Here is a 55003-nt window from a genome sequence, read left to right on the forward strand (position 1 = left end):
ACGCGCCGAACCGTCCTGCCCCCGTGGTGACTTGCGACGAATCCGGGACACCCCGAGGCCTTGTCGGCCGTCCCGTCGGGGCGGAGCCTGGCCTGGAGACAACGGTCTCCACAGGGGGCAGGCGATGAACCGCGGGCAAGGGGCTCTGTGCTGGGCGGCGCTGCTGGGGGTCGCGGTCGTGGCCGTCTGGGCGGCGCAGACCGGGAGTGGCGGGCCCCACAGCCACAGGGTGGTGCTGCCCGAGCCTGCCCCGGCGTCGGCCCAGTGGATCGTGGACACGGTGACCCCGGCGGACGCGAGGCCAAAGCAGTGCCCGGCGCCGACCCTGGCGACCCTGGCCGTGCTCGACTCCGACGGTCACGGCCGGGCGGAGGCCTTCTGGCTGGTCGACAGCGTGGACGTCTGCTGGGCGGTCATCAGCGCGAACGGCGCCCGGAGCGTCGGGTTCGGCTCCATCGACGGCCTGACCACCGACCGTCTCCTGCCCTTCGACTCGGGGGCGGGAGGGGACTGGTACACGGTCACCGCCTTCCACGGCCGGGTCGAGAACCTGACGGTCACCGGCGACACCGACCACGTCCTCGGCCCCGTCGGCACCCGCACCGTCGACCTCGGCAGCGGCGAGCTCGTCACCTTCGTCTCCTACGGCATCCGGATCCCCGAGGGGGACCAGGACCTCGCCCTGTTCCTGTGCCCCCCGGTCGGCGACTGCCGTGACACCAGCTTCCACCCGTTCGACTCCCATCGGCGCGGGGACCGGGGGTAGGAGAAGGAGCGGACCCGCCGGGCCGTCACCCCCGCTCTCCCCCGGCGGGGGAGCCCGCGCCCCCCTGCGGCGGGGCCGGCAGGTGCGGCAGGTGCGCGACGAGGTCGAGGTGGTGCAGCGTCCACTCGAGTACGTACGCGTCCAGGAAGTCGGCGGTGGTCAGGACCTGTCCGCAGCGGCGCGTCAGTCGGCCGCGACCGGGAGCAGGCCGCGCTCGGCGAACACCTTCTTGGCGACGAAGGTGGCGTTCAGTGCCCGGGGGAAGCCGCAGTAGCCGGCGGAGTGCAGCAGGGCCTCGACGATCTCCTCGGGGGTGAGGCCCACGTTCAGGGCGGCGTTGACGTGGACCTCCAGCTGCGGCTCGCACCCGCCGAGCGCGGTGAGCATGCCCAGGGTGACCAACTGGCGGTCGCGGGGCACGAGTCGGGGGCGGCTGTAGATCTCCCCGAAGCCCCAGGCGACGATCTGGTGCCCGAGTTCGGGGCTGATGTCGTCCAGCGACTCCACGACCCGCCGCCCGACCTCCCCGTCGATGCGCTCCAGCACCTCCATCCCGCGCTCGAAGCGCTCCTGGCGGGCCTGTGCGTCGTTCGCGCTCGTGCTCATCGTGGTGCTCCTGTCTCCCGGCCGCCCGGGCGGCGGCCCACGTCCCGTACCGTTTCGTCCGGCCCGCCGGGGTCGGCGGGTCGGACTTACGGCAGAACCGTAGGACTTGGAGTGCACTCCAACTCAAGTCCGACACGGGGCGGTGCCGGAGCGGTGCCAGGGCGTCAGGCGCGGTGGTACTGGAGCGGGGTGGGGACCTCGCCGCCGAGTTCGGCGGCGGCGTGGCGGGCCCAGTACGGGTTGCGCAGCAGCTCGCGGCCGAGCAGGACGGCGTCGGCGCGGCCCTCGGTGAGGACGGCCTGGGCCTGGGCGGGGTCGGTGATCAGGCCGACGGCGGCCACCGGCAGGCCGGTCCCGGTGCGCACGGCCTCGGCGAAGGGCACCTGGAAGCCGGGCGCGGCCTCGATCCGGGCGTCGGGGACGAGGCCGCCGGTGGAGACGTCCAGCAGGTCCACGCCGTGGGCCTGCAGTTCCTTGGCGAGGCGGACGGTGTCCTGGGAGGTCCAGCCCGCGCGGCCGTCCTCGGGGTTCTCGGTGAGCCAGTCGGTGGCGGAGACGCGGAAGAAGACCGGCAGCTCCTCGGGCCACACCGAGCGCACCGCGTCGACGACCTCCAGCGCGAAGCGGATGCGGCCCTCGAAGGAGCCGCCGTAGCCGTCGGTGCGGCGGTTGGTGTGCGGGGAGAGGAACTGGTGGACGAGGTAGCCGTGGGCGCCGTGGATCTCGGCGACCTGGAAGCCGGCGTCGAGCGCGCGCCGGGCGGCGTCGGCGAACTGGCCGACGATCTCGGCGATCTGCTCCCCGGTCAGCTCGTGCGGCGCGGTGTGGGCGGGGGAGAAGGCCTCGGCGCCGGGGCCGACCGGCGCCCAGCCGTGCTCCTCGCCGGCGCCGAGGGGGCGGCCGCGGTCGACCCAGGTCCGCTCGGTGGAGGCCTTGCGCCCGGCGTGGGCGAGCTGGATCGCGGCGACGGTGCCCTGGGACTTCAGGAAGGCGGTGATCCGGCGGAAGGCCGCGGCCTGCTCGTCGTTCCAGATCCCGAGGTCGTACGGGCTGATGCGGCCCTCGGGGCTGACCGCGGTGGCCTCCGTGACGATCAGTCCGGTGCCGCCGGCGGCGCGCGCCGCGAGGTGGGTGAAGTGCCAGTCCGTCGGCACCCCGGCCGCGTCCCCGTCCGGCTGCGCGCTGTACTGGCACATCGCGGCCATCCAGATCCGGTTGGGGACGGTCAGCTCCCGCAGGGTGTACGGGGTGAAGAGGGTGGTGCTCATGGTCGGACTCCCGGTGGGTCGGCGGCGCCAGGACGCGTGGCGTGCATGCCCGCAACTGATTGCAGCTGCAACTTATGAACCTAAAGATAGTTGCGCGCGCAGGTATCTGCAAGGGTCTGCATCCGGCCCTGCCCCGGTCTCAGCCTGCCCCGCCCGCTCCCAGCAGCCCCCGGGCCCGGGCCGCCAGCCCGTCCGCCCCGCACCGGACGGCCAGCTCCAGCCCCCGGGTGAGCGCCGCCCCGCCGTCCGCCGTCCCCGGATCCACCGCCCCGCCGCCCAGCGCCTCACCCAGGTCCACCAGCGCGAGCGCGTGCTCGTACCGGGCCGGCGACCGCTCCAGCAGGCCGACCGCCTCCACCAGCAGCCCGACCGCCCGGGGCCGCCCGTGCACCGCCGCGCTCAGCCGCAGCGCGCTGCCGACCGCCGACTCCGTCCCCGACACCCGGGCCCGGCGCACCGCCTCCGCCGCCAGCTCCCGGGCCCGCTCCGGCTGCTCGGCGGCCACCGCCCGGGCCAGGTGGCCCAGCCACGGCGCCCACACCGTGTTGCGCCACCCCCGCGCGTCCAGCACCTCCCCGGCGGCGGCCAGCGCCGCGGCCGCCCCCGCCGCGTCGCCCCGCGCCAGCAGCAGCCGCCCGTACAGCGTCGGGGCGTCGGGCAGCACCATCACCGTCGGGTACGGCGGGCCGAACGCGTGCTCGCGCGTCAGCTCCAGGGCCTCCGCCAGCCGCCCGCGCGCGGCCAGGGTCTCCGCCAGCGCCCCGACCGCGTCCCAGTGCAGCGGGATGTCCCGGCCGATCCGCCCGGCGATCCGCAGCGCCCGGCGCAGGTAGTCCTCCGCCGCGGCGAGGTCGCCGCAGCGGAAGCGCAGCATGCCGGTCAGCAGATAGGCGAAGCCGAGGTGACCGCCGCTCCACCCGGCGACCTCGTAGGCCCGCACCGCCTCCCCGAACAGCTCCTCCGCCCGGTCGACCCGGTCGGCGTACAGGTAGCTGATGCCCAGGATCCCGGGCAGCTCGAAGCCCCAGGTGGTGTTGGTCCAGCCCAGGCTGCGGGGCAGCCGCCCGTCCGGCAGCGCGGACTCGCCCAGCGCGATCGCCTCCGCCCGGTCGACGCCGCGCAGCGTCAGGTCCCAGCAGCGCAGCACCGCCACCGCGTGCGCCAGGCCGTCGCGTTCGAACACCGTCCCGCCCGGGGTGCCTCCGCCCGCCTCGGTGTCGGCGTCGCTGAAGGCCAGCCCGACCGTCCCCAGCATCCGGTCGAACTCCGCCAGCCGCCGCGAACGCCCGGGCCCGTCCGCGTCCTCGAACTGGAACGCCCCGAACATGAAGTGCGCGACCTCCAGCCGCAGCCGCCCCGGCCCCGGCCCGGTCCGCGCCGCCTCCTCGGCGCACAGCGCCGCCGCCTCACCGACCCGGTTGCCGTGCGCGAGCGCCTGCGCCAGCCGGAACGTCGCGTCCACCCGCAGCTCGGGGCCCAGCCCGTACGGGTCGGCCAGCGCCAGCCGCAGCTGGTTGACCGTGGTCGCCGGGTCGGTGAGCAGCGCCGAACAGCCCAGCTCGTACAGCACCGTGGCCCGGTCCTCGTCCGCCGGCGGCTCGCTGATGGCCCGCCGCAGGCAGCGCTGCGCCGCCTCGGGCGCGCCGATGGCCAGGTGCTCGCGGGCCGCCCGGCGCAGCTTGTCGACGATCTCGCCGTCCCCGTCGGGCAGGATCTCCAGCAGGTGGCGGGAGGCCGCGAGCAGGCCGAGGCCGGCGTTCTCCAGCTCGACGGCGGCGACCCCGTGCATCCCGGTGCGGGCCGCGGGCGGCATCGACTGGTACACCGAGGTGGCGACCAGCGGGTGGACGAACTCCAGCCGGCCCGCCGAGGTGCCGGTCAGCACCCGGTGGTGGCGCAGTTCCCGCACCGACCGGGCGGCGGTCTCCGGGCCCTGGGCGCAGATGGCGGCGGCGAGGTCGGGGCGGATGTCGGTGTCCAGCACGGACGCCGCCCAGGCGAAGCGCAGCGCGGTGGGGCCGACCCGGTCCAGCCAGTGACGCAGCGTCATCCCCCGTGCGGTGGCGGCCAGTTCGCGCAGCTGCCCGGTGCTCTCCTCGACCGGGTCGAGCCGCTGGTCGGCGACCTCGCGCAGCAGGGCGGCGGTCTCGTACGGGTTCCCGCCGGTGACGGCCCACACGTGGCGGCAGAAGGCGTCCTCGGCCGCGGTGCCCAGGGCCGCGCGGACCAGCCGGGCGACCGAGGCGGGCTGCAGCGGGCGCAGTTCGTGCCGGCGGTCGGCCCGCTCGGCGAGGCCGCGCTGCAACGCCAGGGCGTCGTCGGGGAACTCGTCGCGGCAGGCGAGCACCAGCAGGGCCGGCAACTCCCGTACGCGCAGCGCGAAGCCCGCCAGCCAGCCGAGCGACTCCGGGTCCGCCCAGTGCAGGTCGTCGACGATCACCGCCACCGGGGAACGCAGCTGCACGAGGCGGGTGAGGACGAAGTCCAGCCCGTCGCGCACCCCTTGGGGATCGATCTGCCCGCCCGGCGGCAGCAGCCCGGCCGCCGGGCCGACGACGTCCTCCCACGGCCCGAAGACCCGGGCCCGCTCCTCGGCCGACAGGGCAGCCAGCACCGGACGCACCAACTGGCGTACCACGTGGAACGGTTCGTGGCACTGCCGCTGCCCGCCCCGGGCGAACAGCACCGTGCAGCCCGCCCGCCGCGCCGCCCGCCGCACCTCGGTCAGCACCGCGGTCTTGCCCAGCCCGGCCGCGCCCGTGTACAGCAGCAGCTCGCCGACCTCGGTGCCCACCGGCCCGGTGAGCGCCTCGATCGCCCGGCCCGCCGAACGGATCTCGGCCTCCCGCTCGTGCAGCGGCCCGCCGCCTCCCGAGCCGGCCCCGCCGTTCCCGTTGCCGTCCCCGGGCTTCGCCTCGGCCACCTGTGCCTCCAATTCACCGTGTCGGAACGGTCGTTGAGAGGACGACGGTACTGCGGCGGGCCCGTGCTCCGGTACGGGCTTGACAAAGCCGTCCGGTGCTTCCGGTGGACGGCTGCCCCTCGGGTACGGACGACCGGCCGCCACCTGCGGGAACCCCGTCCCATGAGGGAGCGGCCGGGGGAGGGCCAGGGAGCGGCCGGCCTTGGGTCCGTCGGCCCCCGGTCGGCCGAAAACCCGTTGGCCCCCGGCCGCCCGGCCCGCGATACTCGCCAGCCGGTACCAGCCGGTACCAGCCGGTACCAGCCGGTACCGGACGGGGTCACAAGGGGGAACACGCGGTTTGGACGTCTTCACGTGCGAGGGGTGCGGCGCCGCGCTCACCGCGCCGCTGTCCCGGGTCGCCTTCCCCCTCTACGCGGGCTTCTCCTACGGCAACGGCCACCCCATGCCCGTGCTCATGGAGGCGGGCACCTACGCCGTCGACGAGGACCCGGCCGCCTGGCAGGCCCACTCGATCGTGATCGCCCCCGGTGACGCCCACGGCACCGCCCTGGTCCAGCGCCGCGAGTACGGCGCCTGCTGCGGCATCGACGGCCGCAACGGCCCCAACGTCACCTGCGCGGGCTGCGGCCGCAAGGTGGCCACCCGGGTCGACGACTGCTCGCTCTGGCAGGCCACCTGGCTGGAGCCCGCCGCGGTGCGCCTCGTCGCCGTGGGCCCCGCCCGTCCGGTCGCCGACTGGGCCGAGCTCGCCGAGGACCGGTGCGGCACCCCGCTGCTGGACCTGACGGGGGCGTGGGACCCGCGCTGGGAGTCGGAGGTCACCGTGACGCTGGCCCACCTGGTCGCCGCCGCGGACGGCTCGCCCGTCACCGTCGACCGGCTCCTCGCCGACGCCTTCCGCCAGTTCCTCGCCGCCCTCCCGCAGACGCGCCCGGCCAAGCGCGCCGTCCTGGCCGGGCCCGGACTGCCCCTGCCCGAGCCCCTGCCGGACATCGCCGTGGTCCCGCGCCACCCGCAGACCGGCGAGCCCTGGCCCGTACCCCCCGGTGTGGCCGCCGCCCCGCTGGACCTCGGGTTCTGGCGCCAGCTCGCCTTCCACCGGGAGCACCCCGCCCGCCCCGCCATCGGCCGCCTGCCCCCGGGCGTCGAACGCGACGACCCGCTGCCGCCCCACCCCTGGCGCCCGGTGATGGTCTGCCACAGCCTCTTCTTCCACGCCCTGTCCCGCATCCCCGGCATCCGCCCGGCCTGGCAGGACCACGTCCGTACCAACGCCGCGGCCCTGCTCCACCCCTGACCCCCCGTCGGCCCCCCTTCCAGGAGCCGGCGGAAAACCCGTTGGCCCCGGCCGCCCCGCCCGCGATACTTCGTGTCGGTACCAGCCGCCGGGCCGGATCTGCAGGGGGGAGCACACGTTTGGACGTTTTCACGTGCGAGGGGTGCGGTGCCGAACTGACCGCCCCACTGTCGCGGGTGCCCTTCCCCGCCTACGCCGGTTCCTACTACGGCAACGGCCTGACGATGCCGGTCCTGATGGAGCCGGGCACGTACGCGGTCGACGAGGGTCCGGCCCGGGAGGCCCGGTCGATCGTGATCGCCCCAGGCGACGCCGTCGGCACCGACCTGATCCAGCGGGCCGAGCCCGGCGCCTGCTGCGGCATTTACGGCCGGTACGGCCCCAACGTCACCTGCGCGGGCTGCCGCCGCAAGGTGGCCACCCGGGTCGACGACTGCTCGCTCTGGCAGGCCACCTGGCTGGAGCCCGATGCCGTGCGCCTCCTGCCCGCCGGCCCCGCCCGCCCGGTCGCCGACTGGGCCGAGCTCACCGCGTGGTGGTGCGCCACCGAGCCGTGGGACCGGCAGGGGTGGTGGGAGCCGCGGTGGGAGTCGGAGGCAGCCGTGACGCTCGCCCATGTGGTCGCCGCCGCCGACGGCTCGCCCGTCACCGTCCCGGACGGCCCCCTCGCCGACACCTTCCGCGTCCTGCTGGACCAGGCGCTGCCGCCGGGGAGCCCGCCCAAGCGCCTGGCCCTGCTCGGGCCGGGCCTGCTCCTGCCCGACCCGCTCCCGGACATCGCCGTGGTGCCCCGTCACCCGCAGACCGGCGAGCCCTGGACCCCACCCCCCGGCGTGGCCGCCGCACCGCTGGACGTCGGCTACTGGACACACCTCGCCCGCTTCCGCGACCGCCTGCTCAGGCCCGTCACCGGCGGCCTGCCGCCAGGCGTCGAACGCGACGACCCCCTCCCGCTGCACCCCTGCTACGACCGGCACTTCGCATGGGGGACCTACCGCAAAGTCCTGGCCCGGCTGCGCCCCGCCCCGGGCGGCGAAGGGGCGTCGACCCACCGCCCGGAGGCGGCAGTCGGCGGCCCGTGAACGCGACGGCGCCGCCCGGGAGGTCCGGGCGGCGCCGTCGAGGCGTTATGCGGTGGCCGTCAGCGCACCGGCTGGGGGAGGCGCTGGGCGGGGACGGCGGGGGTGTGGGTCCGGGCGGAGGCGGCCGGGGCGGCGCCCAGGGCGGTGCCGCGGGTCTCCTCCGCCCACAGCACGCACACCAGCAGGCCCAGGGCCGTGGTGCCGGCGGCGATCAGCATGGTCGGGCCGGTGCCGAGCCCGGTCAGCGACAGCGGCAGCAGGTAGGTGCCGACGGCCGCGCCGATCCGGCTGACCGAGGTGGCCACGCCCACGGCGGTGGCCCGGATCTCGGTGGGGAACAGCTCGTTGGGGTAGGTCCAGTCGAGGACGTTGGGCCCGCCGCACAGGAAGGCGTACGCGCACAGCGCCAGCAGGGCGACCGCGGCGGGGGCGGTGGGCCACACGCCGAGCAGGGCCAGCGGCACGGTCATCAGGGCGAAGGACCAGATGATGACGGGGCGCCGGCCGCGGCTGTCGATCAGGCGCAGCGCCGGGTAGCAGCCGAGCAGGAAGACGAGGCTGATCAGGCCGGTGCCGAGGGTCTCCATCACGGTGCCGCCCGGCATGCCGAAGGAGGAGAGGATCTGCGGGCCGAAGGTGAGCATCGCGAACAGCGGGCCGACCTGGCAGAGGAAGAACAGGCCGCAGAACAGGGTGCGGCGCCGGTAGGGCTGGGTCATCAGCAGGCGCAGTCCGGCGGGGCGGCCGCGTTCGGCCGGGTCGGGCATCAGCTCGCGGCCGTCGACCCGTACCCCGAGGTGCTTCTCGACCACGCGCACCGCGTCGCCGACCCGCCCGTTGGCGGCGAGCCAGCGCGGCGACTCCGGCGAGCCGCGGCGGATCACCAGGAAGACCACGCACAGCACCGTGGAGCTCGCCAGCATCCACCGCCAGCTGCCCGGCCCGGCCAGTTCCAGGAACAGGTAGCCCACCACGTAGGCGAGCACGGAGCCGGCGTACCAGGCCACGATCTGCTGGCCGAGCAGGCGGCCGCGCTGCTTGGCGGGCAGCCACTCGGCGAGCAGGGAGGTGGCGATGGGGTAGTCGGCGGCCACGGCCATGCCGAGCACGAAGCGCAGCAGGGTGATCGCCCACACCGCGTCGACCCAGAAGGAGAGCACCGAGCAGGCGACCATCACCAGCAGGTCGGCGGTGTACATCACCTCCCGGCCGATCCTGTCGGTCAGCACGCCGAAGAGCGCGCCGCCGACGAACATGCCGACCAGGGCGGCGGCGCCGATCAGGCTGACCTCGGCGGTGGACAGCCCGAGGTCGGGACGCATCCCGATCAGGGCGACGCCGACGATGCTGAGGATGTAGCCGTCCAGCAGCGGCCCGCCCGAGCAGGCGAGGGCCAGCCTGCGGTGGAAGGCGGTATACGGGGCGTTGTCGATCGTTTGGGACATGTGCTTGGGGTCCTCCGGAGCGTACGGCGGCGGGCGGGGCCCGCCCCCGTGCGCCGGGTAGACGGCGGGGGTACGACGCCGCCCACCTCGGGCGGCGCCACCGCCCGATCACACCGGGCGACCGTCCACGGTTGCCCGGGTCCGCCACCGTCACCACCGGGCCGAAGGTCGACCGGATTCATGACCTTGGTCCCGAAGCGGACGGGCCCTTGGCCTGTGCCGATCAACGGCTCGTCCAGTCCTGCCGGGGCCCGTCGCCGTCCGGGCGCCCGATCGCGCGGGGGGCGTGACCCTGGTCACTTCGGGGGCCTCAACCGGCCTTTATGTGTGGCCCGTGCCACATCGTCAGCCGTTCGCCGTCAGATCCGACCCTCGTCGGGCCGACCCGGGCCGGGCCGCGCGCAGCCGGGCGAGGGAGACGTCCAGGGCGGCCTCCAGGTGCGCGATCGAGCCGGTGGTCATCAGGATCAGCACCCCGCCCTGGACCCCGGCCAGCAGCGCCGCGGCCTCCTGCTCGGCGTCCAGGGCGGGGGAGACCTCGCCGGCGTCCTGGAGGTGGCGGATGCCGGCGGCGAGCTGGTCCTGCCAGCGGGCCAGCAGTTCGCCGGCCACCGTCCGGGCCGCGCCGGTGGCCGAGCCCAGCTCGGACAGGGCCACGTGCAGCGGGCAGTCCGAGCCCTGCGCGCGGTAGCGGGCGACGACCTTACCGCGCCACCGCTGCCAGGCGTCCCAGGAGGTGAGGGAGCCGAGTTCGGGCTGCTGCTCGTCGAGGACCCGGTCCGCCTCGTGGCGGGCCACGGCCAGCAGCAGTTCGTCCTTGCCACCGGGGAAGTAGTGGAACAGCTGGCTCTTGCTGGTCGCGGTGCGGGCCATGACGTCCTCCAGGCGCAGCCCGAACACGCCCTCCTCGTGGATCTGCCCGGCGGCGCCCTCGACGATGCGCCGCCTGGTCGCGGCGCCCTTGCGGGTCAGCGGCACGTGCCCTCCCGGTGCTGGTGGTCGGGTCCGATCCTCGCGCACCGCGCCCCGTCCGGTCACGGGAGGAGGAGCAGCTTGCCGGTGGTACGGCGGGACTCCAGGTCGGCGTGCGCCCGGGCCGCCTCGGCGAGCGGGTAGCGGCCGGTGATCAGGGGGGTCAGCCGCCCGTCCCGGACCAGGCCGAACACCTCGCCGGCGCGCCGCACCAGCGCCTCGCGGGTGGCGACGTGGTGGTGCACCACCGGGTAGGTGAGCAGGATGCTGTTGGGCAGGTCGGTGGGCCGCAGGGTCGGCACGCCCATGAACGGCCCGTAGTAGGCGTGGACCCCGTGCGGGCGCAGGGCCAGCTGCGAGGAGGCGAAGGTGTCGGCGCCGCCGCCGTCGTAGACGACGTCGGCCCCGCGGCCGCCGGTCAACTCCCGTACCGGTTCCTCGAAACCGGCGCCGGAGTGCACCAGTACGTGGTCGGCACCGGCCCGGCGGGCGGCGTCGGCCTTCTCCGGGCGGGAGACCAGGCCGATCACGTTCCCGCCGCGGGCCTTGACCAGCTGGGTGAGCAGCAGCCCCACCCCGCCCGCCGCCGCGTGCACCACGGCCGTGTCGCCCGGGCCGACCGGGTAGGTCTCGGTGCTCAGGTGATTCGCCGTCAGGCCCTGCATCAGCAGGCCGCCCGCGACATCGTCCGGCACGTCGTCGTCCACCTTGACCAGCGAGGCGGCCGGGACGGCGAGCAACTCGGCGTAGCTGCCCTGGTGGTAGAACCAGGCGACCCGGTCGCCGACCGCCAGGTCCCACACCCCCGGCCCCAGGGCGGTGACGTACCCCATCCCCTCGGCGCCCAGGACCGTCGGCGCCGCCCAGCCGCCCGTGCCCTGCGAACGGGCGCCGACGTCCATGTAGTTCACCCCGGCGGCGCCCAGGCGCACCAGCGCCTCGCCGGGGCCGGGCACCGGGTCCGGCAGCTCGGTCCACCGCATGACCTCGGGGCCGCCGTGCTCCTCGATCCGGATCGCGTACATGGGGTGACCGCCTTCCTGTGCGGGCTCGTTCGGGAGGGAACGGACAGCACGGTAGGCAGCCGAAATTGGACCCACAAGTCCAGAAAGCCGGTGCGGCGGCGGAGGCGAGAACGCTGACGGGTCGTGCGATCGTTGGTGCCGTGGGTGAACTCGTGGAGCGGGTGGACGATCAGGACCGGGTGCTGGGGGTGGTGGACCGGGGCGAGGCCATCCGTCGGGGCTGGCTGCACCGGGTGGCGACGACGGTCTGCCGCGACCGGCAGGGGCGGGTGCTGGTCCACCGGCGGCCCGAGAACCTGTCCCGGTTCCCCGGCCACCACGAGGTGATGTTCGGCGGGGCCGTGGGCGTGGGCGAGTCCTATGAGCAGGCGGCGGCCCGGGAGTTGACCGAGGAGCTGGGCGTCCGGGTGCCGGTGCGCTTCCTGTTCACGTTCCTGTGCCGGGGTGTGATCGCCCCGTACTGGCTCGGCGTGCACGAGGCCGTGATCACGGGCGAGGTGACGCCCGACCCGGGGGAGGTCGCCTGGCACGGCTGGCTGACGGAGGCGGAGCTGCGGGAGGCCGTGCGGCGGTGGCGCTTCGTCCCGGACGGGCAGGAGGCGTTCGGCCGCTACCTCGCCCACCCGCGGTGACTCGCGCTGACCGCACGGGTTCCGCCGGGCCCGGATCAATTCGGTCGAGACGGGGCCGGCGGCCCCAGTAGCCTCGCCCTGTGACGGAACAGACGGAACAGACGGAACAGACGGAACATGAGCGGTACGCCCTGTACCGGGAAGACGCGAAGCTGCTGGCGCAGATCGGGGATCACGTCCACGCCCAGGTCGGCCGTGTCACGGTGCGACTGCCCAGGGCGGTGGCCCAGGCCGCGATGGACGCCTGGGAGCGGGACGACTCGGACGGCGAACTCGGCGAGGAGACCCGCGAGCAGTACGAGGCGCGGGACCAGGCCGGAAACCTGGCGCTGATCGGCCTGGCGATCTCGGATGACGGCCGCTGGGAGGGCGACGAGGTCGTCGTCGACCTGCATGTCGCCTCCGCGGGGGCGGCCTGGCTCAGTTACGCCGAAGCCGCGGGGACGGCCTACCGGGTGCAGGAGTAGCCGGCGATCGTTGCCGCTTGACCTCAAGTCAGCTTGAGGTACAAGACTGAGCGGCATGCCGAACGACACCGCACCCCTGCACCACCCCGCCCCTTCGAACACTGACCACACCCTGGCCCTCCCGCTGTCCGACACCGTGCTCGACCAGATCGCCGCACACCTGGCCGCCGGGGCGACGGTGATCGGCCTCGGGGAGTCCACGCGCTTCTCCCGGGAGACCTTCGGGGTACGGGACCAGCTGTTCCGCCGACTGGTCCGCGACCACGGCTTCCGCGCGCTGGCCGTCCAGGACAGCGCGGGCGCCGCCGCGGCCCTCGACGCGTACGTGGGCGGTGACGGGGGCTCCGCCGCGTCCGCGCTGGACGGCGCCTGGCGGCCGTGGCGCACCGAGGAGATGGCCGGCGCCCTGGAGTGGATCCGGGCGTTCAACCGCGACCACGCGGACGACCCCGTCCGGATCTTCGGCGTGAAGCCGGCCCAGGCCGCGCCCGACGACTACGACGCCGTCCTGGCCCACGTCCGCGCGTCGGCACCGGAGCGGCTCGCGCAGCTGGCGGCCCACCTGGACCCCATCCGCACCGCCCACCAGATCGACGAGCACGTGCAGCGGGCGCGGGGAGTCCACCCGGGACGGCCGTTCGCCGAACACGCCCGCGACGCACTCGCGTTGGTCGAGTCCCTGGCGGGTCCCGGCGCCGAGGACGTGGTCGCGAGGATGCGCCTGATCGTCGACTTCCACGAGCACAGCGTCGCCGGGCGCGGCAGCTTCGCGGGCGACGCCGAGGTGGGCGCCGACATCGTCGGAGACTTCCAGCACACGACCGGCCTGCGCACCGTGTACTGGGACGGCATCGCCCACACCTCGGCGACCGAGACGGTGCTGGGCCTGGCCCCCGAACGCGGCCCGCAGACCACCGCCGGCACCCTGCTGCGCAAGCGCTACGGCACGCAGTACGTCTCCGCCGCGATCGGCTTCCACCACGGCGACCTCGGCGTCGCCGTCCTCCCGGCCCCGGGCGCGGACCTGGTCGACGCCAGGCTCGGCGAAGCCGGCCTGCCCGCCCACTGGCTGGACCTGCGCCACGACGACGTCCGCGGGCAGTGGGACGGCCCGGCGAAGGCCCGCGTCATCAGCGGCGTCTACACCCCGGACCGCGACGCCGCCGAACACCTGGCCGTCGCCTCCCTGGCTGACGCCTTCGACGTCCTCATCCACATCCGCGAGGTCACCCCGGTGCACCGGCTGCCATGAGCCCGGCGGGGGCACCCATCACCGCGGGCCCGGACCGTTCGCGGTCCGGGCCCGATGTCCCACGCCCGTCGTCTGCCGGCAGTCCATGTGCCATGGGGCGTCACCCACGGCCGGAACGCCGTGGCGTGCCGTCAGTGACGTTCGGCGATGTTCGGCGGCGACCCCCTCGGGCGCCGCCGCCGTTCTGCGCTGGATCCGATGACGATCTCCGGCCGGCGACCAGGTTCGCGGATCAATTCGGTCGAGACGGGTCCGGCGCTCCCAGTAGCCTCGCCCCGTGACGGAACATGAGCGGTACGCCCTGTACCGGGAAGAAGCGAAGGTACTGGCGGAGATCGGGGACCACGTCCACGCCCAGGTCGGGAAGGTCACGGTGCGGCTGCCCCGGGCGGTGGCCCAGGCCGCGGTGGACGCCTGGGAGCGGGACGACTCGGACGGCGAGCTCGGCGAGGAGACCCGTGAGCAGTACGAGGTGCGGGACCACGCCGGCAACCTGGCGCTGATCGGCCTCGCGATCTCGGACGGCGGCCGCTGGGAGGGCGAGGAGGTCGTCGTCGACCTGCACGTCCACTCCGCGGGGGCGGCCTGGCTCGCGTACGCCGAAGCCGCGGGGCCGGACTACCGGGTGCCGGAGCAGTCATGACGCACGCGATCACACCGGACGGCGTCCGCATCGCCTACCAGTTCCACCACGGCCAGGGGGCGCCGCTGGTCCTGCTGGCCGGCCAGGCCAACAACCACCACTGGTGGGACGCGGTCCGCGCCGACTTCCACCCCGCCCGCAGCACCCTCACGCTCGACTACCGCGGCACCGGCGACAGCGACAAGCCCGACACCCCCACAGCACCGAACTCTTCGCCGAGGACGTCATCGCCGTCCTCGACGACCTCGGCATCGACCGGGCCGACGTCTACGGCACGTCCATGGGCGGACGGGTCGCCCAGCACCTCGCGGCCCGCCACCCGCACCGGGTCGGCGCCCTGGTCCTCGGCTGCACCTCACCCGGTGGCCCGCACGGTGTCGAACGCGGCAACGACGTCCGCCGGGCCCTGGCGCAATCCCAGCCCGGCGCCGCCCGGCAGGCCCTGCTGGACCTGATGTACACCCCGGGATGGCTCGACGCCCACCCTGGCCCGCACCACACCCTCGGCGACCCCGACATGCCCGCCCACGCCCGGCGCCACCACCTCGTGGCCAGCAACCGGCACGACGCCTGGGACCTCCTGCCGCAGATCGGCGCGCCCACCCTGGTCGTCCACGGAGGCGACGACCTGCTCAACCCCGCCGCCAACGCGCCCCTGCTCGCCGACCGCATCCCCGGCGCCCGGCTGCACCTGATCCCCGGAGCCCGGCACGCGTACTTCGAGGAGTTCCGCGCCCAGGCCGGGCCCCTCGTCCTGGACTTCCTGACGACGGCCCCGAGCAGGCTGTAGGTGCTCTTGCTGGTCCCGGTCAGCCGACCGGGACCGGGACCCCGCGCACGAGGAGGGGGAGGCCGGCGCCGTGCTCCCAGGCATCCCAGGCGTCCTCGACGCGGCGGTACTGGTGGTCCGTCATGACCGTGCGCAGCTTGGCCTGCGGCGCCCAGTGCAGGGCGCGAACCTTCCGGCCTGACCGTGTTCGGTGATTCGTCACCGGGCCGTCAGCGCACCGGCGGCGTGACGCATGTCGGCGAGAGCGGAGGCCAGCCGGGTGGAGCCGACGGTGGCCGCGAGCGCGGCCGCCTGGGCGGCGTGGTGGTCGGCTTCGGCGCGGTCGCCCTGCCGGTAGAGCACAGTTGCCAGGCGCGTGGTGGCCATCGCCCGCACCCGGGCCTGGGAGGTGTCGGCCTCGGCGGCCCGGCGCAGGTCGGCGACGACCTGGGGGTTGTCGCGGCCGGTGGCGGCGGAGAGCAGGTAGAGGGCGAAGCCGGTGTCGCTGCCGAGCTTGGCGACGGTGATGGTGGTCGTCCATGGTGGACCCGAGGCGAGATCGGTGACGCGCTCGTAGGTGCGTTCGGCGGCCAGCAGGTGCCGGGCCGCCTGCCGCTCGTCCCCACCCAGAGCGTGGGCCTGGGCGCGGACGGCGGCGAGCATCGCCCGGGCCGCGGCGGGCAGGCGCCCGCCCACCTGCCCGGCCAGGAGCAGGGCTTGGTCGGCGCGGCGCAGGTGGATCTCCTGGCGTGCGGCGTTGGTGGCCAGGTGGCACAGCAGGCCGGTGTCGCCGTGCTCGCGACCGGTGATCAGCCCGAGCCGGAACAGTGGGCGGGCTTCGTCGTACAGACCGGCGTCGAAGCTCGACCAGCCGGTCAGGTTGGCGAGGCGGGTGATCGCGCCGAGCAGCGCGGTGCGTACGGCAGGGGTGGTCGACGCCGAGGTGAGGTCGATGGCGGCGCGCAGCTCACGCAGCGCGAGGTCGCGCACGGCCCGCCCACCGGATCGGCGATCCCAGCGCTCCAGCACACCGATGCGCTCGGCGATCGTGGTGACGTCTGCCCTGCGCAGGCGGGAGAGCGGTCGGGCCGGCGGCAACAGGCCGGCCAGCGCGGCGGCGAGGACGTCTCGGCGGTTCGAGGGACTCACCTCATCGGGGTGATCGTGGTGGTGGACCTGCTTGGGAACCAGACCCAGCTCGGCTGCCGTTCCCGCCTTCAGGACCAGGCAGAGGGCCTGCCGGTAGTGCCCGTGCGGCCAAGTGATGAGGCCACGTTCTATGCGGGAGACATAGCCGGCGTCAAACGACGATTCCCGCCCGGCCACCGTCTCGACCAGCCCCCGAACCTGTTCGGCGACCTGGCCCTGCGTCAGGCCCAGCGCAAGCCGCGCGTGCCTGAACAGCGCGTTCGCCATGAAACCCCACCCCCAACTCTCGGTGCAGGGAGAGAATCCAGCGTATCGAGCGGTCTGCGAACTGCCCACCGATCTGCCCTGTCCCCATCACCCGATCAGGTGGTCTCCTGGATGCGCCCCGCCTGCCGACGGGCACCGGCTCCGGCGCAGAAACTACCGGCCCGGCCAGGGCCGTACAGTCTGGCCATGACCGACACCACCGCGCCGTGGCGCGAGATCGAACGCGCCACCGTCTTCAGCAAGTTCGGCCGGTCCGTCGACCGGGTCGACTTCGAGTTGCCCGACGGACGGAAGGAGGAGTTCTACCTCAAGCGTGAGCGTCCGGCCGGCGCGGTGCTCGCGCTCACCCCCGACCGACGCGTCATCCTCGCCCGCCAGTACCGGCCGGGCCCCGACCGCGTGCTGTACGAACTGCCGGGCGGCTTCCTCGAACCCGGCGAAGAGGCGGCGGACGCCATCGCCCGGGAACTGCTGGAAGAGACCGGCTACCAGGGCCGGATCCACCCCGCCGGACCGTACTGGCACGACGCCTACTCCAACGCCCTGCGCTTCGCATTCCTCGCCACCGACTGCGTCGAGGTCGCCGAACCGCAGCCGGAACGCACCGAGTTCATCGATGTCGTCACCCTCACCCTGGACGAGTTCCGCACCCGCGTGCTCCGCCGGGGCGAGCTGACCGACACCGCCGCGGCCTACCGCGCCCTGGACATGCTGAACCTCCTGTAGCCCGGGAGACGGCGGGCGGGCCGGGCCCGACACCCCACGCTCACCCACCCGGGAGGACGCCATGGCCGAACGGAGCACCACCGACACCCGCCCCGCCGACTGGTACACCAGCACCCTCGTCTCCCTGCCCGCCCGGGCCGTCGCCCTGGTCCTGGCCGGTGGCAAGGGCAGCCGCCTGCGCGCCTGCGACGACCCCGAGCTGCACCGCACCCCGAAGGTCCTGGTGCCGATCGACACCCCCACCGGCCGCACTCCCATGCTCGGCCACGCCCTCACCCAGCTCACCGCCGTGGGCTTCCGCCACATCGCGGTGCTCACCAGTACCGACCCCGCCAGCGGAGCCCAGGACGTCGAGACCTACGCCCTCACCCACTCGGCCCGGCAGGCGGAGCTGACCATCCACCGCGAGGACCACCCGCTCGGCACCGCCGGAGCCGCCTACGCCGCGCTGGCCCACCTGCCCGACACCTCGATTGCTGTGGTCCTGCCCGCCGACACGCTCTTTCCCACCGCCCTGCTGCCCGCCGCCGTCGCCACGCACCGCTCCCGCCAGGCGGTGGTGACCTGGACCGTCACCACCGCGCCCGGCCGCTGCGCGCAGAACGCGGGCCGGCTCTTCCTCGACCCCGGCTGCCGGTTCGTCGTCCACGCGCTGGAGGGTGTGGACGTCACGCTGCCCACCGGCAGCCGACAGGGCTTGCGACAGGCCACCAGTACCGGTGCCGTCATCCTCACCCCCGGCCCGTTCCGGGCTCTGTTCGAGGAATACGTCCAGCGCCAGACTCAGCCGGACGAGGCGGACCTGTACCGGCAGTTCATGCCCTGGGTCATCAGCCAGGGGCACCCCGTCAGCGCCCACGACATCCGCACCGCAGCCCCCGACCTCGGTACCCCCGACCGGCTGGCCGCGTTCGGCCGCACCGTCTGAAGGAGACCGGCCACTGTGTCCATCACCTGCCGGCCCGCGCTGACCGAACAGCAGGCCCGCCACTTCCGCGACCTCGGCTACCTGCGGCTGCCCGACCCCGGCCTGCCTCGCGGTCTCCTGGCCGCTGTCGCCGAGGTCATCCGTACCCGTGCTGCCCGCCTGCCCGCCGGGCAGACCAAGGTCTACCGGCTCTACCAGCACGACCGGGCCCTGCTGCACCGCCTCGTCGCCCACCCCGCCCTCACCGCACCGCTGACCGCGCTGCTCGGCCCGAACGTGGTCTACGTCCTCAACCGCCACAACCAGGGCTCGCTGAACGCCCCCGGTGCCCAGGAGGTCCGACTGCACCGCGACATCCTCCAACCCACCCGCGGTCTACTCACCGCCGTCGTGTACTTCGAGGACGCCGGCGTGGAGACCGGCTGCACCTGGATCGTCCCCGGCTCCCACCGCGCCCCCTATGTCGGCGTCCCACAGCCCGGTGGCGGCGGCACCTGGATGGACGAGCACCCCGAACTGGCCGACCTCGTCGACCAGGCCCTCCCCGTTCCCGTCCCCGTCGGCGGGGTGCTGCTCTTCGACGCCTGCGTCTTCCACACCGTCGGCCCGAACACCGGCGTGAGAACCCGCACCGGCGCGGTCCTCGGCTACCGCAGCGCGGACGAACTCGACGCCAACCCCGACCCGACCCGACAGATCGTCGTCGCCGGGACCCAGCTCTACCGGGGCAACGACGGGCCGGGCAGCGGCGAGTTCGGCGGAGTCTGAGCCGGAGCCCGACCTGAAGGCCCGGACCGTTCGCGGTCCGGGCTCGCGGGCGTCGTCGCCGGTTGAGGTCCCGGTCAGCCGACCGGGACCGGGACGCCCCGGACGAGGAGGGGGACGCCGGCGCCGTGCTCCCACGCGTCCCAGGCGTCCTCGACGCGGCGGTACTGGTGGTCCGTCATGACCCGGCGCAGCTTGGCCTGCGGAGCCCAGTGCAGGGCGCGGACGTCCTGCGGCGGTTGGTGGGGGCGGACGGCCCCGGCCTGACGGGAGGTGACCACCCCGCCCGCGTACACGAAGTCGAGGCCCTCGGGGAGTTCGGCGGCGGGGGAGTAGTCGACCGTGAGGATGGTGCGCAGCGGGAGGACGAGCCCGGTCTGCGTTTCGAGGTGACGGCGGGCGGCGAGGTGGGGGAGCTCGTTCTGCTCGGCGCTGCCGCCGGGCAGCGTCAGCCCGTCCTGGTGGACGGAGTCGACCAGGAGGACGAAGAAGTCGCCCGACCCTCCGGGGTCCTCGCGCAGGACGAGGACCTGCTGGCCCGACCGCCGGCCGGGGGGCTTGCTGCTGAAGAGGGCCTTGCTCAACTCTGCTCCAGATGTGAGGAATTGCTGTCGGAGGGCAAAGGCCACCCGTCGAACGGCCGGCGACGCGACGTCCCGCAGGTCCCCGGCGCGAACTCCCGGGGCTCCAGCGGCCGGATCGAGGAGAGCGCGACCCGCCGCAGGGGGCCGCTCGCCCCCAGCGGCCGGAGAACCGCCTTGCCGAACTCGACGTCGATGAAGACGCTCTCGTGGCGGCTGAAGTCCCGTACCACCTCGTGGAGTTGGAAGAAGGAGGGGTCCTGCGCGTCGGGCATGGGGGCTCCACAGGTAGCACTGTGCTTCCGGTGAATTACCGGGTGTAGCCATGGTGGCGTGGTTGCCCCTACTATCGGAAGGCGTTCCCACTTGACAGTTTCCCGTTGTGGTATTCGCTTGGCGTCGGAGGCCTGACGATGCGTGAGTCTCAGCTGGATCCATCGGCTTCGCCCCTCAAGGCGTTTGGGGCCCAACTGCGCAGGTTGCGCAAGGCGGCGGGCCTGACGCAGACCCAACTCGGCAAGCGGACGGTGCTGAGTGATAGTCAGATTTCGAACCTCGAAAGAGGGACGCGCAATCCCACACTCGACTGGGTCCGTGTCGCTGACGGGGCCCTGGATGCCAGTGGATCGCTGGAACTGACGTACTGGAGTCTCAGCGGCTCGTCCTTGCTGGAAGGGTTTCCCGAGTATGCGCAGCAAGAGGCACGAGCTCAGGGGATCTCCCACTTCGAGCTGGGCATCGTGCCTGGCCTGATGCAGACGATGGAGTACGCCGCCGCCTTTGCACACGCGGCCGTACGACGCGGCAGCATCACCGAGGAGCAGGCGGCGGATCGACTCGACTTCCTGGCCACACGCCAGAAGCTTCTTGGCCAGAAGTCGGCGCCGCGCCTGCACTTCGTCCTGGACGAGGGGGCCCTCCTGCGAAAGGTGGGAGGGCCCAAGGTCATGGCGCGGCAGTTGGCGCATCTTGAAGACCTTGCGAGCCGTCCGAACATCACCATCCAGGTGGCGCCGTTCTCGCTGGCAGAGGAACTGCCGTTCACCATGGTTGTCACGCTGTTGACCATGACGGATCGAACACTCCTGGCATACTCGGAGTGCCAGTTGCGTGGCTTCCTCGCGCGAGACGCCGAGACTGCTCAGGCTTGGGAGCGGGACTTCCGTCAGCTCCAGGTGGAAGCGCTGTCGAAGGCCGCGTCACTGGAGAAGATCCGCAAGCAAGGCGTGAGAGGAACGTCATGATTCCCCGTGTAGACCTGGCCGACGCCCAGTGGTTCAAGTCCTCCTACAGCAACAACGGCGGTACTTGCGTCGAGGTCACCGCCGACTTCGCCGGCCTGGCCCCCGTCCGTGACTCGAAGGACCCTCAGGGGCCTGCCCTCGTCTTCCCGATCGAAGAGTGGGCGTCGTTTGTCGCTGCTGTCCGTGGCGGCGAGTTCGGCGAGGTCTGAGAGGAGCGTCATGGCGGATCGTGTGGACCTGGCCAGCGCTGCATGGTTCAGGAGTAGCTACAGCAACAACGGTGGTGACTGCATCGAGGTAACCGCAGACTTCCCCGGTCTGGCGCCGGTCCGTGACTCCAAGGACCCCCAGGGCCCGGCTCTCCTCTTCCCCTCTGCAGCCTGGGAGTCGTTCGTCGCGGCTGTCCGCGGTGGCGAGTTCGGCGACATCTGAACCCAGACATGCCGCAGGCCCGGACCGCCCCCACAAGCGGTCCGGGCCTGCGGCTGGTGCGGGGGCCTATGAGCCGGCGGTGGCGGCTTCCAGGGTGGTGGCCATCACCGGGCCGGTGAAGGTGTTCGTCGTCGGCGTGCCCACAGCGTGTGCGACACGTGCTCGGTGTCCCACTTCTGCAGCCGGATATGCCGTGATGGGGGGTCTTGACGGTGGTCGCTCAGTCGTGGAACGTCTGGCAAATCCGCGCAATCAGCTTGCGAGAGGGAGTCGGCATGGCACTACGGTTGATCGGGATAGACCCCAACACGGGGGACGACGAGTGCCCGACCGTCTGGTACGACGACGAAGCTGACGAGATCGTCGTGCAGGGCTGGAAGGCCGCCGAGAACCTGCGCGCCAAGTGCCTGGAGACCGGCAGCATCCCCAGCACGGAGGATGTGGTCCGGCTGCCGGCGCGGATGGTGCCGATCTTGAGGAAGGCGTGCGATGCCGCAGAAGGTGCCGACGTTCGCTGAGCAGCTGGCCGCCGCCCGATCCAGCGCAGTCCATTTGGAGATGCGCGACTCCTACAGCGTGGCCAAGGAGATCGGGGCATTCGCGGCGTGGCGGGACGGCTTCCGCCACGACCCTGACGACCGGGCGTCCTGGTGGCGGCCGTGGCTGACACTGATCGAGGAGACCGTCACCCGGGGCGTCGAGATCAGGCGCGTCCGGATCGTGTCCGAGCCGGTGTCGGAGTACATCCGGTTCGAGCACTCCGGCACCTTCACCAACATCGCCGCGGGCGAGCGGATCCGGTGGCTGCCCCGGAGGCAGGCGTCGGACATCGCCTTGCCGGGTAACGACTTCTGGTTGTTCGACGGCGAGTTGGTGCGGTTCAACCACTTCACAGGTGACGGGGAGTCCGCCGGGCCGTCCTTCAGCGACGACCCCGCAGTCGCCGGCCTGTGCGCCACCGCGTTCGAGACGGCCTGGGAGCGGGCCGTGCCGCACGAGAAGTACGCCGTCTGATTACGTAGGCACTGGCCAACAGCATCGATGTCGATCTCCCCGTCCTCCGGCGCCCAGGCTGCCCGTCTGGCCCTCGCCGCGCGCCTCGGCGAGCTGATGCGCGACGCCGGCCTGAAGGGCGGGGAACTGTCGGCCCGCTGCGGCTGGCATCCGGCCAAGACCTCCCGAATCCTCAACGCCAAGGTCGCCCCGTCGGACTCCGACGTCCGAGCCTGGTGTCGAGCCTGTGGAGCCGACGACCAGGCGGCCGACCTGGTCGCCTCGAACAGGGCCGCGGACTCCCTGTACGTCGAGTGGCGGCGGATCACTCGCACAGGCCTGCGCCGGGCACAGGAAGCCCGGGTACCGCTCTACACCCGAACCCGCCACTTCCGCGCCTACTCTTCCCGCGTAGTCCCCGGTGCCCTGCAGACCAGGGAGTACGCCGGTGCCCTGCTGCGCATTGTGGCCGACGTCCGCCAGACCCCGGACGATGTGGAAGCCGCCGTCGAGGCCCGGCTCGCCCGTTCCGGCGTCGTCTTCGGAGGAGGGCGCCGGTTCGTCGCGGTCATCGAGGAGTCCGTCCTGCGGTACCGGATCGGCGACGACGAGGTGATGGCCGGGCAGCTCGGCCATCTGCTCGGGGTCATGTCGATGCCGTCGGTGTCGCTGGGCGTCATCCCGTTCACGGCTGCCCGCACCATGTGGCCGACCGAGACCTTCAACCTCTTCGACGACCGGCAGGCCGGGGTGGAGCTGTTGTCGGCCCAGGTCACCGTGACCGCGCCCAGCGATCTGGCCCTCTACGCACGGACGTTCGCCCGTTTCGCCGAGCTGGCCGTGCACGGCGGCGCCGCTCGCGCACTGATCACCGCAGCGATCGAAGCGCTGGGGTGAAGGGCCCGCAATTCTTCGCAACTTCCTTGATGCGCAAAGGGGTTGGTCCGTAGTTTTTCACAGTGGTGCCGGGCAGTGCCCGCCACCACCAGGTGCCCCAACAGCAGTCGGAGGAACCATGGCAACCGCAGTTGCACCCACCGACCCGATCGTCGGCCCGCTCCGGAACGTTCGCGACCACATCCCCACCGATCTGTGGGACAAGCAGGTCAACCTGCTGATGCGCGACTACCCCTACGACTCCGTCATGGCCACCCGCGTCCTCGGCCAGGGCTACGCCTACCTGCTGACCGCGATGGCCCATCGCGGCGAACACCTGAGCCTCGGCCCCAGCTCGCTGGTGGACATCGGCGTCCACACGATCATCCTGGACACCGTCGCCTACGCCGAGCTGTGCCGGACCCACAACGAGGGCCACTTCCTGCACCACGTGCCGGCCGTCGAGTTCAAGAACGACGGCACCGTCCTGCGCACCGCCCGGCTCATCGCCGCCGACGGCTGGGACGTGGACCTTCCGCTGTGGGCCGACGCCGCCAACTGCAGCCCCTGCCACCCCGGCAATGACTCGCACTGATCGGCTAGTTGCGGTGGTCCCGGCCCGGCCGGGACCACCGCAACACGGACGGGTGCGGTTCACCCGAATCCCTACGCCCGGGTGCACCGGGCACCAGGATGGCCCGGGTGAAGACCACCTCCCCCGCCCAAGGCGCCGAGCCAGACCTCTGGCACCACTACGGCCGCTCCCGGGCCGACACCGACCGGACCGTCCCCGACTCCTTCTCCTGGGTCTGGGCCCAGGACGGCGGACCGGGGGCCGAGGTACTGGGTGACCTCACCGATCTCGTCGTGGCCGACCTCGGCGCGGGCGCAGCCCGACACGCCGCCCACCTCGTCGCCCACCAGGCCCCGGCCCGGGTCGACGCCATCGATGCCTCCTCCGCCCAGCACGCGATGGCATGCAGCCTCTACGGCTGTCTCGCGCCGCGCCTGCGCCCACTGCACGCCGACGCGATCGAGCACCTGGACGCGCATCCGGACGAGTACGACGTCCTCTACTCGGTGTTCGGCAGCCTCTGCTTTGCCGACCCCCGCCGACTGCTTTCCGTCGCCGCCCGTGCCCTGCGTCCCGGCGGACTTCTCGTCGCCTCCACCCTGGGGTGCTACGTCGGTGGAGCGCCCGCCGAGCCGGACGTCCGGCACGCCGACATCCCGGCCCGTACCTCGGACGGCACTCCGACAACGATGCGCCGCTGGGTCCTCCAAGAGCACGTCTGGACGAAGCTGCTGGACGAGGCTGGGTTCACGGAGATCAGTATCGACCGGCTCCCCTCCGCTACTTCGGGTTCACGCTCGGCCGACACGTTGCTCGTCCGGGCCTGTCGGCAGGGGTGAGGACCCGGGCGCGACCTCTGAAAAAGCCTCGGGCCCGGACCGCCCCCACAAGCGGTCCGGGCCCGAGGTGGTGCGGGGGCCTACGAGCCGGCGGTGGCCGCCTCAAGGGTCGTCGCCATCACCGGGCTGGTGAAGGTGTTCGTCGCGTCTGCCGTGGACTCGTGGTACGAGCCCCACTTCAGGTAGTTCCGGTCGCCGTCCCAGGTGGTGCCCTTGAAGGTGCCGGAGCCGGTGGTGAAGGTCTGCTTCTTGCCGTCGAACCAGAAGTCGATCGTTCCGTCGGTCCTACCGAGACGGATCTTCAGCGCGTACGAGTGCCACTGGCCGTTCGTCGTCGGCGCGGTCCACAGGGTGTGCGACACGTGCTCGGTGTCCCACTCCTGCAGCCGGATGCGGCCGTTGGTGGCGTCGATCTCGATCGGGTGGTTGGCGGTGTCGGTGCTCGGCGAGCACTTCAGCTGGAACACGTACCGGCTGTTGTCGTCCTTGATGTCGACCTTGGACGACCACCCCAGGTAGAAGGTGTCGCCGTTCTTCAGGTCGGGGCCGACCGTCTCGCAGCGCTCCTCGCCGGCCGCCTGGTACGCCCGCCACACCTTGCCCTTGGCCGCGTCGTTGACGACCTTGAAGTTGCCCGAGGCGCACTGCACGGAGGGGAAGGAGGACGGGCCCTTGCTCGTGCTCGGGGTCCACAGGACCTGGCCCGCCGCGCTGCTGGGGGTCACGGAGGCCCAGGAGAGCGCGAGTACGGCGGTGGCCACGCCCCCGTAGGTGAGCTTGCGGCGGTCGGACAGCAGGGACATGCCTCTCCCGAGGTCGAAATGGGCTGCGACGTGGGCTTACGCAGCGATTCGACCATCCGTCGGGCTTTCAAACCAGGCGGAAACACCGGCGGAAGTAATCCTGCGACCACTTCCGCCGGTGCCCCCGTCAGCTCCCGGTGCCGGTCCCGGCCTGCTCGTCGTACGAGGAGGTGCCCTCGTCCAGCAGCGGCTCCTGCGTCTTGAGGTGGGCCGGGGCCAGTGCCCGCAGCGCGTGGTAGCCGGTGATGACGACGAGGGTGCCCAGCGCGATGCCGCTGAGGCTGAAGGTGTCGGTGAACTTGAGCGTCACGTTGCCGATGCCGATGATGATGCCCGCCGCGGCCGGCACCAGGTTGAGCGGGTTGCGCAGGTCGACCCCGGACTTGGTCCAGATCTGCGCGCCGAGCAGGCCGATCATGCCGTAGAGGATGACGGTGATGCCGCCGAGCACCCCGCCGGGGATGGCGGCCACGATGGCGCCGAACTTGGGGCAGAGGCCGAAGAGCAGGGCGAAGCCGGCGGCGGCCCAGTACGCGGCGGTGGAGTAGACCCGGGTGGCGGCCATGACGCCGATGTTCTCCGAGTACGTGGTGTTCGGCGGGCCGCCGACCGCGGTGGAGAGGATGGAGGCGACGCCGTCCGCGGAGATCGCGGTGCCGAGCTTGTCGTCCAGGTTGGCGCCGGTCATCTCGCCGACGGCCTTGACGTGCCCGGCGTTCTCGGCGACCAGCGCGATCACCACGGGCAGCGCGACCAGGATCGCGGACCACTGGAAGGACGGGCCGTGCAGGGTGGGCAGGCCGACCCAGTCGGCCTTGCCGACGCCGGACAGGTCCAGCCGCCAGTGGTCGGTCAGGTGCCCGCTCGCGTCCACCGAGTGGATCTTCCCGAAGACCCGGTCGAACAGCCAGGAGATCCCGTACCCGAAGACCAGCCCCAGGAAGATCGCCACCCGCGACCAGAAGCCGCGCAGGCCGACCACGGCCAGCCCGGTGAAGAACATCACCAGCAGCGCCGTCCACTGGTCCTGCGGCCAGTACGTCGAGGCGGTGACCGGGGCCAGGTTGAAGCCGATCAGCATGACGACCGCGCCGGTGACGATCGGCGGCATCGCCGCGTGGATGATCCGCGCCCCGAACCGCTGGACGGCGACGCCCACCAGGAACAGCGCCACGCCCACCACGAGCACCGCGCCGGTGACGGTGGCGCTGGTGCCGCCCTGCGCCCGGATCACCGCGGCGACGCCCACGAAGGACAGCGAGCATCCCAGGTAGCTGGGCACCCGGCCGCGGGTGGCCAGCAGGAAGATCACGGTGGCGACGCCGGACATCATGATCGCGAGGTTGGGGTCGAGCCCCATCAGTACGGGCGCCACGAAGCTCGCCCCGAACATCGCCACCACGTGCTGGGCGCCGAGTCCTACGGTGCGGGGCCAGGAGAGCCGTTCGTCGGGGCGGACGACCGCCCCCGGTTCGGGCGTGCGCCCGTCACCGTGCAGCTTCCAGCGCACGCCGAGATCCATGATGGGGTCTGCTTTCTGTACTTCCGAAGATCGGTCCGGACCATTCTGGTGGCCGCCGCGGGTTCCGCCGAATCCGTCCGCGTTTCGGCCGCGCGTTCCAGGTGTCCGGCATCCGCCCTGGTCAGGGCCTGCTCGGGCGTTCCGCCGTTCCGGATCGCCGGTGATCCCTGGCGGCCGGTACGGTCCACGGCGCAAGCTCTGGGCCAAGGGCCGCGGACCGGTCGGCGGTGCGGTGGCCGAAGCCGTGGCACCCGGCCGTCATCCGGTGGCCACCTTGGCGTCACCCGGGCGACACCCCGTGATCGCCGCATCGCCTACTGTCATATGCTTGTCACGTTGAATGAGGGGCGGGTCTTGGATTTCCGACTGCTGGGATCGGTGGCCGCGGTGGCCGCGGACGGCCGGGAACTCCCGGTAGGGTCCGCCAAACGGCGCAGCCTGCTGGCCATGCTGCTGCTCAACCCCGGCGCCCCCGTCACCGTCGACCGGCTCACCGAGACCCTGTGGGACGAGGAACCGCCCCGGCACTCGCGCACCGTCATCCACAACCACGTCTCCGGCCTGCGCGCCCTGCTCGCCGCCCACGGCGCGCCCGACGGCGGCGTCGAACTGGTCACCGACGGCGGCGCCTACCTGCTGCGGGTGCCCGACCTCGCCGTGGACACCGACCGCTTCGAACGCCTGCTGCGCTCCGCCCGCACGACGCCCGACGCCGCCGAGGCCGTCACGGCGCTCCAGGAGGCGCTCGCGCTGTGGCGCGGCCCCGCGCTGGCCGGCACCGCGCCCAGCGTCCCGCTGCAGTGCGCCGCGCACGCCCTGGAGGAACTGCGGCTCGCCGCCGTGGAGGAGCTGGCCCGCGCCCACGGCCGGCTCGGCGACCACGGCGCCGCGGCCGGCGTGCTGTCCACCGAGGCCACCATGAACCCGCTGCGCGAGCCGCTGGTGGCCGCGCTCGTCCTGGCGCTCGGCCGGGCCGGGCGGCGCTCGGAGGCGCTGGACTGGTTCCACCGCACCCGCCGGGCCCTGGCCGAGGAACTGGGCATCGACCCGGGCCCCGACCTCGTCGAGGCCTACGACTTCCTGCTGCACACCCCCGCCGCGCCGCCGCGCCGCTCCGACCGGGTCCCGCCGCCGCGGGTGGCCACCGTCGGCGGGCTGTCCTCCGTCCCCGACTCGCACCCCGCGTCCGGAGCGGCCCTCGCCCCTGGGGCCGCCGGCGCACCGGTCGCGCCGCCCACACCCGTACCGCCCACTCCCGTACCGCCCGCCCGCCCGCCGCGCACCGCGCCCTGGCCCTTCCCCCGGCGCCCGCGCGGCTTCTCCGGCCGCGAGGACGAACTGGCCGCGCTCGACCGCGCCGCCGCCGGACCGGGCGCGATCGCCGTGGTCACCGGCGGCGCCGGGATCGGCAAGACCACCCTCGCCCTGTACTGGGCCCACCGCCGCCAGGACGACTTCCCCGACGGCCGGCTGTTCGTCGACCTGTGCGGCCACAGCCCGCTGCCGGAACGTTCCACCCCCGCCGTGCTGCGCGAACTGCTGCTCGGCCTGGGCCTGCCCGCCGAGCAGATGCCCGCCACCCCCGAGGCGCTGGCCGCCCGCTACCGGGAACTGACCGCCGACCGCCGGATGCTCATCGTCCTGGACAACGCCCGCCGCTCCGACCAGGTCCGCCCGCTGCTGCCCGACGGCGAGGACTGCGTCACCCTGGTCACCAGCCGCGACCGGCTCGGCGGCCTGGTCGCCTCCGACGCCGCCCGCCCCGTCCCGCTCGCCGAACTCTCGCCCCCGCAGGCCGTCACCCTGCTCGCCGCCACCCTCGGCGCCGACCTGGTCGCCGCCGAACCCGAGGCCGCCGCCCGGCTGGCCTGCCTGTGCGACGGGCTGCCGCTCGCCCTGCGCCTGGCCGCCGCCCGGGTCGCCACCGGACCGGCCCGCGACCTCGCCCTGCTCGTCGACGAACTCGCCGACGAACAGAGCCGGCTGGACCTCCTGGAGATCGAGGACACCAGCGTCGCCGCCACCCTCGCCCTCACCGTCCAGCACCTGTCCGAACCCGCCCGCCGGATGTTCCACCGCCTCGGCGCCCACACCGGCACCACCCTCGACAGCCGCACCGCCGCCGCGCTCGCCGACTGCCGCCCCGCCGAGGCCGCCACGGCGCTCGGCCAGCTCGCCACCGCCCACCTGCTCGTCGAGATCGGTCGCGACGCCTACACCCTGCACGACCTCGTCCGCCTCTACGCCCGCAGCCTGCCCGGCGACATCGACGACCAGGTGCTGCCGCGCCTGCTCGACCACCTGCTGAACACCCTCGTCGCCGCCTGCGACGCCGCCGAACCCGGCAGCGAACCCTGCTGCGCCCTGCCGCCCGGCACCCGGCCCGCCGACGTGCGCCCCTTCCCGGACCGGGCGAGCGCCCTCGCCTGGTACGCCGCCGAACGGGACACCCTGCGCGGCGCGGTGGACGCGGCGGTCGCGGCCGGGCTGCACGACCGCGCCTGGCGCCTGGTCCTGCTGCAGTGGCCGCTGATCGTCTGGCAGGTCAGGGACGGCTGGGTGCCGCTGCTCGAACACGGCCTGGCCGCCGCCGAGGCCGACCACGACCCCGCCGCCCAGTCCCGCGCCCGCGCCCTGCTCGGCTGGGTCCTGCTGGAGGAGGGCCGCCACGAACAGGCCCTCGTCCACCTGGAACGCGCCCCCGACCTCGCCGCCCGGGCCGGGGACGGCGCCGCGCAGGCCGTCGCCCTGATGAACCTGGCCGTCGCCCTCGGCCGCTACGGCCGCAACGCGCGGGTGCGCGGCCTGCTGGTGCGCGCCCTGTCCCTCGCGGAGCGGGCCGACCGCGCCGACCTGGCCGCCCTCGCCCGCCAGCACCTCGCCCACGCCTGCCTGGCCGACGGCGCGCCCGAGGAGGCCGCCCACCACGCCGCCCGCGGCCTGGCGCTGGCCGAACCGCCCTTCCCCGCCGCCCGCCGGGTCCTGCTGCAGACCCTCTACGGCCGCGCCCTCGCCGCCACCGGCCACCCGGAGGAGGCCGCCCGCCACCTCGACGCCGCCGTGCGCACCGCCCGCGCCCACCAGTACGAGGAGGGCGAGGCGGGCGCCCTGGCGGCCCTGGCCGCGCTGCAGGGCCTCCCGACCGCGACGGCGACGGCCTCGGCGGGCGCCACGGCGAGCGCCTCCGCACCCGGCCGGTAGAACCACGCCCCCACCGGGAACATGACGCTCCATCAGCGCAGGCGGGGGCGCCACCGTGCCCGAACGGTTCGTCCCCGCCGCCCGCCCGCCCGAGGGAGCAGCGATGACCGTCCCGCCGGAGCCGACCCGCCAGAACGAACTGCTGGAGCTCTACAAACTCGCCGTGGAGATGGCCGACCGCGTCTCGGCCCGCCGGGGCACCGCCAACACCTTCTTCCTGTCCGTGCAGACCGCCCTGGTCACCCTCATCGGATTCGGCATACCCAGGCTCTCCGAGTCCCCGTGGTGGGTGGCGACCGCCGTCGCGCTGGCCGGCATCACCCTCTCCGTCGCCTGGTGGATGCAGCTGCGCAGCTACCGCGACCTCAACGCCGCCAAGTTCAAGGTCATCAACGCCCTGGAGGCGGACCTCGCCGCGCGGATCTACACCGACGAGTGGGACACCCTCAGGAGCGCCTCCCGCCGGGGCCGCTGGCACAAGCACTACACCGAACTCGGCACCAGCGAGCGGGCCGTGCCGGTGGTCTTCGCGGCAGCCCACCTGATCCTGCTCACCGGCACCCTCGTCACCGGCACACTGGCCGTATGAGCCACCTCGACCCCATCGCCGAACTCATCCGCGACTGCCTGCCCACGGAGGCCAGACCCCCCGCGGGCTCCGACGACCTCTTCCGCATCTACGCCGTCCTGCTCCAGGCCAAGGGCGAGGCGGTCACCGACGAGGACGTCCACAACGCCTGGACCGCCTGGACCCAGGCCACCGACGACACCCACCGGGCCCTGGTGCCCTTCGCCGAACTCGACGCCCCCACCCGCGCCCTGGACGCCCCCTACACCCGCGCCATCCGCACCGCGGCCCGCAAGCTCCACCAGCGCTAGCCGGCTTCGCGGCCCGCCCCCCGCAGGTCACTCCGGGGGGCACTCCTGCGGCGCGGGGTCCTCCTGCGGCGCCGGGGCGTACTGGGCCTCGCCGTGGCCGAGCGACCAGTCGACCGGCGCGTTCTCGGTGAGGACGACGAACACGTTGCGCGGCTCCGTCCCCGCGTGGGCGTGGGCGAGTTCGGCGATCCTGCGGTACAGGGCGCGCTTGCGCTCGTCCGGGCGCCCGGCGCGCAGCGTGATCGACACATAGACGATGCCCTCGTCCCGGTGCACGCCGAGGTAGCCGCCGTAGCGCAGCGCGCTGCTGACGCCGTCGTGTCCGGTCAGCACCTGGAAGTGGTCGTCGGGCGGGATGCCGAGGGTCTCCGTCAGGGCCTGGTGGACGGCGCGTCCGAGGGCGTCGAGCCGGCCGGGGTCGGCTCCGGACGCGTCGATGCGGACGAAAGGCATGGCGACTCCCCCTCCGGGGCCGGGTGCCGGGCCGGTGCCGGGCTCGACACCGTGCCGTACATACTAGTAGGTACAGATGGGTTGGGGGCAGCCGCCGTCCGGAGGTTTCGCCGTCGCCTCCAGGGGTAGTCGCCGGGGTTTCACCAAACCTCCACCCCGGGTGGGCGCATCGATCGGCCCTCACCGGGTAGCCGGGGCCTTCGACCGCGCCGACGCAGGAGGAAGGGAATCCGATGGTCACGCCCACTGGTGAACTGCCCGTTTCCGCCGATCCGTCGACGGGTGGGCCGTCGTCCCCGTCGGCCGTGCCCGACGGGGGGCTGCGGGACCTGCTCCCGTCGCGGCTGGCCGCCGTCGACGACCCGCGGGAGATCGCCCCGGCCGACGCGCGGGAGCTGACCCGGGTGCTGCTGCGGCGCCTCGGTGCGCTGGAGGAGGGGACGCGGGAGTACTCCTACGTCCGGGCGACCCTGGTGGAGATGAACCTGTCGCTGGTGCGGTTCGCGATCCGCCGCTTCACCGCGCACCGCGAGCCGCAGGAGGACCTGCTGCAGGTCGGCGCGGTCGGCCTGATCAAGGCCATCGACCGCTTCGACCCCGGCCTCGGCGTCGAGTTCACCACCTTCGCCCTGCCGACCGTCCTCGGCGAGATCCGCCGGCACTTCCGGGACACCACCTGGGCCGTCCACGTGCCGCGCCGCCTCCAGGAGCTGCGGATCGTGCTGGCCCGCGCCCAGGAGGGCCTGGCGCAGCGGCTGGACCGCGCCCCCACGGTCGCCGAACTCGCCGAGCACCTCGACCTCTCCGCCGAGGAGGTGATCGAGGGCCTGACCGCCGCGAACGGGCACACCGCCGGCTCCCTGGACCTCGGCACGGAGGACGACGACGGCCCCGGCCCGCTGGCCGAGCGCCTCGGCGAGGACGACCCGGACCTCTCCCTCGTGGAGGACCTGGTGGCGCTCAAGCCGCTGGTCGCCGCCCTGCCCGAGCGGGACCGGCTGATCCTGTCGATGCGGTTCTGCGAGGACCTGACGCAGTCCCAGATCGGGGAGCGCCTCGGGCTGTCCCAGATGCACGTCTCCCGGCTGCTCGGCCGCACCCTGCGGCGCCTGCGCGAAGGCCTGGAGGACGCCTGACCGTGCCGCGGGGCACCGTCCGGTCCGTGACCCCTGCTTGGCCCGCGGGCGCGACCTCCGTAAGGTCGGAGGGCAGGGCTATCGAGGGGACGACGATGACGCCATCCGACGACGACCGGCGGCAGACCGCCCCGGCGGCCGCGCGGGCCCGGGCGGAGCGGGCGGTGGAGGTCCGTCCCGGGACGGGCGGCGCGGCGGTGTGCGTCCTGGCGGGCGACCTCGACATCGAGACGCTGGGGCCGGCCGCGGAGGCGCTCGCCGCCCTGGTCGCGCGGCGCCCCCGCGCGGTGGTGATCGACCTCTCGGGGGTCGGCTTCTGCGACTCCTCCGGCCTGAACCTGCTGCTCAAGACGCGGCTCGCGGCGGGGGAGGAGGGCGTCGCCCTGCACCTGGCCGCCGTGTCGGCCACCGTCATGCGGGTCCTCGAACTGACCGGCGCGCAGGCGGTGTTCTCCCTGCACGCCTCGGTCGAGGACGCCCTGGCGGGCTGAGCGGGGCGCGGTCGGGCCCGCCCGTCCACGGGCGGCGGCCGGAGTGCCGGCCGGAGCGCCGACGGGGTGTCGGCCGGAGTGCCGTCGGGGTGGTGACCGGAGTGCCGGTCGGGTGCCGGTCGCGTGCCGGTCGCGTGTCGGCCGGGTGTCGACGGGGTGTGCCGTCCGGGCCGCGGGCCGGGCCGCGGCGGTGCATAATCCCGAAAGCGCCGGGAAACCGACCATGCGACAACCGCCGTCGAGCCGAAGGGTGCCCTCGTATGACGATGAGCCGGGGAACCCTCGACGGTGATCCGCACCGAGCCGGGCGTACGCTGCCCGCCGGCGGCCAGCGCAGACGGCTGACCCTGGCCGGGCTCCCCAAGCCGGTCGCCCACGCCCGGACCTTCACTGCCGGCGCCCTGGCCGACTGGTACGCGTGCACCGGCGAGGGCGTGGCCGCGGACGTCCTCCTGCTGGTGGCGGAACTCGTCGCCAACGCCATGCTGCACGGCGACGGCCCGCTGGAACTGCTCCTGGACGCCACCGGGGCCCGGCTGCGGGTCGGCGTCAGCGACCGCAGCCCGGCCCTGCCCGCCCCGCGGCTGCCGCACGAGCCGGCCCTGCCCGGCGGCCACGGCCTGGTCATCGTGGAGCGGCTGGCCGACCGCTGGGGCGCCGAGCCGCACGGCCGGGGCAAGACGATCTGGGCCGAGTTCGACGCCGCCCGCCTCACCCGCACCTGACCCGCCGCCCCCGGGCCCGCCGCGCCTGACCCGCTCCCGGGCCCGCCGTCCGGGGTCCGGCCGGGCCGGCCGTCAGGACGGCACCGGGGCGGGCGGCGCGGCGGCCTCCCAGGCGAAGCCGTCCGGGTCGGCGAAGGCGTCGGCGGTGCCGCCGAGGACGACGCGGTGCGAACCGGTGCCGTCGGCGGGGACGCCGAGGTCCTTGGCGAGGGCGCGGCGCTTGTACAGCGCCAGCTTGACGGGGCCGGGCCGACCGGGGCCGGCCTGGCCGGGGGCGAACTCGGTGTACTTGCCGCCGAAGCTCTTGGCCACGGTCAGGCCCCGGCCGACGTAGAACTGCCTGGTGGCCTTCACGTCCTCGACGCCGATCAGCAGGACGACCTCGTCGATCTCGCGGGTGGCGGGGCCGGTGTCCTTCTTCGCCGAGGTCGCGATCTTCCAGATCGTCCCGTCCGGGGCCTGGACGACGCCGCCGTAGCCCCACAGCGACTTCGCGGCGGGCTTCAGCACCGTGGCGCCGGCGTCCACGGCGGCGCCGACGAAGCCGTCGACGGTGGCCGGCCCGGCCACCGTGAGCGCCAGGGTGAAGCCGCGGAATCCGGCGGAGTGCGCCCCGGACGCCCGCAGGCGTACGTACGCGTCCACGCCGAAGGCGCGGTAGAAGCGGCGGGCGGCCTCGGGGTCGGCCACCTCGAGGGTGACGGACGCGAGGGAGGCGGGGGCTGCGGTGGAAGCGGTGGTTGCCATGACCATCACGCTAGGGGCCGCACGGCGCCCGGCGCTTCTCCAATCCTGACCGGTCCCGGGACCGGCCCCGCCACGCCCGCCGGTCCCGCGGCCCCGCCGGTCGTCCCCCGCGACCGGCGGGGCCGCTCAATGCCAGCTCAGTGCCCGCTCAGGGCCCGCTCAGCGGGCGTCCAGGGCGGCGTCGGGGGTCTGCCCGGCGGCCGTCTGCTCGACGCGCCGCGCCAGTACCGTCGCCAGCTTCTCCAACTGCTTGACGTCCGAGGACTCCTGGAGCATGACGCCCGCGAAGGTGGTGCCCACCCGCATCAGCACGATGTTGCGCGGGCCCTTGCGGGACGAGGCGCCGTAGGCCACGGTCTCGCTGCCGATGGTCGGCATCGCCAGCTTGGCCGGCGACTCCGCCTTCTTCTCGAACGCCGTCGCCGTCTTCGCGAGGTAGGCGCCGGCCTGCTCCTTGGTGGCGAAGGTGGTGATGTTGAACGTGGCCGTGACGGTGCCGTCCTCGAAGTCGGCGGTGCCTTCGAGCTTGCAGCCCGGGCAGTCCTCGTCGGTGCCGTCCTTGACGGAGACCTTGTTGTTGTGGACCTCCCAGCCGGGCATGGCCGCTCGGCCGGGCAGGGTCTGCTTCAGCGCGACCTTGTCGGAGAGCACGGTCGTGAAGTCCGCCCATTTCTGTGCCCCGGCGGCCAGTTCACCCGAGACCGCGCTGGAGCCGCAGGCGCTCAGCGCCCCTCCCAGGACGATCGCCGCCATACCGATGCCCAGCCCCCGTGCGCCGGCGCCGATCCGCGTGACCATGTCGAAATCCCCGTTCCTAGCCTTCAAGATCATCGGATGATACGTCAGATCAAAGGCGGTGTGGGACGCTCCCGCCACGCCCCCGCCCGTCGTACGCTCCCAGCCCGGGGGAGACGACCACAGGGGGAAATCCGGATGCTCACCGACACCTCGACCGGCGCGGGCCAGGCGGTCCTGCTCCACGACCGCTGTCCCACGCTCGCCGAACTCGCCGACACCGCCCACCGGCTGGCCGCCGCCCGGCCCGACCTGTGCCGGGTGCGCACCGTCGGCACCTCCCGCGCCGGCCGCCCCCTCACCCTGCTGACGGTCGGCCGCGCCGAACGCAACGTCCTGGTCGTGGCCGGCGCCCACGCCGACGAGTTCGCCGGCCGCGCCAGCACCGTCGAACTCGCCCACCGGGTCCTCGCCCGCCCCGCCCTGCGCACCGCGGCGACCTGGAACTTCCTGCTCTGCCTCGACCCCGACGGCGCCCACCTCGCCCGACGCGCCGTCACCGCCCGCACCCTGCCCGAGTACTTCGCCGGCTACTTCCGCCCCGCCGCCGAGGAGCAGCCCGAATGGGCCCCGGCGATCGGCGCCCCGCTCCCCGAGAGCCGCGCCCTGCTCGACCTCATCGACGAACTGCGCCCCGCCCTCCAGTTCACCCTGCACAGCATGGACGTCGGCGGCACCTTCCTCCAGGCCACCCGCGACCCGGCCGACCTCGCCGCCCCCTTCGCCACCTCCGCCGCCGCCCTCGGCATCCCCGTCGAGACCGGCACCTACGACACCTTCTGGCTGCGCGAATCCGGCCCCGGCGTCTTCCTGATGGAACCCCACCACATCGACCGGCAGGAGAGCAGCACCGGCATGCTCGCCCCGCACCCCGCCGCCCGGCCCGGCGACACCGGCGGCGTCCGCGCCTCCACCTGGTTCGCCCCGCAGCGCCACGGCGGCGAGACCGTCATCGTCGAAGTGCCCGCCTGGACCAGCGACCGCCTCGGCGACACCCGCCCCGCCGACGACGCCCCCCGGGGCCTGAGCGCCGCCGCCGACCGGCTGCGCACCCGCGGCGCCCTGCTCACCGAACTGCTCGACACCGCCCTGCCCCACCTGCCCGCCGACGACACCGCCCTGCTGCGCGCCGTCCGCAGCCCGCTGACCGCCTCCGGACAGCTCGCCGACGAATGGGACCCCGGCGCCCTCGGCCGCGGCCTGCTGCGACCGGGCCTGATGACCAGGGCCAAACTCGCCGGCATCGACCTGTGGGCCCACCGCGTCCCCGTGCGCGCCGCCGCCCTGCTGCGCCGCGCCATCGAGCCCGCCGGGGCCCGCACCGCCCCGGAGGCCGCCCGGCTGGACGCCCTCCTGCACGACTGGTGCGCCCGCTACCAGCACCGCTTCCGCCCCGTCTGGCTCCCGGTGGCCCGCCAGGCGGAGCACCAGGCCAACATCGTCCAGGCCGCCGTCGAACTGCGCCTGACGGCCTGACCGTTCAGGGCGCCGTACCGGTTTCCGGCTCACACCCCGGGGAGCAGCGCGGCGACCAGCCGCCGGACCAGCGCGGGGCCGTCGGCCGCCCGGTCCCCGTACATCAGCAGGTGGTGGACCGAGCCCGCGAGGGCGAGCGCCAGCATCGCGCAGTCGGCGTCCGCGCCGACCCGGCCCAGCCGCTGCTCGGCCTCCAGGTAGCGGGCGAGCGCGACCTCGACCGCGTCCGGCCCCGGCGCGCCGGCCTCCCAGGCCAGCCGCACCCGCTGCGCGGCGCCCTGCCGGGAGACCGCCGCCGCCGCGATCACCGGCCCGGTGGTGCCGAGCAGGACGAGCGCGGCGCCGGCCAGGTTCTCCCGTACGTCCCCGCTGCCCGCCCGCTCCGGCAGCGGGGCGACCTCGGCGGCGATCCGCTCGAAGCGGTCCAGGACGAGCTGGGCCACGAAGTCGTCCAGGTCGGCGAAGTGGTTGTACAGCAGCCCCTTCGCGCAGTCCGCCTCCTCGGTGACGGACCGGTTGGTCAGCCCGGCCGGCCCCTCCCGGGCGAGCACGCGCTCGGCCGCCGCGAACAGCCGCTCCCGCGCGTCGGGGATCGCTACGCCGCGTGGTGACATCCAGGTCCTCCGGAAAGGGTCTTGCACAGTATGGGCACTGGCCCATACCTTGCTATGGGCACTCGCCCATACTAGTGGTCCGGCAGGAGCGAACCCATGCGCACACCCGTCAACACCGCCCAGAACCACGCCTGGAACGGCGACGAAGGCCGACACTGGAGCGACCACCACGACCGCTGGGACGCCGTCAACGAAGGCTTCGACCCGCTGCTCCTCGCCGCCGCCGCGATCACCCCCGACGACCGCGTCCTCGACATCGGCTGCGGCGCCGGACACACCACCCGCCGCGCCGCCGACGCCGCCACCCGCGGCTCCGTCCTCGGCCTCGACCTCTCCGCCCCGATGCTGGAACGGGCCCGCGCCCTGACCGCCGAACGGGACCGCGTCGTCTTCGAGCAGGGCGACGCCCAGATCCACCCCCTGCCCACCGCCGCCTTCGACGTCGCGATCAGCCGCTTCGGGATCATGTTCTTCGAGGACCCCGCCGCCGCCTTCGCCAACATCGCCCGCGCCCTGCGCCCCGGCGGCCGCCTCGCCTTCGTCTGCATGGCCGACCCGGCCCGCACCGAATGGGTCCGGGTCTTCGAGCAGGCGCGCGCCGCACTCCCGCTCCCGCCGCGGGCCGCCGCCCCGCCCACCGGCCCCGGCATGTTCTCCCTCGCCGACCCCGCCGAGATCCACCGCGTCCTCGACGCCGCCGCCCTCACCGACGTCCGCACCGAACCCGCCGAGGCCCACGGACACTTCGGCCGCGACGCCGCCGACGCCGCCGGCCACCTCCTTGGCTCCGGCCCCGCCCGCCACCTGGCCGACCTGCTCGACCACACCCACCCGGCCCCCGCCGGCACCCCCACCGGCACCGACCGCGTCCGCGCCGCCCTCACCACCGCCCTCGCCCCCCACGCCCGACCCGACGGCGTACGGCTGCGCACCTCCGCCTGGCTGGTCACCGCCACCCGCCCCTGAGGCGGCCCGGACCTCGCCCTCGCTCCGTCCGGGCACAGGGGAACGGCGGCCCCGCCCGTCGGGGGCGGGGCCGCCGTCGGGCGGAGCGGGCGGGGTCGCTGTCAGGCGGGCCGCTCCGTCAGGCGAGCTGCTCCAGGGCGGTGGTGGCGAAGGAGTGGTCCTGCTCGGGGGCGCCGCCGCCGATGCCGATGGCGCCGATCAGGCGGCCGTCGCGGTGGACGGGGATGCCGCCGGCGATGAACAGCAGGGGGCGGTCCAGCGCGGTGGGCAGGGAGTGGAACGGGCCGTCCGGCTTGACGAGGTCGACCAGGTCGGCGGTCGGGGCGTTCAGCTGGAGGGCGGTGTAGGCCTTGCGGGTGCTGGTCTCGCCGGAGATCAGCACGGCGCGGTCGTCGCGGCGGAAGGCGAGCAGGTGCCCGCCCGCGTCCAGGACGGTGACGCTGACCGTGGCCCCGGCCGCCTCGGCGGCGGCGCGGGCGGCGGAGACGAGGGTCTCGGCGTCGGCGGTGGTCAGCGGGGCGACGGCGGTGGTGGTGCTCATGGTGGTGCTTCTCCAGGGGTGAAGGGGGAGGGGGGAAGGCGGGAGCGATCGGTCAGTGGTGGACGGGGACGGCGGCCGGTGCGGGGGCGGCGGCGGCCGAGGCCGCGGGGGCGCGGCGCTCCAGGGCGGCGGACCAGAGGGCGAGCAGGAGCGCGGCGGCGGCGAGGGCGGCGCCGACCCAGTTCGGGGCGGTGTAGCCGAGGCCGCCGGCGATGACGATCCCGCCGAGCCAGGCGGCCAGCGCGTTGCCGAGGTTGAACGCCCCGATGTTGACGGCCGAGGCCAGGGTGGGCGCGCCGTGGGCCTGGTCCAGCACCCGCTTCTGCAGCGGCGGCACGGTGGCGAAGCCGAGGGCGCCGACGAGCAGGACGGTGACGGCGGCGAGGACCTTGCTGTGCGCGGTGAGGGTGAACACCGCCAGGACGACCGCGAGGCCGCCGAGGGTGGTGTAGAGCATCGGCATCAGCTTGCGGTCGGCGAACTTGCCGCCGAGCAGGTTGCCGAGGAACATCCCGACGCCGAACAGCACCAGCAGCCAGGTGACCGCGCCCTCGGAGTAGCCGGCGACGTTGGTCATCATCGGCGCGATGTAGGTGATCGCGGCGAAGACGCCGCCGAAGCCGAGGACGGTCATCGCCATCGCCAGCAGCACCTGAGGGTTGCGGAAGGCGGTCAGCTCGCGGCGCAGGTGGGCGCCCTCGGGGCGCGGCGTGGCGGGCACCAGCCTGGCGATGCCGAGCAGGCCGGCCACGCCGAGCACGGCGACGATGCCGAAGGTGGTGCGCCAGCCGACGGCCTGGCCGATGAAGGTGCCGGCCGGCACGCCGACGATGTTGGCGACGGTCAGCCCGGTGAACATGGTGGCGATGGCGCCGGCCTTCTTCTCGGGGGCGACCAGTTCGGCGGCGACGACGGAGCCGATGCCGAAGAAGGCGCCGTGGGCCAGTGAGGTCACGATGCGACCGGCCAGCATCAGCGGGAAGTTCGGGGCGACCGCGGAGAGCAGGTTGCCGACCACGAACAGGCCCATCAGCAGCATCAGCATCGTCTTGCGGCTGATCCGGGTGCCGAGGGCGGTCATCAGCGGGGCGCCGATGACGACGCCGAGGGCGTAGCCGGTGACCAGCAGGCCCGCGTCGGGGATGGAGACGCCGTAGTCGCCGGCGATCTGGGGCAGCAGGCCCATGATCACGAACTCGGTGGTCCCGATCCCGAACGCGCCGATGGCCAGGGCGAGGAGTGCGAGGGGCATGGGCCCGAACCCTTCCGTGAGTGCTTGAGTGGGCGTCTAGCGTGCTTTCACAATAGTTGCAGACGCGCGATAAGTGCAAGCGCAGACAGGAGGCGTGTGCAGGAGGATGTGGTGGGAGGGGCGGCGCGGGGCCGTCCGGAAACGCCGACGGGCCCGATCCGTCCGGTGTCGCGGGGCGGCGGGGACGGGTCGGGCCCGGTGGGGGTGGCGGGGGAGCGGCCGGCGGGCCGCCCGGGGTCAGGGGCGGGGTGCGGCGGCGTCCACGGCCTCGACCGCCTTGACCAGCGAGACCAGCTCGGGGTTCCGGGCGGCCTCGTCGAGCGCCTCCCGCAGGGCGGCGTCGTTGGTCGGCCGGGCCTCCTCCAGGAGCTTCAGGCCGTCCTCGCTCACGTTGGTGTAGATCCCGCGGCGGTCGGTCGGGCACAGGTAGCGCGCCAGCAGGCCGCGGTCCTCCAGGCGGGTGACCAGGCGGGTGGTGGCGCTCTGGCTGAGCACGACGGCGTCGGCGACCTGCTTCATCTGCAGGTGCCCGCCCTCGCCGTCGTGCTGGCGGCTGAGGACGTCGAGCAGCGAGTACTCCCGCACGCTCAGGTCGTGCTTGGACTGCAGGGCGCGCTCGATGTGCGACTCGATCCTGCCGTGCAGGAGGGACAGTGCGCCCCAACCGCTGGCGAGGGCGGTGAGCGCGGGGTCCGTGGCGGTCATGGGGCCTGGCCTCCTTCCGGATACGGGTGTGCTCCAGCCAGGATAAGCCATGGATTGAAATATCGGCTAGAGCCTGTATAGCGCTCATGCAATTACTTAGGGCTTTCTCGCGGGCCGGATGGCACATCAGATGGCACCGCGGGGGCGGGGGCCGCCGCAATGGTTCAGACCATTGACGCCCGGGGAGGCGGCTCCTACGGTGTCGGGCAACCGGCCTGGCGCGAGCACGCCAGTCGTCGGCCGGGCCCCGTGCGCACCCCCACGCGCACGCCCGTCCGCACGCCCCGCGCCGGGCGCACACTCCATCCACCCCCACGGAGGAGCACCATGCGCAAACGCCACCTGATCGGGGCCGCCGCGGCCGCGATCGTCCTGCCGATCGCGCTGGCCCTGCCGGCCCAGTCGCACGGCTTCGTCAACCAGCCCCCCAGCCGCTCCGCGCTCTGCGGCGCCGACGCCGTCCCGTGGGACTGCGGCGACATCCAGTGGGAGCCCCAGAGCGTCGAGGGCCCCAAGGGCTTCCCGGGCCGCGGCCCGGCCGACGGCACCATCTGCGCCGGCGGGGACGGACGCTGGGCCCCGCTGGACAACCCGCGCGGCGGCGCCTGGCCCACCACCAAGGTGACGGCGGGCCAGCAGCTCACCTTCACCTGGGAGATCGAGGCCCGCCACTCCACCACCAACTTCAAGTACTACCTGACCAAGCCCGGCTACAACGCGAGCCAGCCGATCACCCGGGCCGCCCTGGACCTGACCCCCTTCCTGACCGTCCCCTACAACGGCCGCCAGCCCGCCGCGACCACCACCCACACCGCGACCCTGCCCACCGGCCGCACCGGCCACCAGGTGATCGTCGCCGTCTGGGAGATCGCCGACACCGGCAACGCCTTCTACTCCTGCACCGACGTCCAGTTCTGACGTCCGGCCCCGCCCGACCGTCCGGCCCCGCCGGGTCCGCGCCCGGCGGGGTCTTGACGGTCCGTAAGTGTGAGTGGTTGAGTACTCACATGCAGACGGAACGCCGCCGACAGTTGTCCACCGCCGAGGAGCGCCGGGAGACGGTGCTGCGCACCGCGATCGGGGCCTTCGCCGCCCGCGGCTACTTCGGGACCACCACCACCGAGGTCGCCAAGGCGGCCGGGATCTCCCAGGCGTACGTCTACCGGCTCTTCCCGAGCAAGGAGTCGCTCTTCGTCGCCGTCGTCGAGCACTGCTTCGTCCAGGTGAGGGCCAGCCTGGAGCGGGCCGCCGCCGAGGCGACCGGCAGCTCCGCCGAGGTGGTGCTGCACGCGATGGGGGAGTCCTACGCCCGGCTGATCAGCGACAACGACCTGATGCTGATCCAGCTGCACGCCCAGGCGGCGGCGGTCTCCGAGCCGGCCGTGCGGGAGGCGGTGCGCCAGGGCTACGCCCGCCTGGTGGAGTACGTCCGCGGCGCCTCCGGCGGCGACGAGGGGCAGGTCCAGGAGTTCTTCGCCACCGGGATGCTCTGCCACCTGCTGGTCTCGATGGGCGCCGACGCCGTGGACGCGCCCTGGACCAGGACCCTGTCCGCCGGGATCACCCACTTCTGAACCCGCTGTCCCGCCTGTCGCCCGACCCGCCCACTGTCGACCGCCCGGCCCCGTACCGGCGGGGCGCGCACCCCCTGCGCGCGCCCCGCCGTTTCTTCGGCCGAGAGTGTGAGTGGTCAACCATACATAGTCTGAGAGGAAGTCCCGCCATGACCGGCATCGACCCCACCGCCCCCGTCATCGCCCGCCTGTCCACCGTCATCGACGCGCCCCTGGACACCGTCTGGGCCCTGCACACCGGCATCGGCGACTGGCCCGTCTGGAACACCGACATCGACCAGGCCCGCCTCCACAGCCCGCTCGCCGAGGGCGCCGTCTTCACCTGGCGCACCCACGGGCTGACCATCACCTCGACCGTCCGCGAGCTGGTGCCCGGCGCCCGGATCGTCTGGGGCGGCCCCGCCAACGGCATCGACGGCGTCCACGTGTGGACCTTCGAGCAGACCGGCGACCAGGTCACCGTCCACACCGAGGAGTCCTGGAGCGGCGAGCCCGTCGACGCCATGCCGGAGGAACTCGGCCAGGCCCTGCGCACCTCCCTGGAGAGCTGGCTCACCTGCCTCAAGAACCGCGCCGAGAAGCGCGCCTGACCGCCGAGCCACCCAAGCCACCCGAGCCACCCCACCGAGACAGCGAGGACCCGACCATGACCGCCGCCAAGCCCTACCTGACCGGCCACTACACCCCGGCCGTCGACGAGATCACCGCCACCGGGCTGACCGTCGAGGGCACCCTGCCCCCGGAGCTCACCGGCCGGCTCGTCCGCAACAGCCACAACCCCAAGCCCGGCATCACCCCCACCCACTGGTTCAAGGGCAGCGGCATGGTCCACGGCATCCGGCTGCGCGACGGACGCGCCGAGTGGTACCGCAACCGCTGGGTGCGCACCCCCGCCCTGGACGGCGCCCCCTACCTCACCGAACACGGCCCCGACCTGACCGCCAGCACCGCCGGCACCCACGTCATCGAGCACGCCGGACGCCTGCTCGCGCTCAGCGAGGCCAACCTGCCCTTCGAGCTCACCCCCGAACTGGAGACCGTCGGCGCCTACGACTTCGCCGGCACGCTGCGCACCGCGATGACCGCCCACCCCAAGGTCGACCCCGCCACCGGCGAACTGCACTTCTTCGGCTCCTCGCCCCTCCCGCCCTACCTCACCCACCACGTCGCCGACGCGAGCGGCGCGATCGTCCACAGCGCCGAGGTCCCCGGCGCGAGCGCCGCCCTCAAGCACGACTTCGCGATCACCCGCCACCACGTGGTGTTCGTCGAGGGCTCCGTCACCTTCGACCCCGCCGAACACTCCGGCATCCCGTACGGCTGGGACGACGAGCAGCCCGCCCGGATCGGCGTGATGCCGCGCGGCGCGGACGGCGCCGGACGGATCCGCTGGTACCCGGTCGAGCCCGGCTCCCTGCTGCACGCCGCCAACGCCTACGAGGACGAGCGGGGCCGGATCGTCCTGGAGGGCCCGGCCGTCGACCGGGAGGGCTTCGTCCTGTCCTGGAACTGGTGGGTCGGCGCCCCCGGCCGCGGCGCCGAGCCCACCACCGCCTCGCGCACCCGCCGCTGGGTGATCGACCCGGCGGCCGGCACCGTCGCCGAGTGCACCGTGGACGACCTCGCCACCGAGTTCCCCACCATCAACGAGGACCTGCTCGGCGCCGAGCACCGCTACCAGTACGCCGTCTCCTTCCCCGACTCCGACGGCCTCGGCGGCTACGGCGTCGTCAAGTACGACCGCACCACCGGGGAACGCCGCATCCACGAGGTCGGCGACGCCCGGATGCCCAGCGAGGCCGTCTTCGTCCCCGCCGCCGGCGCCACCCGCGAGGACGACGGCTACCTGCTCACCGTCGTCTCCGACCTCAAGCAGGACGCCTCCCGGCTGCTCGTCCTGGACGCCTCCGGCCTCGGACAGCTGGCCGCCGTCCACCTGCCGCGCCGCGTCACGGCCGGCATCCACGGCTCCTGGATCCCGGACACCGCCCACTGAACCCCGGCCCGGCCGCCGTACGGGCCCTGCCCGGCCTCCCGGCGCACGGAACCGGGAGGCCCGTCCAATCCGCCGCCCCGCCCGCTCCGAACAACGGACGCGGCCCCCACGGGCGTTGCCCAGCCGCACCGCACCGCACCGCACACGCACCGCACCGCACGCGCACCGCACCGCACCGGGCCGATCGGAAGGGACCCCCGTTGACCGCCGCCCCCACCGCCGCCACCCCCGCACCCCCGAGCGGACGACCCGCCCCCCGGCGCGCCCCGCGCACCCCCGGCCGCCGCCGGATCGCCGTCGTCGGCGCGGGCGTGGCCGGCCTCACCGCGGCCTGGGAACTGCGGCGCGCCGGCGCCGAGGTCGAACTCTTCGAAGCCGGCGGACGGCTCGGCGGCCACGCCCGCACCCAGCACGTCACCACCCCCGACGGCCGCGAACTCGCCCTGGACACCGGCTTCCTGATCCACGACGAGCACACCTGCCCCCACCTGGTACGGCTCCTGCGCGACCTCGCCGTCCCCACCCGGGACGCCGACGCGGCCATCGCCGTGCACTGCGAGGGCTGCGGCCTCGAGTACGCCGGCACCGACGGACCGGCCGGACTCCTCGCCCGTCCCGAACCGCTGCTGCGCCCCCGCTACCTGCGCCTGCTCGCCGACATCCCACGCTTCCGCGCCCGCGCCCGCCGCCTGCTCACCCACCCCGGCGCCGGCGACCCCACCCTGCGCGACTTCCTCCTCGACGAATGCTTCTCCGGCTACTTCGCCCACCACTACCTGGCCCCCCTCGTCGCCGCCGCCCGCCCCTGCACCGCCCCCGACCCGGCCGGCGACCACCCCGCCCGCCACCTGTTCGCCCTCCTCGACCGGCACGGCCTGCTCTCGGACTCCCGCCCGCCCGCCTGGCGCACCGTCACCGGCGGATCCGCCGCGTACGTGCGGCGCATCGCCGACCGCCTCACCGCCGTCCACCGCCACACCCCCGTCCGGGCGGTCCACCGCCACCTCGACGGCATCACCCTCACCACCGCGGACGGCCGCCGCGCCGAGGCCGACGCCGTCGTCGTCGCCACCCACGCCGGCCAGGCCCTGGACCTGCTCGCCGACCCCACCCGCGCCGAACGCGAGGTCCTCGCCGCCTTCCGCTACACCCGCACCCCGACCGTCCTGCACCGCGACACCTCCGTCCTGCCCGGCACCCGGTGGGCCCGCGGCTCCTGGAACTACCGCATGCCCCACTGCACCGCCCCGGCCGGCACGGCGCGGATCAGCCATCACCTCAACCGGCTGCTGCGCCTGGACACCGCCGAGGACTACCTGGTCACCCGCAACGAGGCGCCCCACGACCCCGTCCCCGAGCACCTGGTGATCTCCCGCGCCGTCCACGAGCACCCCGTCCACACCGCCGAGACCGTCGCCGCCCAGCGCCGGCTGCCCGGACTCAGCACCGGACGCACCGCGTTCGCCGGAGCCCACCACGGCTGGGGCTCCCCCGAGGACGGCTGCCGCTCCGGCCTGGCCGCCGCCCGCGCCCTGCTCGGCGCCGGCGCCCCCTGACACCCGCCGGTACGACCTGACGCCCGCCGGTACGACCTGACGCCCGCCGGGCCCCGGCCACTGGCACAAAACGCTGCGCAAACGCTGCGAGTACCCGGACGGGCCGGCCCTGCGCGACGGTCGGAGGGTGCCGGCGACGATCGACCGGGCACCCGGCGGGCCCGCCCCCGAGGCGCCCGCCCCCCACGCACCCGGCGCCGGGACGCCAACCCCCGAGGCCCCCGGCGCCGGGCCGCCGACCCCCGAGGCACCCGCCGACCGGGGGAGCGGTGACCGGGGCAGCGCCGACCGGCGGGCCGGGCTGCGCGCGCTGCTGGACCGGACCGCCCGCGGCGACGAACGGGCCTTCGAGGACCTCTACGGCGCCACCGCCGCGGCCGTCCTCGCCCTGGTCCTGCGCGTGCTGCGGGACCGCGCCCAGGCCGAGGAGGTGACCCAGGAGGTGTTCTGGCAGGTGTGGCGGGAGGCGCCGCGCTACCGCCCCGAGCGCGGCGAGGTCCTGCCCTGGCTGCTCACCCTGGCCCACCGGCGAGCCGTCGACCGGGTCCGCTCCGCCCGCGCCGCCGCCGACCGCGACCGCGCCGCCGCCCTGCGCGCCTACACCCCGGACTTCGACCAGGTCGCCGACCAGGCCATCGACCGGGTCGAGGGCCGGCGGGAACGCGACCGGCTCCGGCGCGCCCTGGCCACGCTGAGCGAGGTCCAGCGCGAGTGCCTGCTCCTGGTCTACGTCGGCGGCTGCACCCAGGCCCAGGCCGCCGCCCGGACCGGGGCGCCGCTGGGCACCGTCAAGACCCGCATCCGCGACGCCCTGCGCCACCTGCGCGGCCACCTCGGCGACGGCCCCGACGGCCCCGGTGCCCCCGACGGCCCCGGTGCCCCCGGCGGCTCCGGTGCCCCCGGCGTCCGGGCGTGGCGGTCCGCGCGTCCGCCCGGCACCGCGCCCCGCCCCGCCGTAGGCTCGCCGCCGTGACCGCCCCCGCCGCCGCGGCCGCCGCCGCCCTGACCACCGGCGCCCTCGCCCGACGGCTCGGTGTCTCGCCCACCACCGTCCGCTCCTGGGAGAGCCGCTACGGCATCGGCCCGGCCCACCGTGACCCCGGACGCCACCGCCGGTGGGGGCCGCAGGACGTGGCCGTGCTGGAGGAGATGTGCCGCCTCACCGCCCGCGGCGTCGCCCCCGCCGAAGCCGCGCGCGCCGCCCTGGCCACCCGTACCGGACCGGCCGGCGGTACGGCGGCCCCGCTTCCGCGCCAGACCCCGGCCGTGCCCGCCCCCGGCGGCAACACCCTGCCGGTGGGCACCGTCCGCCCCGAGTGCCGGGGACTGGCCCGCGCCGCCGTACGCCTCGACGCGCCCGAGATGGCCCGCATCCTGCGCCGCTCCATCGACGACCTCGGCGCGGTCACCGCCTGGACCGAGGTCATGACCCCGGCCCTGCGGGCGGCCGGCCGCAAGTGGGCCGCCGAGGGCGAACGCTGCGTCGAGGTGGAACACCTGCTCTCCTGGCACGTCGCCGCCGCCCTGCGCCGGGCCGCCGACCGGGCCGCCGACCGGACCCGCGACGGGGCCGGGGACCCGGACGACGTGCCGCCGGGACCGGCCGCGCTGCTGGCCGGCATGCCCACCGAACTGCACTCCCTGCCGCTGGAGGCGGTCGCCGCGGGGCTGGCCGAACGCGGGCTGCCGTTCCGGATGTTCGGCGCCGCCCTGCCCACCGAGGCGCTCCTGGAGGCGGTGCGCCGCACCGGCCCGCCTGCCGTCCTACTCTGGTCCCAGGTCGCCCGCACCGCCGACCGGGCGCTGGCCCACCGCGTCGCCCGCACCACCTGGGGCCCGCACGGCGCGCGCACCGGCCCCGTCGTGCTGGCCGCCGGCCCCGGCTGGGCCGGCCCCCGCCGCCCGCCCGGCACCCTGAGACCCCGTGACCTGGCCACCGCCCTCGACCAGTTGGAGCGACTGCTGCGCTGACCGGCCCGCCCCGGCCCGGCCACGGTCCGGCGGTGTCGAAAGGACACCGAGAGGACGTCGAGAGGACAGCGAGAGGACGTCGAAAGGAGACGGACGATGGACGAGCGACCCCCGACCGGACGGCACTGCCTGGTCACCGGAGCCACCGGCTACATCGGCGGCCGCCTGGTACCCGAACTCCTCGCCGCCGGGCACCGGGTGCGCTGCCTGGCCCGCGACCCCGGACGGCTGCGCGACCAGCCGTGGCGCGCCGGCGTCGAGGCGGTGACCGGCGACGTCACCCGGCCCGGGACCCTGGCCGGCGCCTTCGACGGCGTCGACGTCGCGTACTACCTTGTCCACTCGCTCGGCACCGGCCCGCACTTCGACACCACCGACCGGCACGCCGCCCGCGCCTTCGCCCGGGCCGCCGCCGCGGCCGGGGTGGCCCGCATCGTCTACCTCAGCGGGCTGCTGCCCGCCGGCGTCCCCGAACCCGAACTCTCCGCGCACCTGCGCTCGCGCGCCGAGGTCGGCCGCGTCCTGCGCTCCACCGGGGTGCCCACCACCGAACTGCGGGCCGCGGTCATCATCGGCTCCGGCTCCGCCTCCTTCGAGATGCTCCGCTACCTCACCGAGCGCCTGCCCGTCATGGTCACCCCCCGCTGGGTCGACACCCGCATCCAGCCCATCGCCGTCCGCGACGTACTGGCCTACCTGGTCGGCGCCGCCGGTCTGCCGCCCCAGGCCGACCGGCCCTTCGACATCGGCGGACCGGACGTCCTCACCTACCGCCTGATGATGCACCGCTACGCCGAGGCGGCCGGCCTGCACCGGCGGCTGATCCTGCCCGTGCCCGTCCTGACCCCGGCCCTGTCCAGCCACTGGGTCGGCCTGGTCACCCCCGTCCCCGGCCCGCTCGCCCGCCCGCTGGTGGAATCCCTGCGCCACGAGGTGGTCTGCCACGAGCACGACATCGCCCGCTGGATCCCCGACCCGCCCGGCGGCCTCACCGGCTTCGACCGCGCCGTCGAACTCGCCCTGCGCCGCGTCCGGGACGCCCGCGTCGACACCCGCTGGTCCTCCGCCTCCCTGCCCGGTGCGCCCAGCGACCCGCTGCCCACCGACCCCGACTGGGCCGGCGGCAGCCTCTACCAGGACTTGCGCGAACGGCATGTGGCCGCCGACCCGGCGGCCCTGTGGCGGGTCGTCGAGGGCATCGGCGGTGACAACGGCTGGTACTCCCTGCCCTTCGCCTGGGCCCTGCGCGGCACCCTCGACCGCCTGGCCGGCGGCGTCGGCCTGCGCCGCGGCCGCCGCGACCGCCACCGCCTGCGGGTCGGCGACGCCCTCGACTTCTGGCGGGTGGAGGAGATCGAACCCGGCCGCCTGCTGCGCCTGCGGGCCGAGATGCGGCTGCCCGGCCTGGCCTGGCTCGAACTGCGGGTCGCCCCCGACGGGGACGGCGGCGCGCGCTACCGCCAGCGCGCCCTGTTCCACCCGCACGGCCTGGCCGGACACGCCTACTGGTGGGCGATGGCGCCCTTCCACGGCCCGGTGTTCGGCGCCATGGCGCGCAACATCACCGACCGCGCCCGCCGACCGGGCCCGCCTCCCTGACCGCGCCGGCCTCTTCGGCGGGGCCGCTGCCCTCGGCGGGGCCGGCCGGCTCCAGGGCCACGTCGAGCACATCCACCATCCGGCGCAGCTTCTGCTGCACCCGCACCGCCTCCGGCCGCGGCACCCGCACCACCGCCCGGGCCGGGGCCGGCGCCGCGGTGCTGAAGGCGAGGTCCAGCACGCGGTGGTTGTTGAGGGTGGAGGCGAGCCGCGCCAGCGTCCCCGTGGTGGGGCGCAGGGTGACGGTGAGCCGGGCGTGTTCCATGGCGACGGTCCTGTCTGTGGGTGGGACTGGCGGGCCGGAAAAGCAGAAAGACCCCTCGCGGAGTGCGAGAGGTCTGCGTGCGGGCGGTGGGCCGGGGAGGGTCACTCCTCCCGGCACGGTGCCGGCACGCCGCGGCTGATAATCAGCTGCTGCTGCATGCCACGCATGCTGGCAGAAACCCGCGGGGGTGGGACGGGCCGTCTCACCCTGCGGGACACCGGGGGCGATACCGCAGTCGCGCTCAGTCGTAGACGTGCCCGGGCGACACGCGCCGGGGCAGGGGCAGTCGCCAGTCGCCCTCCCGGGCGGTGAGGACCCGACGGGCCGAGGCCCGCATCCCGTCCCAGCGCGCCTCGGCGGCCAGGGCGTCGGCCCACCGGCCGGTGGCCGTCCCGCCGAAGAGCCGGTGGATGGTCCTGACGTCCTCCAGGACCTCCGGTGCGAGGGTTCCCCGCTCCGCCATGGCCTCGGCCAGTTGCAGGACGAGCTCGATGTCATCGGCCAGGGCGGCGGTCCGCACCCGGTGCTCACGGGCCCAGGCCAGCTGGTCGGCGGGGTCGGCCGCGAGGACGGCCAGCAACCGCCTCGTCCAGCGCTGCCCGAGGTCGTTGTCGTCAGGGTTCATCGGAGCAGGGTCGCACCGGACCGTCCCGGCCCGCCCGCCCGGGGCTCCGGCGGTGAAACCGGTTGGTCCGGTCGGCTCCGGGCTGCTACGGTCTGCGAAGCCGTGATGACGACGCGAGGAGGTGAGACCCATGAAGGCGGTAACCGCGTGGGTGCTCCCCCTCTTCACCACGGCGGGCGATTGACGTTCATGTCGCCCGGGAGAGCGCCTCGTACCAGGCACTCCCGAAAGGCAACACCCATGAACGTCTCGCACCCCGCCCCGGACCACTCCGCTCCGGACCGTTCCACCCCTGGTCATTCCACTCCGGGCCTTTCGACCCCGGCCGCCGACGGCCGCGCGCTCGTGGTCACCCGGATCTCGGACACCCAGTGGCAGGCCGTGGAGGACGACCGCGTGGTCGGCAGCGGCGACACCTCGCGCCGGCCCGACGGACGGCTGTTCGTCAGCGTCGACGCCTGGCAGGGCCCGGTCTTCGACCGCATCGCCCGCACCATGCTGACCGACCTGCCCGAACCGCTGCACACCGTCACCGACGAGGCCGACCAGGAGGCGACCGCCGCCTGGCAGCGCGTCGGCTTCGCGGTCGTACGCCGCGAGTGGGGCTACACCGTGCCCACCGACCCGCGCACCACCGGCCTCGGCCCGGTACGGCCCCCGGCGGGCGTGACCGTCCTGGCGCCCGGCGAGGCGCGGGAGGAGCCGCTGCGCGACCTGGACCGGGCCATCCACCGGGAGGTCGAGGCCGGCGCCGGCTGGTCGGCGATGCCCGCCCAGATCCTGCCCCGCCCGGCGGGCACCACCGTGGTCCACCCCGTGAAGTACACCGTGGCCCACGAGGACGGCCGCTACGTCGGGCTGCTGCGGACCGCGCCGCTGCCGCGCCGGCCGCGGATCGGCCTGCTCGCCGTGCGCGCCGACCACCAGCGCCGCGGCATCGCCCGCGCACTGCTGGCCCACGCACTGGACTCGCTGCACCGCGACGGCGTCACCACGGCCTGGGCCGAGGTGGCGGAGACCAACGCGGCCGCCACCGCCCTGTTCGAGGGCATCGGCGCCTGCCGCGCGGGCAGCACCCTCGAACTCGTCCGACACTGACGCCAACCGGCACCACCACGGACACCACCGGCGCCACCCGGCGCCACCGACAGCACCGCCACCACGGCGCCGCCCCGGCGCCCCATCACCGAACGGAGAGGTGAGAGACATGGCCAAGACAGCAGACGGCATCGAAGTCGAAGGCACCGTCACCGAGTGCCTGCGCAACGCCACCTTCAGGGTGGAACTGTCCAACGGGCACATCGTGCTCGCCCACATCAGCGGCAAGGTCCGCAAGAACCACATCAAGATCCTCCCGCACGACCGGGTGCTCGTGGAGCTCAGCCCCTACGACCTCACCCGCGGCCGGATCCGCTACCGCTACCGCTCATAGCGGTTCTCGGTACGGTCATCCTTCCGTGACTCCGTCCGGTGACTCAGCGTCATGTGACTGATGTGCGTGAGCGCTTCGCGGCTCACAGTGGGTGGGGCCGGCCGCCGGATCCCGGCGCCGGCCGACACCACCGCACCACGGAGGAACGAGCATGATCGACAGGCGCACCTTCACCAAGGCCGTCGGGTTCGGGGCGGGCGCGAGCGCCCTGTCCCTGGCGGCCCCGCCCCAGAGCGCCCAGGCCGCCCCGGCCGCGCCCGCAGCACCCGCCCCGGGAGCCGCCGGCCCCGCCGGCCCCGCCGGGTCCGCCGGGCGGACCGGGTTCGCCCGGACGGCGCAGGTCCGCGCCGGGGTGCTGGACGTCGGCTACGCCGAGGACGGCCCGGCGGACGGTCCCGTGGTCGTCTGCCTGCACGGCTGGCCGTACGACATCCACAGCTACGTGGACGTGGCACCGCTGCTCGCCGCGCAGGGCTACCGGGTGATCGTGCCCTACCTGCGCGGGCACGGCACGACGCGCTTCCTGTCCGCCCGCACGCCCCGCAACGCCCAGCAGGCGGCGGTCGCGTTGGACGTCGTCGCGCTGATGGACGCGCTGGGGATCGAACGGGCGGTGCTGGCCGGCTTCGACTGGGGCTCGCGCACCGCCGACATCGTCGCCGCGCTGTGGCCCGAGCGGGTCAAGGCGCTGGTGTCGGTCAGCGGATACCTGATCACCGACGTGGCGAAGCAGCGGGAGCCGCTGGCGGCCGCCGCCGAGCACACCTGGTGGTACCAGTTCTACTTCGCCACCGAGCGCGGCCGCCTGGCCATGGAGGACCGGGACAAGCGGCGCGCCCTGTGCCGCCTGGTCTGGGAGAACGTCTCACCGACCTGGGCCTTCGACGACGCCGTGTTCGAGCGCACCGCCGTCGCCTTCGACAACCCCGACTACCCGGCGATCGTCATCCACAACTACCGCTGGCGGCTGGGCCTTGCCGAGGGCGAGCACCGCTACGACCGGCTGGAGCAGCGGCTCGCCGCCCGGCCCCGGATCGCCGTGCCCACCGTCACCCTCGACCCCGGGCGCGACCCCTTCACCGCCCCCGGAGACGGCACCGGCTACCGCCAGTACTTCACCGGCCCCTACCTCCACCGCACCCTCGCGGACGTCGGCCACAACCTGCCGCAGGAGGCGCCGGACGCCTTCGTCCGGGCCGTCCTGGACGCCGACCGCCTCTGACGGCCCGGCCTGCCGGGGGTCTGCCGACGGGTCAGCCGGGGGTCGGCGCTTCGCGGACCCGGCCGGGAGCTACCGTCCGCGGCGTCGACGGCCCCGGGCTCCCCGCGACACCACGCGGGGAGCCCGGAGCCGTTCACCTGTTCATCCTCCCGACCGCTCGCCCGCGAACTTCCCGATCGCGTAACGGGACTGACGTATCGTCCGGGACACCCGGCGCGACACCCCCCGAGGTCGCTAGCCTCTACACCGGAACAAGGGGCGGGCGAACGGCGTGGGGTGGGGCGTGGCGAGCGACCTGGCGGCGTTGCGCCGCATGGAACGCCATCTGCGGGGCCGCCCCGAGCGGGCCGACTTCCTGCTCGACCTCTCCAACATCGTCCGCGAACGCGGCCTGGGCGGCGGCACCCCCCGGGCGCTGGACCGGCTGCGCCTGGTCCTGGCGGCGCTGCGCGCCTTCGAACAGGACCGGGAGGTCACCGTCCACGCCATCGCCGACGACAGCCTGCTGCGCCCCGAGTACGACGCGCTCTACCCCGACCCCGCCGAGCCCGCCCTGCTGCGGCAATGGCGCGACCACGGCCTGATCACCTCCCGCGAGAGCGCCGACCCCGACCTGCTCGACCACGCCCGGTCGCTCGGCACCCCCGTCATCAGCAGCGACCTCTACACCGGCCACCGCGGCCGCCACCCCTGGATCCAGGGCGACCGCGAGCGGTTCCTCGCCCCCGCATGGGGCGGCGGCCGCCCGGTGCGCCTGGTCCGCCGCGACATGCGGGTGTTCGCCGACCGGGTCGTCTCCCGGGAACGCGAGATCGACGACCTGCGGGCGAGCAACCTGCTGGTCCGCGGCCGGCCCCGCGCCGAGATCCTGGAACGCTCCTGGCGGTGCCCGGTCGACGGCTGCCACCCCGCCCCCGCCGTGCGGCGCGACAAGGTGGTCTGCCGCGCGCACGGCACCCTGCTGAAGGACACCGGCCCCCGGCGTCGCCGCGCCCAGCTCAAGGTCCTGGTCGACGGGGAGTGCCGCGCCTGGGAGAACCTCACCGAGGACGACCGCACCGAATTCGTCCTCGGCCGGGCCAACCTCGCCCGCATCGAGGACCGGCACCTCGACGAGGACCGGCGCCTGGCCGTCTCCCGCCGGCACCTGCTGATCGTCTCCCGCCGCGGCACGCTGCGGGCACTCGACACCAGCGGCAAGGCCGTCAGCAGGATCCGCACGATCCGCCCCGGACAGGACCCCACCCCCTGGAAACCGCTCCCGCACCTGCGGGAAGCCTGCGAACAGCGGCCCCGCGAACGGCTGTTCCACGCCTTCGGCCCGGACGACGAGATCGAGGTCCAACCCGGGATCGTCCTGCGCCGCAGCGGCCAGCGCTGGCCCGGCGAACGCGCCGAGGGCGTGCGCGCCAAACCGCCCAGGCGCCCGCCGGACGGCGACGAGCCGACGCGCCAGGGCTGACGCGCCGGGCGCGCTGGGACCGACGGACCACCGGGAACGCCCGCGACGCCTCCGGGCGGTGCTCCGGTGAGGAACAGTGAGGGGATCACGGTGGAGTACCTGGAGGACGACGATCCCGAGACGATCGGCCCGTACCGGCTCTTCGGCCGGCTCGGCCGGGGCGGCTGGGGCAACGTCTACTACGCCCGGCGCACCGGCCACGACGTACGGTTCGGACGCGGCGTGGCGCTCAAGACCATCCGCCCCGACCGGCTCGCGCGCGACCCCGAGCTCTTCCGCCGCCGCTTCGACCGCGAGGTCGTGGCCGCCCGCGCGGTCGACAGCGCCTACACCGCCGAGGTGGTCGACGCCGACACCGGCGCCGCCGAACCCTGGTTCGCCACCTGCTACATCCGCGGCGTCGACCTGGCCACCGCCCTGGAGGTCTGCGGCGGCCCGCTGCCACTGCGCACCTGGCGGGTGCTCGCCACC

The 55003-nt window shown here is 74.3% G+C and carries 58 protein-coding genes and 3 pseudogenes (1 of these 61 only partly in view); 40 read left to right on the top strand and 21 right to left on the bottom strand.

The genetic code is table 11. The features are described from left to right. The first annotated feature begins 124 nt into the window (after positions 1-124). Positions 125-766: a hypothetical protein gene (locus IE332_RS34510; protein WP_189924346.1), complete on the top strand. Its 642-nt coding sequence runs from the start codon at positions 125-127 to the stop codon at positions 764-766. A gap of 58 nt (positions 767-824) precedes the next feature. Here the strand turns inward: IE332_RS34510 and IE332_RS34515 are convergent. The 4 genes and pseudogenes from IE332_RS34515 to IE332_RS34530 form a co-directional block, all read right to left on the bottom strand. Then, positions 825-938: pseudogene (locus IE332_RS34515) on the bottom strand (maleylpyruvate isomerase N-terminal domain-containing protein); the annotation flags it as partial. 11 nt (positions 939-949) lie between these two features. After that, positions 950-1372 (bottom strand): carboxymuconolactone decarboxylase family protein, encoded by a 423-nt coding sequence (locus tag IE332_RS34520; RefSeq protein ID WP_189924348.1) that lies wholly within the window; start codon positions 1370-1372, stop codon positions 950-952. 164 nt (positions 1373-1536) lie between these two features. Further along, entirely contained in the window at positions 1537-2640 is a 1104-nt protein-coding gene (locus tag IE332_RS34525; RefSeq protein ID WP_189924350.1) for an NADH:flavin oxidoreductase/NADH oxidase, read from the bottom strand. Positions 2641-2779: 139 nt separating this feature from the next. Then, on the bottom strand, positions 2780-5497 hold the full coding sequence (locus tag IE332_RS34530; protein WP_229929149.1) for an ATP-binding protein: 2718 nt from the start codon (positions 5495-5497) through the stop codon (positions 2780-2782). Between the two features lie 406 nt (positions 5498-5903). Between IE332_RS34530 and IE332_RS34535 the strand changes: the two genes are divergently transcribed. Both IE332_RS34535 and IE332_RS34540 read left to right on the top strand, forming a co-directional pair. Beyond that, positions 5904-6863 carry a hypothetical protein gene (locus IE332_RS34535; protein WP_189924354.1) on the top strand — a complete coding sequence of 320 codons (960 nt, stop codon included), beginning with the start codon at positions 5904-5906 and terminating at the stop codon, positions 6861-6863. Positions 6864-6982: 119 nt separating this feature from the next. Beyond that, on the top strand, positions 6983-7945 hold the full coding sequence (locus IE332_RS34540) for a hypothetical protein (protein ID WP_189924357.1): 963 nt from the start codon (positions 6983-6985) through the stop codon (positions 7943-7945). Between the two features lie 59 nt (positions 7946-8004). On the opposite strand, the gene IE332_RS34545 is transcribed toward IE332_RS34540, so the two are convergent. The 3 genes from IE332_RS34545 to IE332_RS34555 all read right to left on the bottom strand — a co-directional run bounded on the left by IE332_RS34545 (position 8005) and on the right by IE332_RS34555 (position 11387). Next, positions 8005-9390, bottom strand: coding sequence for an MFS transporter (locus tag IE332_RS34545; protein WP_189924359.1), 1386 nt, complete (start codon positions 9388-9390; stop codon positions 8005-8007). A gap of 345 nt (positions 9391-9735) precedes the next feature. Further along, entirely contained in the window at positions 9736-10368 is a 633-nt protein-coding gene (locus IE332_RS34550) for a TetR/AcrR family transcriptional regulator (protein WP_189924360.1), read from the bottom strand. Positions 10369-10424: 56 nt separating this feature from the next. Beyond that, positions 10425-11387 (bottom strand): quinone oxidoreductase family protein, encoded by a 963-nt coding sequence (locus IE332_RS34555; RefSeq protein WP_189924362.1) that lies wholly within the window; start codon positions 11385-11387, stop codon positions 10425-10427. Positions 11388-11527: 140 nt separating this feature from the next. Between IE332_RS34555 and IE332_RS34560 the strand changes: the two genes are divergently transcribed. From IE332_RS34560 to IE332_RS34580, 5 genes and pseudogenes are all read left to right on the top strand, one after another. Continuing rightward, positions 11528-12019, top strand: coding sequence for an NUDIX hydrolase (locus IE332_RS34560; RefSeq protein WP_189924364.1), 492 nt, complete (start codon positions 11528-11530; stop codon positions 12017-12019). A gap of 80 nt (positions 12020-12099) precedes the next feature. Beyond that, a complete protein-coding gene (locus IE332_RS34565; protein WP_229929144.1) occupies positions 12100-12486 on the top strand; it encodes a hypothetical protein in 387 nt (128 codons plus the stop codon). A 55-nt stretch (positions 12487-12541) separates the two neighbouring features. Beyond that, positions 12542-13738 (top strand): erythromycin esterase family protein, encoded by a 1197-nt coding sequence (locus tag IE332_RS34570; RefSeq protein WP_189924366.1) that lies wholly within the window; start codon positions 12542-12544, stop codon positions 13736-13738. Between the two features lie 277 nt (positions 13739-14015). After that, positions 14016-14381, top strand: coding sequence for a hypothetical protein (locus IE332_RS34575; RefSeq protein ID WP_189924368.1), 366 nt, complete (start codon positions 14016-14018; stop codon positions 14379-14381). Continuing rightward, a pseudogene (locus tag IE332_RS34580) lies at positions 14378-15171 on the top strand (alpha/beta fold hydrolase). The gene IE332_RS34575 and the pseudogene IE332_RS34580 overlap by 4 nt, the downstream one beginning before the upstream one ends. 198 nt (positions 15172-15369) lie before the next feature. On the opposite strand, the gene IE332_RS34585 reads toward IE332_RS34580, so the two are convergent. After that, a complete protein-coding gene (locus IE332_RS34585; protein ID WP_505744314.1) occupies positions 15370-16566 on the bottom strand; it encodes an NsdA family TPR-like regulatory protein in 1197 nt (398 codons plus the stop codon). Between the two features lie 186 nt (positions 16567-16752). Between IE332_RS34585 and IE332_RS34590 the strand changes: the two genes are divergently transcribed. The 3 genes from IE332_RS34590 (at position 16753) to IE332_RS34600 (ending at position 18988) form a co-directional block, all read left to right on the top strand. Next, positions 16753-17292 (top strand): NUDIX hydrolase, encoded by a 540-nt coding sequence (locus IE332_RS34590; protein WP_189924372.1) that lies wholly within the window; start codon positions 16753-16755, stop codon positions 17290-17292. A 61-nt stretch (positions 17293-17353) separates the two neighbouring features. Further along, positions 17354-18220 (top strand): nucleotidyltransferase family protein, encoded by an 867-nt coding sequence (locus IE332_RS34595; protein WP_229929145.1) that lies wholly within the window; start codon positions 17354-17356, stop codon positions 18218-18220. A 15-nt stretch (positions 18221-18235) separates the two neighbouring features. Continuing rightward, positions 18236-18988 (top strand): phytanoyl-CoA dioxygenase family protein, encoded by a 753-nt coding sequence (locus IE332_RS34600; protein ID WP_229929146.1) that lies wholly within the window; start codon positions 18236-18238, stop codon positions 18986-18988. 74 nt (positions 18989-19062) lie between these two features. On the opposite strand, the gene IE332_RS34605 is transcribed toward IE332_RS34600, so the two are convergent. Further along, the gene (locus IE332_RS34605; protein ID WP_189924374.1) at positions 19063-19569 is read right to left on the bottom strand and encodes an NUDIX domain-containing protein; all 507 of its coding nucleotides are present in this window, start codon (positions 19567-19569) and stop codon (positions 19063-19065) included. Then, positions 19566-19841 (bottom strand): hypothetical protein, encoded by a 276-nt coding sequence (locus IE332_RS34610; protein ID WP_189924376.1) that lies wholly within the window; start codon positions 19839-19841, stop codon positions 19566-19568. Before IE332_RS34610 ends, IE332_RS34605 begins: the two co-directional genes overlap by 4 nt. A gap of 138 nt (positions 19842-19979) precedes the next feature. On the opposite strand from IE332_RS34610, the gene IE332_RS34615 reads away from it, so the two are divergent. The 8 genes from IE332_RS34615 to IE332_RS34650 all read left to right on the top strand — a co-directional run bounded on the left by IE332_RS34615 (position 19980) and on the right by IE332_RS34650 (position 24524). Beyond that, a complete protein-coding gene (locus IE332_RS34615; protein WP_189924378.1) occupies positions 19980-20810 on the top strand; it encodes a helix-turn-helix domain-containing protein in 831 nt (276 codons plus the stop codon). Continuing rightward, entirely contained in the window at positions 20807-21019 is a 213-nt protein-coding gene (locus tag IE332_RS34620) for a DUF397 domain-containing protein (RefSeq protein WP_189924380.1), read from the top strand. The genes IE332_RS34615 and IE332_RS34620 overlap by 4 nt, the downstream gene beginning before the upstream one ends. 10 nt (positions 21020-21029) lie before the next feature. Beyond that, entirely contained in the window at positions 21030-21242 is a 213-nt protein-coding gene (locus tag IE332_RS34625; RefSeq protein WP_189924382.1) for a DUF397 domain-containing protein, read from the top strand. A gap of 275 nt (positions 21243-21517) precedes the next feature. Then, the gene (locus tag IE332_RS34630) at positions 21518-21760 is read left to right on the top strand and encodes a hypothetical protein (RefSeq protein WP_189924384.1); all 243 of its coding nucleotides are present in this window, start codon (positions 21518-21520) and stop codon (positions 21758-21760) included. Continuing rightward, positions 21732-22256, top strand: a complete 525-nt coding sequence (locus tag IE332_RS34635; RefSeq protein ID WP_189924386.1) for a DUF6879 family protein — start codon at positions 21732-21734, stop codon at positions 22254-22256. Before IE332_RS34630 ends, IE332_RS34635 begins: the two co-directional genes overlap by 29 nt. Before the next feature lie 27 nt (positions 22257-22283). Next, the gene (locus IE332_RS34640; protein WP_189924388.1) at positions 22284-23132 is read left to right on the top strand and encodes a helix-turn-helix domain-containing protein; all 849 of its coding nucleotides are present in this window, start codon (positions 22284-22286) and stop codon (positions 23130-23132) included. Positions 23133-23250: 118 nt separating this feature from the next. Next, a complete protein-coding gene (locus tag IE332_RS34645) occupies positions 23251-23706 on the top strand; it encodes a glycine-rich domain-containing protein (RefSeq protein ID WP_189924390.1) in 456 nt (151 codons plus the stop codon). 107 nt (positions 23707-23813) lie between these two features. After that, positions 23814-24524 (top strand): class I SAM-dependent methyltransferase, encoded by a 711-nt coding sequence (locus tag IE332_RS34650; RefSeq protein WP_229929147.1) that lies wholly within the window; start codon positions 23814-23816, stop codon positions 24522-24524. 80 nt (positions 24525-24604) lie between these two features. On the opposite strand, the gene IE332_RS34655 is transcribed toward IE332_RS34650, so the two are convergent. Then, positions 24605-25327, bottom strand: coding sequence for a heparin lyase I family protein (locus IE332_RS34655; protein WP_189924400.1), 723 nt, complete (start codon positions 25325-25327; stop codon positions 24605-24607). A 127-nt stretch (positions 25328-25454) separates the two neighbouring features. Beyond that, complete coding sequence (locus tag IE332_RS34660; RefSeq protein ID WP_189924402.1) at positions 25455-26849, bottom strand: uracil-xanthine permease family protein; 1395 nt, start codon at positions 26847-26849, stop codon at positions 25455-25457. Positions 26850-27203: 354 nt separating this feature from the next. Here IE332_RS34660 and IE332_RS34665 point away from each other — a divergent pair, with 354 nt between their 5' ends. The 3 genes from IE332_RS34665 to IE332_RS34675 all read left to right on the top strand — a co-directional run bounded on the left by IE332_RS34665 (position 27204) and on the right by IE332_RS34675 (position 30929). Then, entirely contained in the window at positions 27204-30050 is a 2847-nt protein-coding gene (locus IE332_RS34665; RefSeq protein ID WP_189924404.1) for an AfsR/SARP family transcriptional regulator, read from the top strand. A gap of 103 nt (positions 30051-30153) precedes the next feature. Continuing rightward, complete coding sequence (locus IE332_RS34670; RefSeq protein WP_189924406.1) at positions 30154-30639, top strand: RipA family octameric membrane protein; 486 nt, start codon at positions 30154-30156, stop codon at positions 30637-30639. Next, complete coding sequence (locus IE332_RS34675) at positions 30636-30929, top strand: DUF7701 domain-containing protein (RefSeq protein WP_189924408.1); 294 nt, start codon at positions 30636-30638, stop codon at positions 30927-30929. Before IE332_RS34670 ends, IE332_RS34675 begins: the two co-directional genes overlap by 4 nt. A 27-nt stretch (positions 30930-30956) precedes the next feature. On the opposite strand, the gene IE332_RS34680 is transcribed toward IE332_RS34675, so the two are convergent. Continuing rightward, positions 30957-31382 carry a tautomerase family protein gene (locus IE332_RS34680; RefSeq protein ID WP_189924411.1) on the bottom strand — a complete coding sequence of 142 codons (426 nt, stop codon included), beginning with the start codon at positions 31380-31382 and terminating at the stop codon, positions 30957-30959. A 233-nt stretch (positions 31383-31615) separates the two neighbouring features. On the opposite strand from IE332_RS34680, the gene IE332_RS34685 reads away from it, so the two are divergent. From IE332_RS34685 to IE332_RS34695, 3 genes are all read left to right on the top strand, one after another. Further along, positions 31616-32518, top strand: coding sequence for a SigB/SigF/SigG family RNA polymerase sigma factor (locus tag IE332_RS34685; protein WP_189924413.1), 903 nt, complete (start codon positions 31616-31618; stop codon positions 32516-32518). A 95-nt stretch (positions 32519-32613) separates the two neighbouring features. Then, positions 32614-33009: an STAS domain-containing protein gene (locus IE332_RS34690; RefSeq protein WP_189924415.1), complete on the top strand. Its 396-nt coding sequence runs from the start codon at positions 32614-32616 to the stop codon at positions 33007-33009. Positions 33010-33269: 260 nt separating this feature from the next. Continuing rightward, on the top strand, positions 33270-33734 hold the full coding sequence (locus IE332_RS34695) for an ATP-binding protein (protein ID WP_189924417.1): 465 nt from the start codon (positions 33270-33272) through the stop codon (positions 33732-33734). Positions 33735-33806: 72 nt separating this feature from the next. Here the strand turns inward: IE332_RS34695 and IE332_RS34700 are convergent, their stop codons facing one another. Together IE332_RS34700 and IE332_RS34705 are read right to left on the bottom strand one after the other, a co-directional pair. Beyond that, entirely contained in the window at positions 33807-34487 is a 681-nt protein-coding gene (locus IE332_RS34700; RefSeq protein WP_189924419.1) for a VOC family protein, read from the bottom strand. A gap of 153 nt (positions 34488-34640) precedes the next feature. Further along, a complete protein-coding gene (locus IE332_RS34705) occupies positions 34641-35279 on the bottom strand; it encodes a hypothetical protein (RefSeq protein ID WP_189924421.1) in 639 nt (212 codons plus the stop codon). A gap of 135 nt (positions 35280-35414) precedes the next feature. On the opposite strand from IE332_RS34705, the gene IE332_RS34710 reads away from it, so the two are divergent. Continuing rightward, positions 35415-36752, top strand: coding sequence for a M14 family zinc carboxypeptidase (locus tag IE332_RS34710; RefSeq protein ID WP_189924423.1), 1338 nt, complete (start codon positions 35415-35417; stop codon positions 36750-36752). A 29-nt stretch (positions 36753-36781) separates the two neighbouring features. Here the strand turns inward: IE332_RS34710 and IE332_RS34715 are convergent, their stop codons facing one another. Continuing rightward, complete coding sequence (locus IE332_RS34715; protein ID WP_189924425.1) at positions 36782-37366, bottom strand: TetR/AcrR family transcriptional regulator; 585 nt, start codon at positions 37364-37366, stop codon at positions 36782-36784. A 96-nt stretch (positions 37367-37462) separates the two neighbouring features. On the opposite strand from IE332_RS34715, the gene IE332_RS34720 reads away from it, so the two are divergent. After that, positions 37463-38332, top strand: a complete 870-nt coding sequence (locus IE332_RS34720; RefSeq protein WP_189924427.1) for a class I SAM-dependent methyltransferase — start codon at positions 37463-37465, stop codon at positions 38330-38332. 118 nt (positions 38333-38450) lie between these two features. Here IE332_RS34720 and IE332_RS34725 read toward each other — a convergent pair whose 3' ends face one another. The 3 genes from IE332_RS34725 to IE332_RS34735 form a co-directional block, all read right to left on the bottom strand. Further along, a complete protein-coding gene (locus tag IE332_RS34725) occupies positions 38451-38873 on the bottom strand; it encodes a GlcG/HbpS family heme-binding protein (protein ID WP_189924429.1) in 423 nt (140 codons plus the stop codon). 52 nt (positions 38874-38925) lie between these two features. Next, entirely contained in the window at positions 38926-40125 is a 1200-nt protein-coding gene (locus tag IE332_RS34730) for an MFS transporter (RefSeq protein ID WP_189924431.1), read from the bottom strand. A 237-nt stretch (positions 40126-40362) separates the two neighbouring features. Beyond that, complete coding sequence (locus IE332_RS34735) at positions 40363-40830, bottom strand: MarR family winged helix-turn-helix transcriptional regulator (RefSeq protein ID WP_189924433.1); 468 nt, start codon at positions 40828-40830, stop codon at positions 40363-40365. 327 nt (positions 40831-41157) lie between these two features. Between IE332_RS34735 and IE332_RS34740 the strand changes: the two genes are divergently transcribed. The 8 genes and pseudogenes from IE332_RS34740 (at position 41158) to IE332_RS34775 (ending at position 49526) form a co-directional block, all read left to right on the top strand. After that, on the top strand, positions 41158-41748 hold the full coding sequence (locus IE332_RS34740; RefSeq protein WP_189924435.1) for a lytic polysaccharide monooxygenase auxiliary activity family 9 protein: 591 nt from the start codon (positions 41158-41160) through the stop codon (positions 41746-41748). Between the two features lie 89 nt (positions 41749-41837). Further along, positions 41838-42404 carry a TetR/AcrR family transcriptional regulator gene (locus IE332_RS34745; protein WP_189924437.1) on the top strand — a complete coding sequence of 189 codons (567 nt, stop codon included), beginning with the start codon at positions 41838-41840 and terminating at the stop codon, positions 42402-42404. 149 nt (positions 42405-42553) lie between these two features. Then, positions 42554-42994 carry an SRPBCC family protein gene (locus tag IE332_RS34750; protein WP_189924440.1) on the top strand — a complete coding sequence of 147 codons (441 nt, stop codon included), beginning with the start codon at positions 42554-42556 and terminating at the stop codon, positions 42992-42994. Between the two features lie 56 nt (positions 42995-43050). Continuing rightward, a complete protein-coding gene (locus tag IE332_RS34755) occupies positions 43051-44400 on the top strand; it encodes a carotenoid oxygenase family protein (protein ID WP_189924442.1) in 1350 nt (449 codons plus the stop codon). A gap of 290 nt (positions 44401-44690) precedes the next feature. After that, the gene (locus tag IE332_RS34760; RefSeq protein WP_189924483.1) at positions 44691-45956 is read left to right on the top strand and encodes an NAD(P)/FAD-dependent oxidoreductase; all 1266 of its coding nucleotides are present in this window, start codon (positions 44691-44693) and stop codon (positions 45954-45956) included. 301 nt (positions 45957-46257) lie between these two features. Beyond that, a pseudogene (locus tag IE332_RS41475) lies at positions 46258-46794 on the top strand (sigma-70 family RNA polymerase sigma factor); the annotation flags it as partial. Positions 46795-46925: 131 nt separating this feature from the next. Continuing rightward, positions 46926-47927 (top strand): MerR family transcriptional regulator, encoded by a 1002-nt coding sequence (locus IE332_RS34770; RefSeq protein ID WP_189924444.1) that lies wholly within the window; start codon positions 46926-46928, stop codon positions 47925-47927. 96 nt (positions 47928-48023) lie between these two features. Continuing rightward, positions 48024-49526, top strand: coding sequence for an SDR family oxidoreductase (locus IE332_RS34775; RefSeq protein ID WP_189924446.1), 1503 nt, complete (start codon positions 48024-48026; stop codon positions 49524-49526). Here the strand turns inward: IE332_RS34775 and IE332_RS34780 are convergent. Then, the gene (locus IE332_RS34780; RefSeq protein ID WP_189924448.1) at positions 49489-49791 is read right to left on the bottom strand and encodes a hypothetical protein; all 303 of its coding nucleotides are present in this window, start codon (positions 49789-49791) and stop codon (positions 49489-49491) included. The two genes, IE332_RS34775 and IE332_RS34780, sit on opposite strands and share 38 nt — an antisense overlap. Positions 49792-50032: 241 nt before the next feature. Continuing rightward, positions 50033-50416, bottom strand: coding sequence for a hypothetical protein (locus IE332_RS34785; protein ID WP_189924450.1), 384 nt, complete (start codon positions 50414-50416; stop codon positions 50033-50035). A 240-nt stretch (positions 50417-50656) separates the two neighbouring features. Here IE332_RS34785 and IE332_RS34790 point away from each other — a divergent pair, with 240 nt between their 5' ends. The 5 genes from IE332_RS34790 to IE332_RS34810 form a co-directional block, all read left to right on the top strand. Further along, on the top strand, positions 50657-51514 hold the full coding sequence (locus IE332_RS34790; protein WP_189924452.1) for a GNAT family N-acetyltransferase: 858 nt from the start codon (positions 50657-50659) through the stop codon (positions 51512-51514). Between the two features lie 109 nt (positions 51515-51623). Next, positions 51624-51848, top strand: a complete 225-nt coding sequence (infA, locus tag IE332_RS34795) for a translation initiation factor IF-1 (RefSeq protein ID WP_189924455.1) — start codon at positions 51624-51626, stop codon at positions 51846-51848. Positions 51849-51999: 151 nt separating this feature from the next. Then, a complete protein-coding gene (locus IE332_RS34800; RefSeq protein ID WP_189924457.1) occupies positions 52000-53070 on the top strand; it encodes an alpha/beta fold hydrolase in 1071 nt (356 codons plus the stop codon). A 283-nt stretch (positions 53071-53353) separates the two neighbouring features. After that, a complete protein-coding gene (locus IE332_RS34805; protein WP_189924459.1) occupies positions 53354-54532 on the top strand; it encodes a hypothetical protein in 1179 nt (392 codons plus the stop codon). 66 nt (positions 54533-54598) lie between these two features. Then, on the top strand, positions 54599-55003 hold the beginning of the coding sequence (locus IE332_RS34810) for a serine/threonine-protein kinase (RefSeq protein WP_189924462.1). 2541 nt of this gene lie beyond the right edge of the window; only the first 405 of its 2946 coding nucleotides appear in the window; its start codon is at positions 54599-54601; its stop codon lies off the right edge, out of view.

The sequence above is a fragment of the Kitasatospora xanthocidica genome (genome assembly GCF_014656195.1).
GTDB classification, from domain to species: Bacteria; Actinomycetota; Actinomycetes; order Streptomycetales; family Streptomycetaceae; genus Kitasatospora; species Kitasatospora xanthocidica.

Excerpts from the sequence above, each read along its gene's own strand:
- IE332_RS34510 (WP_189924346.1), top strand. The coding sequence starts at position 125 with ATGAACCGCGGGCAAGGGGCTCTGTGCTGGGCGGCGCTGCTGGGGGTC.
- IE332_RS34520 (WP_189924348.1), bottom strand. The coding sequence starts at position 1,372 with ATGAGCACGAGCGCGAACGACGCACAGGCCCGCCAGGAGCGCTTCGAG.
- IE332_RS34525 (WP_189924350.1), bottom strand. The coding sequence starts at position 2,640 with ATGAGCACCACCCTCTTCACCCCGTACACCCTGCGGGAGCTGACCGTC.
- IE332_RS34545 (WP_189924359.1), bottom strand. The coding sequence starts at position 9,390 with ATGTCCCAAACGATCGACAACGCCCCGTATACCGCCTTCCACCGCAGG.
- IE332_RS34555 (WP_189924362.1), bottom strand. The coding sequence starts at position 11,387 with ATGTACGCGATCCGGATCGAGGAGCACGGCGGCCCCGAGGTCATGCGG.
- IE332_RS34570 (WP_189924366.1), top strand. The coding sequence starts at position 12,542 with ATGCCGAACGACACCGCACCCCTGCACCACCCCGCCCCTTCGAACACT.
- IE332_RS34585 (WP_505744314.1), bottom strand. The coding sequence starts at position 16,566 with ATGGCGAACGCGCTGTTCAGGCACGCGCGGCTTGCGCTGGGCCTGACG.
- IE332_RS34590 (WP_189924372.1), top strand. The coding sequence starts at position 16,753 with ATGACCGACACCACCGCGCCGTGGCGCGAGATCGAACGCGCCACCGTC.
- IE332_RS34595 (WP_229929145.1), top strand. The coding sequence starts at position 17,354 with ATGGCCGAACGGAGCACCACCGACACCCGCCCCGCCGACTGGTACACC.
- IE332_RS34610 (WP_189924376.1), bottom strand. The coding sequence starts at position 19,841 with ATGCCCGACGCGCAGGACCCCTCCTTCTTCCAACTCCACGAGGTGGTA.
- IE332_RS34615 (WP_189924378.1), top strand. The coding sequence starts at position 19,980 with ATGCGTGAGTCTCAGCTGGATCCATCGGCTTCGCCCCTCAAGGCGTTT.
- IE332_RS34620 (WP_189924380.1), top strand. The coding sequence starts at position 20,807 with ATGATTCCCCGTGTAGACCTGGCCGACGCCCAGTGGTTCAAGTCCTCC.
- IE332_RS34625 (WP_189924382.1), top strand. The coding sequence starts at position 21,030 with ATGGCGGATCGTGTGGACCTGGCCAGCGCTGCATGGTTCAGGAGTAGC.
- IE332_RS34630 (WP_189924384.1), top strand. The coding sequence starts at position 21,518 with ATGGCACTACGGTTGATCGGGATAGACCCCAACACGGGGGACGACGAG.
- IE332_RS34635 (WP_189924386.1), top strand. The coding sequence starts at position 21,732 with ATGCCGCAGAAGGTGCCGACGTTCGCTGAGCAGCTGGCCGCCGCCCGA.
- IE332_RS34640 (WP_189924388.1), top strand. The coding sequence starts at position 22,284 with ATGTCGATCTCCCCGTCCTCCGGCGCCCAGGCTGCCCGTCTGGCCCTC.
- IE332_RS34645 (WP_189924390.1), top strand. The coding sequence starts at position 23,251 with ATGGCAACCGCAGTTGCACCCACCGACCCGATCGTCGGCCCGCTCCGG.
- IE332_RS34655 (WP_189924400.1), bottom strand. The coding sequence starts at position 25,327 with ATGTCCCTGCTGTCCGACCGCCGCAAGCTCACCTACGGGGGCGTGGCC.
- IE332_RS34660 (WP_189924402.1), bottom strand. The coding sequence starts at position 26,849 with ATGGATCTCGGCGTGCGCTGGAAGCTGCACGGTGACGGGCGCACGCCC.
- IE332_RS34670 (WP_189924406.1), top strand. The coding sequence starts at position 30,154 with ATGACCGTCCCGCCGGAGCCGACCCGCCAGAACGAACTGCTGGAGCTC.
- IE332_RS34675 (WP_189924408.1), top strand. The coding sequence starts at position 30,636 with ATGAGCCACCTCGACCCCATCGCCGAACTCATCCGCGACTGCCTGCCC.
- IE332_RS34680 (WP_189924411.1), bottom strand. The coding sequence starts at position 31,382 with ATGCCTTTCGTCCGCATCGACGCGTCCGGAGCCGACCCCGGCCGGCTC.
- IE332_RS34685 (WP_189924413.1), top strand. The coding sequence starts at position 31,616 with ATGGTCACGCCCACTGGTGAACTGCCCGTTTCCGCCGATCCGTCGACG.
- IE332_RS34690 (WP_189924415.1), top strand. The coding sequence starts at position 32,614 with ATGACGCCATCCGACGACGACCGGCGGCAGACCGCCCCGGCGGCCGCG.
- IE332_RS34695 (WP_189924417.1), top strand. The coding sequence starts at position 33,270 with ATGACGATGAGCCGGGGAACCCTCGACGGTGATCCGCACCGAGCCGGG.
- IE332_RS34700 (WP_189924419.1), bottom strand. The coding sequence starts at position 34,487 with ATGGTCATGGCAACCACCGCTTCCACCGCAGCCCCCGCCTCCCTCGCG.
- IE332_RS34705 (WP_189924421.1), bottom strand. The coding sequence starts at position 35,279 with ATGGTCACGCGGATCGGCGCCGGCGCACGGGGGCTGGGCATCGGTATG.
- IE332_RS34710 (WP_189924423.1), top strand. The coding sequence starts at position 35,415 with ATGCTCACCGACACCTCGACCGGCGCGGGCCAGGCGGTCCTGCTCCAC.
- IE332_RS34715 (WP_189924425.1), bottom strand. The coding sequence starts at position 37,366 with ATGTCACCACGCGGCGTAGCGATCCCCGACGCGCGGGAGCGGCTGTTC.
- IE332_RS34720 (WP_189924427.1), top strand. The coding sequence starts at position 37,463 with ATGCGCACACCCGTCAACACCGCCCAGAACCACGCCTGGAACGGCGAC.
- IE332_RS34725 (WP_189924429.1), bottom strand. The coding sequence starts at position 38,873 with ATGAGCACCACCACCGCCGTCGCCCCGCTGACCACCGCCGACGCCGAG.
- IE332_RS34730 (WP_189924431.1), bottom strand. The coding sequence starts at position 40,125 with ATGCCCCTCGCACTCCTCGCCCTGGCCATCGGCGCGTTCGGGATCGGG.
- IE332_RS34735 (WP_189924433.1), bottom strand. The coding sequence starts at position 40,830 with ATGACCGCCACGGACCCCGCGCTCACCGCCCTCGCCAGCGGTTGGGGC.
- IE332_RS34740 (WP_189924435.1), top strand. The coding sequence starts at position 41,158 with ATGCGCAAACGCCACCTGATCGGGGCCGCCGCGGCCGCGATCGTCCTG.
- IE332_RS34745 (WP_189924437.1), top strand. The coding sequence starts at position 41,838 with ATGCAGACGGAACGCCGCCGACAGTTGTCCACCGCCGAGGAGCGCCGG.
- IE332_RS34750 (WP_189924440.1), top strand. The coding sequence starts at position 42,554 with ATGACCGGCATCGACCCCACCGCCCCCGTCATCGCCCGCCTGTCCACC.
- IE332_RS34755 (WP_189924442.1), top strand. The coding sequence starts at position 43,051 with ATGACCGCCGCCAAGCCCTACCTGACCGGCCACTACACCCCGGCCGTC.
- IE332_RS34775 (WP_189924446.1), top strand. The coding sequence starts at position 48,024 with ATGGACGAGCGACCCCCGACCGGACGGCACTGCCTGGTCACCGGAGCC.
- IE332_RS34780 (WP_189924448.1), bottom strand. The coding sequence starts at position 49,791 with ATGGAACACGCCCGGCTCACCGTCACCCTGCGCCCCACCACGGGGACG.
- IE332_RS34785 (WP_189924450.1), bottom strand. The coding sequence starts at position 50,416 with ATGAACCCTGACGACAACGACCTCGGGCAGCGCTGGACGAGGCGGTTG.
- IE332_RS34790 (WP_189924452.1), top strand. The coding sequence starts at position 50,657 with ATGAACGTCTCGCACCCCGCCCCGGACCACTCCGCTCCGGACCGTTCC.
- infA (WP_189924455.1), top strand. The coding sequence starts at position 51,624 with ATGGCCAAGACAGCAGACGGCATCGAAGTCGAAGGCACCGTCACCGAG.
- IE332_RS34800 (WP_189924457.1), top strand. The coding sequence starts at position 52,000 with ATGATCGACAGGCGCACCTTCACCAAGGCCGTCGGGTTCGGGGCGGGC.